Source organism: Aeromicrobium sp. IC_218 (assembly GCF_004336805.1).
Taxonomy (GTDB): domain Bacteria; phylum Actinomycetota; class Actinomycetes; order Propionibacteriales; family Nocardioidaceae; genus Aeromicrobium.
Genome location: NZ_SJXM01000010.1, coordinates 1 through 54,183, shown reverse-complemented (window position 1 = coordinate 54,183; position 54,183 = coordinate 1). Strand labels below are relative to the sequence as shown.

63 protein-coding genes (1 of these 63 only partly in view) are annotated in these 54,183 nt (G+C 72.8%); 46 read left to right on the top strand and 17 right to left on the bottom strand.

Annotated features, from left to right (window positions below; genetic code table 11):
- Positions 1-570: the end of a diaminopimelate decarboxylase gene (gene lysA, locus E0W78_RS12005; protein ID WP_131404195.1), read on the top strand. Its footprint begins 825 nt before the window's first position; 570 of the gene's 1,395 nt are visible here — the last part of the coding sequence; its start codon lies beyond the left edge, outside the window; it ends in the stop codon at positions 568-570.
- A 150-nt stretch (positions 571-720) separates the two neighbouring features.
- Here lysA and soxR read toward each other — a convergent pair whose 3' ends face one another.
- Entirely contained in the window at positions 721-1,197 is a 477-nt protein-coding gene (gene soxR, locus E0W78_RS12000) for a redox-sensitive transcriptional activator SoxR (RefSeq protein ID WP_207392744.1), read from the bottom strand.
- Positions 1,198-1,398: 201 nt separating this feature from the next.
- Between soxR and E0W78_RS11995 the strand changes: the two genes are divergently transcribed.
- Positions 1,399-2,745 carry an MFS transporter gene (locus tag E0W78_RS11995; protein ID WP_165570493.1) on the top strand — a complete coding sequence of 449 codons (1,347 nt, stop codon included), beginning with the start codon at positions 1,399-1,401 and terminating at the stop codon, positions 2,743-2,745.
- 2 nt (positions 2,746-2,747) lie between these two features.
- On the opposite strand, the gene efeB is transcribed toward E0W78_RS11995, so the two are convergent.
- From efeB to efeU, 3 genes are read right to left on the bottom strand one after another with little or no spacing between them, the layout of a single operon-like run.
- Complete coding sequence (gene efeB, locus E0W78_RS11990; protein ID WP_131404193.1) at positions 2,748-4,079, bottom strand: iron uptake transporter deferrochelatase/peroxidase subunit; 1,332 nt, start codon at positions 4,077-4,079, stop codon at positions 2,748-2,750.
- Positions 4,076-5,254 (bottom strand): iron uptake system protein EfeO, encoded by a 1,179-nt coding sequence (efeO, locus tag E0W78_RS11985; protein WP_131404192.1) that lies wholly within the window; start codon positions 5,252-5,254, stop codon positions 4,076-4,078. Before efeO ends, efeB begins: the two co-directional genes overlap by 4 nt.
- Before the next feature lie 24 nt (positions 5,255-5,278).
- On the bottom strand, positions 5,279-6,112 hold the full coding sequence (gene efeU, locus E0W78_RS11980; RefSeq protein ID WP_131404191.1) for an iron uptake transporter permease EfeU: 834 nt from the start codon (positions 6,110-6,112) through the stop codon (positions 5,279-5,281).
- A 159-nt stretch (positions 6,113-6,271) separates the two neighbouring features.
- On the opposite strand from efeU, the gene E0W78_RS11975 reads away from it, so the two are divergent.
- From E0W78_RS11975 to E0W78_RS11865, 23 genes are all read left to right on the top strand, one after another.
- Complete coding sequence (locus tag E0W78_RS11975) at positions 6,272-7,588, top strand: homoserine dehydrogenase (protein WP_131404190.1); 1,317 nt, start codon at positions 6,272-6,274, stop codon at positions 7,586-7,588.
- Entirely contained in the window at positions 7,585-8,661 is a 1,077-nt protein-coding gene (thrC, locus tag E0W78_RS11970; RefSeq protein WP_242686337.1) for a threonine synthase, read from the top strand. The genes E0W78_RS11975 and thrC overlap by 4 nt, the downstream gene beginning before the upstream one ends.
- Positions 8,658-9,542, top strand: coding sequence for a homoserine kinase (gene thrB / locus E0W78_RS11965; RefSeq protein WP_131404188.1), 885 nt, complete (start codon positions 8,658-8,660; stop codon positions 9,540-9,542). The genes thrC and thrB overlap by 4 nt, the downstream gene beginning before the upstream one ends.
- Positions 9,543-9,720: 178 nt before the next feature.
- Positions 9,721-11,601, top strand: a complete 1,881-nt coding sequence (gene rho / locus E0W78_RS11960; protein WP_131404187.1) for a transcription termination factor Rho — start codon at positions 9,721-9,723, stop codon at positions 11,599-11,601.
- Positions 11,602-11,694: 93 nt separating this feature from the next.
- Positions 11,695-12,183, top strand: coding sequence for a glutathione peroxidase (locus E0W78_RS11955; RefSeq protein WP_131404186.1), 489 nt, complete (start codon positions 11,695-11,697; stop codon positions 12,181-12,183).
- 111 nt (positions 12,184-12,294) lie between these two features.
- Positions 12,295-12,507, top strand: coding sequence for a 50S ribosomal protein L31 (gene rpmE / locus E0W78_RS11950; protein WP_131404185.1), 213 nt, complete (start codon positions 12,295-12,297; stop codon positions 12,505-12,507).
- A gap of 88 nt (positions 12,508-12,595) precedes the next feature.
- Positions 12,596-13,660 carry a peptide chain release factor 1 gene (gene prfA / locus E0W78_RS11945; protein WP_131404184.1) on the top strand — a complete coding sequence of 355 codons (1,065 nt, stop codon included), beginning with the start codon at positions 12,596-12,598 and terminating at the stop codon, positions 13,658-13,660.
- Positions 13,657-14,490, top strand: a complete 834-nt coding sequence (gene prmC, locus E0W78_RS11940) for a peptide chain release factor N(5)-glutamine methyltransferase (RefSeq protein WP_131404183.1) — start codon at positions 13,657-13,659, stop codon at positions 14,488-14,490. The genes prfA and prmC overlap by 4 nt, the downstream gene beginning before the upstream one ends.
- A 41-nt stretch (positions 14,491-14,531) precedes the next feature.
- Positions 14,532-15,017, top strand: a complete 486-nt coding sequence (locus E0W78_RS11935) for a VTT domain-containing protein (protein ID WP_131404182.1) — start codon at positions 14,532-14,534, stop codon at positions 15,015-15,017.
- A 30-nt stretch (positions 15,018-15,047) separates the two neighbouring features.
- Entirely contained in the window at positions 15,048-15,695 is a 648-nt protein-coding gene (locus E0W78_RS11930; protein WP_207392743.1) for an L-threonylcarbamoyladenylate synthase, read from the top strand.
- The gene (locus tag E0W78_RS11925; protein ID WP_019145221.1) at positions 15,688-16,815 is read left to right on the top strand and encodes an MraY family glycosyltransferase; all 1,128 of its coding nucleotides are present in this window, start codon (positions 15,688-15,690) and stop codon (positions 16,813-16,815) included. The genes E0W78_RS11930 and E0W78_RS11925 overlap by 8 nt, the downstream gene beginning before the upstream one ends.
- Positions 16,803-17,192 (top strand): hypothetical protein, encoded by a 390-nt coding sequence (locus E0W78_RS11920; protein ID WP_131404180.1) that lies wholly within the window; start codon positions 16,803-16,805, stop codon positions 17,190-17,192. Before E0W78_RS11925 ends, E0W78_RS11920 begins: the two co-directional genes overlap by 13 nt.
- 23 nt (positions 17,193-17,215) lie before the next feature.
- The gene (locus E0W78_RS11915) at positions 17,216-17,404 is read left to right on the top strand and encodes a hypothetical protein (RefSeq protein ID WP_131404179.1); all 189 of its coding nucleotides are present in this window, start codon (positions 17,216-17,218) and stop codon (positions 17,402-17,404) included.
- 62 nt (positions 17,405-17,466) lie between these two features.
- Positions 17,467-18,270, top strand: a complete 804-nt coding sequence (gene atpB / locus E0W78_RS11910; protein WP_242686330.1) for a F0F1 ATP synthase subunit A — start codon at positions 17,467-17,469, stop codon at positions 18,268-18,270.
- 111 nt (positions 18,271-18,381) lie between these two features.
- The gene (atpE, locus tag E0W78_RS11905; protein WP_193607516.1) at positions 18,382-18,570 is read left to right on the top strand and encodes an ATP synthase F0 subunit C; all 189 of its coding nucleotides are present in this window, start codon (positions 18,382-18,384) and stop codon (positions 18,568-18,570) included.
- A gap of 27 nt (positions 18,571-18,597) precedes the next feature.
- A complete protein-coding gene (locus tag E0W78_RS11900) occupies positions 18,598-19,131 on the top strand; it encodes a F0F1 ATP synthase subunit B (RefSeq protein ID WP_131404177.1) in 534 nt (177 codons plus the stop codon).
- A complete protein-coding gene (locus E0W78_RS11895) occupies positions 19,131-19,928 on the top strand; it encodes a F0F1 ATP synthase subunit delta (RefSeq protein ID WP_131404176.1) in 798 nt (265 codons plus the stop codon). The genes E0W78_RS11900 and E0W78_RS11895 overlap by 1 nt, the downstream gene beginning before the upstream one ends.
- A gap of 74 nt (positions 19,929-20,002) precedes the next feature.
- On the top strand, positions 20,003-21,643 hold the full coding sequence (gene atpA, locus E0W78_RS11890) for a F0F1 ATP synthase subunit alpha (protein WP_131404175.1): 1,641 nt from the start codon (positions 20,003-20,005) through the stop codon (positions 21,641-21,643).
- A gap of 2 nt (positions 21,644-21,645) precedes the next feature.
- A complete protein-coding gene (locus E0W78_RS11885) occupies positions 21,646-22,566 on the top strand; it encodes a F0F1 ATP synthase subunit gamma (RefSeq protein ID WP_131404174.1) in 921 nt (306 codons plus the stop codon).
- An 8-nt stretch (positions 22,567-22,574) separates the two neighbouring features.
- Positions 22,575-24,029, top strand: coding sequence for a F0F1 ATP synthase subunit beta (atpD, locus tag E0W78_RS11880; protein WP_019145230.1), 1,455 nt, complete (start codon positions 22,575-22,577; stop codon positions 24,027-24,029).
- On the top strand, positions 24,029-24,406 hold the full coding sequence (locus E0W78_RS11875; RefSeq protein ID WP_131404173.1) for a F0F1 ATP synthase subunit epsilon: 378 nt from the start codon (positions 24,029-24,031) through the stop codon (positions 24,404-24,406). The genes atpD and E0W78_RS11875 overlap by 1 nt, the downstream gene beginning before the upstream one ends.
- 42 nt (positions 24,407-24,448) lie before the next feature.
- The gene (locus E0W78_RS11870; protein WP_131404172.1) at positions 24,449-24,895 is read left to right on the top strand and encodes a DUF2550 domain-containing protein; all 447 of its coding nucleotides are present in this window, start codon (positions 24,449-24,451) and stop codon (positions 24,893-24,895) included.
- Between the two features lie 84 nt (positions 24,896-24,979).
- On the top strand, positions 24,980-25,168 hold the full coding sequence (locus E0W78_RS11865) for a hypothetical protein (protein WP_131404171.1): 189 nt from the start codon (positions 24,980-24,982) through the stop codon (positions 25,166-25,168).
- A 63-nt stretch (positions 25,169-25,231) separates the two neighbouring features.
- On the opposite strand, the gene E0W78_RS11860 is transcribed toward E0W78_RS11865, so the two are convergent.
- The gene (locus E0W78_RS11860) at positions 25,232-25,804 is read right to left on the bottom strand and encodes a cob(I)yrinic acid a,c-diamide adenosyltransferase (RefSeq protein WP_131404170.1); all 573 of its coding nucleotides are present in this window, start codon (positions 25,802-25,804) and stop codon (positions 25,232-25,234) included.
- Between the two features lie 85 nt (positions 25,805-25,889).
- Here E0W78_RS11860 and E0W78_RS11855 point away from each other — a divergent pair, with 85 nt between their 5' ends.
- Positions 25,890-27,878: a protein meaA gene (locus tag E0W78_RS11855; protein ID WP_131404169.1), complete on the top strand. Its 1,989-nt coding sequence runs from the start codon at positions 25,890-25,892 to the stop codon at positions 27,876-27,878.
- 3 nt (positions 27,879-27,881) lie between these two features.
- On the opposite strand, the gene E0W78_RS11850 is transcribed toward E0W78_RS11855, so the two are convergent.
- The 3 genes from E0W78_RS11850 to E0W78_RS16590 form a co-directional block, all read right to left on the bottom strand.
- The gene (locus E0W78_RS11850) at positions 27,882-28,283 is read right to left on the bottom strand and encodes a VOC family protein (RefSeq protein WP_131404168.1); all 402 of its coding nucleotides are present in this window, start codon (positions 28,281-28,283) and stop codon (positions 27,882-27,884) included.
- Between the two features lie 10 nt (positions 28,284-28,293).
- On the bottom strand, positions 28,294-29,070 hold the full coding sequence (locus E0W78_RS11845; protein WP_131404167.1) for an isocitrate lyase/phosphoenolpyruvate mutase family protein: 777 nt from the start codon (positions 29,068-29,070) through the stop codon (positions 28,294-28,296).
- A 131-nt stretch (positions 29,071-29,201) separates the two neighbouring features.
- Positions 29,202-29,372, bottom strand: coding sequence for a hypothetical protein (locus tag E0W78_RS16590; RefSeq protein ID WP_165570492.1), 171 nt, complete (start codon positions 29,370-29,372; stop codon positions 29,202-29,204).
- Between the two features lie 55 nt (positions 29,373-29,427).
- On the opposite strand from E0W78_RS16590, the gene E0W78_RS11840 reads away from it, so the two are divergent.
- The 3 genes from E0W78_RS11840 to E0W78_RS11830 all read left to right on the top strand — a co-directional run bounded on the left by E0W78_RS11840 (position 29,428) and on the right by E0W78_RS11830 (position 30,865).
- On the top strand, positions 29,428-29,952 hold the full coding sequence (locus E0W78_RS11840) for a ferritin (protein WP_019145239.1): 525 nt from the start codon (positions 29,428-29,430) through the stop codon (positions 29,950-29,952).
- A complete protein-coding gene (locus tag E0W78_RS11835) occupies positions 29,945-30,364 on the top strand; it encodes a hypothetical protein (RefSeq protein WP_131404166.1) in 420 nt (139 codons plus the stop codon). Before E0W78_RS11840 ends, E0W78_RS11835 begins: the two co-directional genes overlap by 8 nt.
- Positions 30,365-30,496: 132 nt before the next feature.
- Positions 30,497-30,865, top strand: a complete 369-nt coding sequence (locus E0W78_RS11830) for an Lsr2 family protein (protein ID WP_131404165.1) — start codon at positions 30,497-30,499, stop codon at positions 30,863-30,865.
- A gap of 105 nt (positions 30,866-30,970) precedes the next feature.
- Here E0W78_RS11830 and E0W78_RS11825 read toward each other — a convergent pair whose 3' ends face one another.
- From E0W78_RS11825 to E0W78_RS11815, 3 genes are read right to left on the bottom strand one after another with little or no spacing between them, the layout of a single operon-like run.
- Positions 30,971-31,423, bottom strand: a complete 453-nt coding sequence (locus tag E0W78_RS11825; protein ID WP_131404164.1) for a hypothetical protein — start codon at positions 31,421-31,423, stop codon at positions 30,971-30,973.
- Entirely contained in the window at positions 31,423-32,100 is a 678-nt protein-coding gene (nucS, locus tag E0W78_RS11820) for an endonuclease NucS (protein ID WP_131404163.1), read from the bottom strand. The genes E0W78_RS11825 and nucS overlap by 1 nt, the downstream gene beginning before the upstream one ends.
- The gene (locus E0W78_RS11815) at positions 32,097-32,525 is read right to left on the bottom strand and encodes a hypothetical protein (RefSeq protein ID WP_131404162.1); all 429 of its coding nucleotides are present in this window, start codon (positions 32,523-32,525) and stop codon (positions 32,097-32,099) included. The genes nucS and E0W78_RS11815 overlap by 4 nt, the downstream gene beginning before the upstream one ends.
- A 142-nt stretch (positions 32,526-32,667) precedes the next feature.
- On the opposite strand from E0W78_RS11815, the gene E0W78_RS11810 reads away from it, so the two are divergent.
- From E0W78_RS11810 to E0W78_RS11790, 5 genes are all read left to right on the top strand, one after another.
- Complete coding sequence (locus tag E0W78_RS11810; protein WP_131404161.1) at positions 32,668-33,855, top strand: 3-hydroxyacyl-CoA dehydrogenase NAD-binding domain-containing protein; 1,188 nt, start codon at positions 32,668-32,670, stop codon at positions 33,853-33,855.
- Between the two features lie 77 nt (positions 33,856-33,932).
- Positions 33,933-34,667, top strand: coding sequence for a histidine phosphatase family protein (locus tag E0W78_RS11805; protein ID WP_131404160.1), 735 nt, complete (start codon positions 33,933-33,935; stop codon positions 34,665-34,667).
- Positions 34,651-35,520, top strand: coding sequence for an NAD(P)H-hydrate dehydratase (locus E0W78_RS11800; RefSeq protein ID WP_131404159.1), 870 nt, complete (start codon positions 34,651-34,653; stop codon positions 35,518-35,520). Before E0W78_RS11805 ends, E0W78_RS11800 begins: the two co-directional genes overlap by 17 nt.
- Before the next feature lie 18 nt (positions 35,521-35,538).
- On the top strand, positions 35,539-35,817 hold the full coding sequence (locus E0W78_RS11795) for a hypothetical protein (RefSeq protein WP_131404158.1): 279 nt from the start codon (positions 35,539-35,541) through the stop codon (positions 35,815-35,817).
- 13 nt (positions 35,818-35,830) lie between these two features.
- Positions 35,831-36,613, top strand: coding sequence for an alpha/beta hydrolase (locus E0W78_RS11790; protein ID WP_131404157.1), 783 nt, complete (start codon positions 35,831-35,833; stop codon positions 36,611-36,613).
- A 60-nt stretch (positions 36,614-36,673) separates the two neighbouring features.
- Here the strand turns inward: E0W78_RS11790 and E0W78_RS11785 are convergent, their stop codons facing one another.
- The 3 genes from E0W78_RS11785 to mce all read right to left on the bottom strand — a co-directional run bounded on the left by E0W78_RS11785 (position 36,674) and on the right by mce (position 40,025).
- Complete coding sequence (locus E0W78_RS11785; protein WP_165570491.1) at positions 36,674-38,017, bottom strand: DivIVA domain-containing protein; 1,344 nt, start codon at positions 38,015-38,017, stop codon at positions 36,674-36,676.
- 124 nt (positions 38,018-38,141) lie between these two features.
- Complete coding sequence (gene ccrA, locus E0W78_RS11780; protein WP_131404155.1) at positions 38,142-39,479, bottom strand: crotonyl-CoA carboxylase/reductase; 1,338 nt, start codon at positions 39,477-39,479, stop codon at positions 38,142-38,144.
- Between the two features lie 111 nt (positions 39,480-39,590).
- Positions 39,591-40,025, bottom strand: a complete 435-nt coding sequence (gene mce / locus E0W78_RS11775; protein ID WP_131404154.1) for a methylmalonyl-CoA epimerase — start codon at positions 40,023-40,025, stop codon at positions 39,591-39,593.
- A gap of 139 nt (positions 40,026-40,164) precedes the next feature.
- Between mce and E0W78_RS11770 the strand changes: the two genes are divergently transcribed.
- From E0W78_RS11770 to E0W78_RS11750, 5 genes are all read left to right on the top strand, one after another.
- Positions 40,165-41,355 carry an acetyl-CoA C-acetyltransferase gene (locus E0W78_RS11770; RefSeq protein WP_131404153.1) on the top strand — a complete coding sequence of 397 codons (1,191 nt, stop codon included), beginning with the start codon at positions 40,165-40,167 and terminating at the stop codon, positions 41,353-41,355.
- Between the two features lie 7 nt (positions 41,356-41,362).
- The gene (gene meaB / locus E0W78_RS11765) at positions 41,363-42,319 is read left to right on the top strand and encodes a methylmalonyl Co-A mutase-associated GTPase MeaB (protein ID WP_131404152.1); all 957 of its coding nucleotides are present in this window, start codon (positions 41,363-41,365) and stop codon (positions 42,317-42,319) included.
- 105 nt (positions 42,320-42,424) lie between these two features.
- On the top strand, positions 42,425-43,345 hold the full coding sequence (locus E0W78_RS11760; RefSeq protein ID WP_242686329.1) for a tetratricopeptide repeat protein: 921 nt from the start codon (positions 42,425-42,427) through the stop codon (positions 43,343-43,345).
- A 63-nt stretch (positions 43,346-43,408) separates the two neighbouring features.
- Positions 43,409-44,239, top strand: coding sequence for a hypothetical protein (locus E0W78_RS11755; RefSeq protein ID WP_131404150.1), 831 nt, complete (start codon positions 43,409-43,411; stop codon positions 44,237-44,239).
- Positions 44,236-45,195: a hypothetical protein gene (locus tag E0W78_RS11750; RefSeq protein ID WP_131404149.1), complete on the top strand. Its 960-nt coding sequence runs from the start codon at positions 44,236-44,238 to the stop codon at positions 45,193-45,195. The genes E0W78_RS11755 and E0W78_RS11750 overlap by 4 nt, the downstream gene beginning before the upstream one ends.
- Here E0W78_RS11750 and E0W78_RS16760 read toward each other — a convergent pair whose 3' ends face one another.
- Both E0W78_RS16760 and E0W78_RS11740 read right to left on the bottom strand, forming a co-directional pair.
- Entirely contained in the window at positions 45,196-46,050 is an 855-nt protein-coding gene (locus tag E0W78_RS16760; protein ID WP_207392742.1) for an NUDIX hydrolase, read from the bottom strand.
- Between the two features lie 19 nt (positions 46,051-46,069).
- Entirely contained in the window at positions 46,070-47,317 is a 1,248-nt protein-coding gene (locus E0W78_RS11740; protein WP_131404148.1) for a trypsin-like peptidase domain-containing protein, read from the bottom strand.
- Between the two features lie 99 nt (positions 47,318-47,416).
- Between E0W78_RS11740 and E0W78_RS11735 the strand changes: the two genes are divergently transcribed.
- The 5 genes from E0W78_RS11735 to E0W78_RS11715 all read left to right on the top strand — a co-directional run bounded on the left by E0W78_RS11735 (position 47,417) and on the right by E0W78_RS11715 (position 52,711).
- Positions 47,417-47,950, top strand: coding sequence for a winged helix-turn-helix domain-containing protein (locus tag E0W78_RS11735; RefSeq protein WP_131404147.1), 534 nt, complete (start codon positions 47,417-47,419; stop codon positions 47,948-47,950).
- Positions 47,947-49,206: an MFS transporter gene (locus tag E0W78_RS11730; RefSeq protein WP_131404146.1), complete on the top strand. Its 1,260-nt coding sequence runs from the start codon at positions 47,947-47,949 to the stop codon at positions 49,204-49,206. The genes E0W78_RS11735 and E0W78_RS11730 overlap by 4 nt, the downstream gene beginning before the upstream one ends.
- Positions 49,207-49,229: 23 nt before the next feature.
- Positions 49,230-51,233 carry an ATP-binding protein gene (locus E0W78_RS11725; protein ID WP_131404145.1) on the top strand — a complete coding sequence of 668 codons (2,004 nt, stop codon included), beginning with the start codon at positions 49,230-49,232 and terminating at the stop codon, positions 51,231-51,233.
- Positions 51,230-51,886, top strand: coding sequence for a response regulator transcription factor (locus E0W78_RS11720; protein WP_131404144.1), 657 nt, complete (start codon positions 51,230-51,232; stop codon positions 51,884-51,886). Before E0W78_RS11725 ends, E0W78_RS11720 begins: the two co-directional genes overlap by 4 nt.
- 129 nt (positions 51,887-52,015) lie before the next feature.
- Positions 52,016-52,711 carry a hypothetical protein gene (locus E0W78_RS11715; RefSeq protein ID WP_131404143.1) on the top strand — a complete coding sequence of 232 codons (696 nt, stop codon included), beginning with the start codon at positions 52,016-52,018 and terminating at the stop codon, positions 52,709-52,711.
- A 57-nt stretch (positions 52,712-52,768) separates the two neighbouring features.
- On the opposite strand, the gene E0W78_RS11710 is transcribed toward E0W78_RS11715, so the two are convergent.
- Positions 52,769-52,972, bottom strand: a complete 204-nt coding sequence (locus E0W78_RS11710) for a DUF6458 family protein (RefSeq protein ID WP_131404142.1) — start codon at positions 52,970-52,972, stop codon at positions 52,769-52,771.
- 168 nt (positions 52,973-53,140) lie between these two features.
- Here E0W78_RS11710 and E0W78_RS11705 point away from each other — a divergent pair, with 168 nt between their 5' ends.
- Together E0W78_RS11705 and E0W78_RS11700 are read left to right on the top strand one after the other, a co-directional pair.
- Positions 53,141-53,920: an enoyl-CoA hydratase-related protein gene (locus E0W78_RS11705; protein ID WP_131404141.1), complete on the top strand. Its 780-nt coding sequence runs from the start codon at positions 53,141-53,143 to the stop codon at positions 53,918-53,920.
- A gap of 58 nt (positions 53,921-53,978) precedes the next feature.
- On the top strand, positions 53,979-54,183 hold a 205-nt coding region (locus tag E0W78_RS11700; protein WP_207392741.1), incomplete at its 3' end, for a hypothetical protein.

Below are 54,183 nucleotides of genomic sequence, written 5' to 3'. Positions count from 1 at the left end.
TTCGGCATCGCCTACACGACCCAGGACGACCCGTCGACGGCCGACGACCTCGCCCGGCGCATGGTCAAGATCGTGCGCGACGAGTGCGCCGCCGAGGGCATCGCGGTGCCCCACCTGTCGATCGAGCCCGGCCGCGCGATCGCGGGTCCGTCCACGTTCACGCTGTACGAGGTCGGCACGACCAAGCAGGTCGCGCTCGACGGCGGTGCCTCGCGCCGGTACGTCTCGGTCGACGGCGGCATGAGCGACAACATCCGCCCGGCCCTCTACGGCGCCGACTACTCGTGCACGCTCGCGTCCCGCACGTCCGACGCGCCCTCGGTCCTGAGCCGCGTCGTCGGCAAGCACTGCGAGAGCGGCGACATCGTGGTCAAGGACGAGTTCATGCCGGCCGACGTCGAGGCGGGCGACCTGCTCGCCGTGCCCGGCACCGGCGCGTACTGCCGCTCGCTGGCCAACAACTACAACCACGTCCCGCGGGCCGCGGTCGTGGCGGTCCGCGACGGCGAGGCGCGGCTCATCCTGCGCCGCGAGGACGAGGACGACCTGCTCCGTCTCGACGTCGGCTGACGTCGCTACCGCTCGGGGAACGTTGTCCCTCGCGAGCGGTGAGTGCTGGTCACTTCCGTCCGGTGGGTGGTGGGTCCTGGTCACTCCACGGCCCACGAGTGACCGTCACTCACCGCTCGGCACCGCCCCCGTGTCCGAAGTGACCACTGCTCACCGCTCGGGGACGTCCTCGAGCGGGCGCAGCAGCCGGCGCGGTCCCGGCCCGTCGGTCGCGAGCTCGTCGTCGGCGTTGTAGAGCGCGCAGCTGCGCAGCGACAGGCAGCCGCACCCGATGCAGCCGTCCAGCGAGTCGCGCAGCCGGGTGAGCTGGTCGATGCGGGCGTCCAGGTCGTCGCGCCACGAGCGCGACAGCCGGGCCCAGTCGGCCTTGGTCGGGCTCCGGTCGCCGGGCAGCGTCGCGAGCGCCTCCTTGATGCGGGCGAGCGAGATGCCGAGTTGCTGGGAGGCGCGGACGAAGGCGAGCCGGCGCAGCACGTCGCGGTGGTAGCGGCGCTGGTTGCCGGCCGTTCGCTCGCTCGTGACCAGGCCCTCGCGCTCGTAGAAGTGCAGCGCCGACACGCTCACCCCGGCGCGGGCGGACGTCTCGCCGGGCGTCAGCAGGTGCCGCCGGTGCTCGGCGTTCGACACGCGGCCTCCTCGCCTTGACCTCAACCGAGGTTGAGGTTGTTCGCTGGCCTCAACCTACTCGAAGGAGCGCTCCATGCGTCCAGCCAGCTCGCGCCGGCTCCAACCCGTCCGGCCCGATCCGCGGGTCGTCCCGCCGTCGACCGTGGCCGCCCACCTGCACCTGTGGGCGAGCCGGTGAGCGCGGGGCCTAGCCTCGACCCCGTGGTGGACGCACGAGGACGCGAGCGGCTCTGGACCGGTCCTCAGGGGGCCGTCGTCGCCGGCGTCTTCGCCACCGCCTTCCTGTTCGCCTTCGAGTCCTACGCCATCGCGACCGCGCTGCCGCTCGTCGCGGCCGACCTCGACGGGCTCTCGCTCGTCGGCGTCTCGTTCGCGGTGATGCTCGCCGCGTCGGTGGTCACCATGACCGTCTCGGCGCCGTGGTGCGACCGCGAGGGGCCGACCCTGCCGCTGCTGACCGGCGTCGCCGGGTTCGTCGGTGGGCTCGTCGTCTCCGGCACCGCGCCGACGATGGAGCTGTTCGTCGTCGGCCGCGCGGTGCAGGGACTCGGGTCCGGCCTGACCACGGTCGCGCTCTACGTGCTGGTGGGGCAGGCGTTCGACGAGCGCGTGCGTCCGCGGGTGTTCGTCGTGCTCACGTCCGCCTGGGTGCTGCCGGCGCTCGTCGGCCCGCCGGTGGCCGGCTGGGTCGCGGAGACCGCCGGCTGGCGCTGGGCGGTGCTCGGCGCGATCGTCCCCGCCGTGCTGGCCGCGCTGCTGCTGGCCCCGGCGCTCGGCACCCCGGGCGCGCACGCGGACGTCCGCCTGCGCCCGCGCCGGCTGCTGCTGGCGACGGTCGCGGCGCTGTCGGTGCTCGCGGTGAGCGTCGCCGGCCAGCGCGGGTTCGCGCTGTGGTGGGTCGCGCTCCTCACCGCGCTCGTGGTGGCCGTGCTGGTCGTGCCGCCGCTCCTGCCGCCGGGCACCTGGACCGGGCGCCGCGGGCTGCCGACGGTCATCGCCACCCGCGGCGTGGTGTCACTGGCCTTCTTCGGCATCGAGGCGTACCTGCCGCTCGCCCTCGTCGAGCACCGCGGCCTGACCCCGACCCAGGGCGGGATGTTCCTGACCGGGGGAGCGGTGCTGTGGTTCAGCGGCTCGTGGCTGGCCGCCAACGTGCCCGCCCTGGCCGACAAGCACCGCCGGGTGCGCCTGGGCGTCGGGCTGGTCGCGCTCGGCAGCGTCGCCGGCGGGCTGGTGCTGGTCGAGGCGGTGCCGCTCGTCCTGCTCGTGCTGCTGTGGCCGCTGGCCGGCCTCGGCATGGGCATGGCCACGTCCACGCTCTCGGTGCTGCTGCTCGAGACCGCTCCGGCCGGCGAGCACGGGGCGGCCAGCGCGGCCATGCAGACCAACGACGCGGTCGTGCAGGCGATGGGGCTCGCGCTCGGCAGCGCGGTGTTCGCCGCGCTGCTGACCCGCTCGAGCGAGACGGCGTTCGCCGCGGTGCTGGGCGCGTCCCCGGTCGTCGCCCTCGCGGCCCTGTGGCTGAGCGGACGCCTGCGCGAGCGCTGAGCTCAGCCCTCGAACAGCTCCTGGCCGACGTACGCCCCGTCGGTGCCGCCGAGCGCGGCGCCGTCGGGGACGCCCGGGGGCACGGCCCACAGGCCCGAGCCGGTGTGCCGCAGGTACTCGCTCATGAGGTCGTCGCGGGCGAGCCGGTTCTGCATCGGGACGTACTGGCGGGCGGGGTCGCGCACGAACGCGACGAAGAACAGCCCGGCGTCCAGGCGGCCGAGGCCGTCCGAGCCGTCGGTGTAGTTGTAGCCGCGGCGCAGGATCCGCTGCCCGTCGTTGCTGCTGGGGTGCGCGAGCCGCACGTGCGACTGCTCGGCGACGAGCGGGACGCCGTCGCGCCCGGCGAGGGCGAAGTCGGGCTCGGTGTGCTCGGTGCCGCCGGAGAGCGGCGCGCCGGTCGTCTTCGTGCGGCCGACGATGGTCTCCTGCTCGCGCAGCGGGGCGCGGTCCCAGGTCTCGATCATCATCCGGATGCGCCGGGCCACGAGGTAGCTGCCGCCGGCCATCCAGGCGGCGGCCGGGTCGTCGCCGGGCTGCACCCAGACGAAGTCGCGGACGGCGTCGGCCTCCTCGGCCTTCACGTTCGCCGTGCCGTCCTTGAACCCGAACAGGTTGCGCGGCGTCGCCTGGCTGGTGGACGTCGACGACGTGCGTCCGTAGCCGAGCTGGCTCCAGCGCACCGCCGCGGTGCCGAAGGCGATCCGCGACAGGTTGCGGACGGCGTGCACCGCGACCTGGGGGTCGTGCGCGCAGGCCTGCACGACGAGGTCGCCGCCGGTGCGGCCGGGCTCGAGCGCGTCGCCGGGGAAGTGCGGCAGGTCCTCCAGCAGCGCCGGACGCCGCGCGGCCAGGCCGAACCGGTCGCGTCCGTCGGCGTCGCGGAACAGCGACGGGCCGAACCCGAACGTGATGGTCAGGCCGCTGGCCGGCAGCCCGTCGGCCTCGCCGGTGTCGTCCGGCGGCGCGTCGTACGGTCCCGAGCCCGGCCCGAAGTCGCCGGCGGGCAGCCCCTGGGTCATGCGGGACGCCGCGTAGGTCCAGGCCCGCAGCAGGGCGACGACGTCGGCCCGCTCGGTGGTGGTGAGGTCGAACGCGGCCATGTGCAGGCGGTCCTGGGCCGGCGTGGTGATGCCGGCCTGGTGGGCACCGGTGAACGCGTAGGCGTCGCCGGTGCCGCCCTCGGCCTGCGGCTCGTCGCCGGCGTGGGCGGCGGCGAGCGTGATGCCCGCGCCCGCCGCGGCACCGGTGGCGGCCGCGGCCCCGGCGAGACCGAGCACCGAGCGCCGGGAGAACCGACGTCCGGTCGCGTCGGTCCCGCCGGGGGAGGTCACAGCACCACGGCCGCGGTCAGCCGGGCCAGCGGCTCGCTCAGCGCGTCGACGGACGCGGCCAGCTGCTTGACCTGGTCCGTCGACAGGGCGTCGTAGCCGACGAAGCCCTCGCCCTCGCGGTGCTGGTCGAGCAGCCCCTGCAACGCCTCGAAACGGGTGTCGAGCTGCGTCGCGAGGGCCTCGTCCTTGGCCACGACGATGTCGCGCAGGCCGTCGTACGCGACCTTGGCGCCGTCGACGTTGGCCTGGAAGTCCCACAGGTCGGTGTGCGACCAGATCTCCTCCTCGCCGGTGACCTTGCCGGTCGCGACCTCGTCGAGCAGGCCCTTGGCGCCGTTGCCGATCGCGGTGGCGTCGATCTCCTGGGCGAACGCGGCGGCGTGGGTGCGGTCGTACAGCTCCTGGGTGTCGGCGAGCAGCTGGTCGGCGTACGTCGCACGCTGGGCCGGGCTCAGCGCGTCGGTGAAGCCCTTCGGCGGCCACAGGTCCTTCTCCAGCCGGTGCCAGCCGGTCCACTCCTGGCCGGCCTCGAGGTCGGCCTCGCGCAGGTCCATGCGCGGGTCGAGGTCGCCGAAGGACTCCGCGACGGGCTCGATGCGCTCCCAGTGGACGCGCGTGGCCGCGTAGAGCTCGCGGGCCCGGTCGTCGTCACCCTGCTCGTACGCCTCCACGAAGTCGCGGGTGCCGGCCAGCAGCTGCTCGGTCTGGTCCTTGACGTACGCGACGTAGTTGGTGGTCGCGGCGGCCACCTGGTCGGCGAGCGCGCCGGTCGGGGCGACGTCCTTGCCCGAGTCGGTGACCGTGAACTCGCCGCGGATGCCGTCGCCGACCATGCCGGGCTTGCACGCGCTGACGTAGGTGCCGGGCTTGGCGGTGACGACGAGGTCGCGGCTCAGGCCGGGGCCGATGTTCTCGACCTCGGAGACGATGCGCAGCCCGTCCTCGGCCAGCAGGTAGAACTCGGTGACGTCCGGCCCGGTGTTCTTGACCGTGAAGACGAGGTTGCCCGAGGGCGCCTCGTCGGCCGACAGCTCGCAGGCGTCGGCCGAGGACTCGACGGCGATCGTGCCGGTGTCCTTCGAGCCGGACGCCGAGGAGTCGGAGTTCTCGGTGCAGGCGGCCAGCGGCAGCAGCAGGGTCGCGGCCACGGCGAGGCCGCGGAGGGGACGGTGCATGGGTTTCCTTCGGTACGGGGTCGCTCAGGCGACGGGGGAGGCGGTGCGACGCGGCGCGGCGAACCAGACGGTGCGGACGAAGAAGGTCAGGGTGGGGACGACGTAGAGCAGCCAGGCGGCGGCCTCGAGCCACGTCGTCGCGGGGGAGAAGTTCAGGACGCCCTTGAGCAGGGTGCCGTACCAGCTCGACGGCGGGACCTGCTCGGACACGTCGAAGGCCAGCGCGTGCAGACCGGGCAGGATGCCGGCCTCCTGCAGGTCGTGGACGCCGTAGGCCAGGACGCCGCCGGCGATGACCACCAGCGCGATGCCGGTCCAGGAGAAGAACAGCCGCAGGTCCAGGCGCACCGCGCCGCGGTAGACCAGCCAGCCGAGCACGACCGCCACGGCCAGGCCCAGGACCGCGCCGAGCAGCGGGTCGGTGGACTCGCCGGTGGCCTGCGCGCTGGCCCACAGGAAGAGCGCGGTCTCCAGCCCCTCGCGGCCCACGGCGAGCAGCGCCATGAGGACGATCGCCCAGCGTCCGCCCTCGACGGCCGCATCGAGCCGGCTGGTGAGGTCGGACTTGAGGTGACGGGCGGTGTTCGCCATCCAGAAGATCATCCAGGTGATCAGCCCGACGGCGACGATCGACAGGGTGCCGCCGATGGCCTCCTGCGCCTCGAACGTCAGCCCGCGGGGGCCGTAGGTGAGCGCGGCGCCGAAGCCGAGCGAGATCGCCGCGGCGAGGGCGACGCCGCTCCACAGCGGCAGCAGCAGGTCGCGGCGGCCGGTCTTGACCAGGTACGCCACGAGGATGCCGACGACCAGCGCGGCCTCGAGACCCTCGCGCAGGCCGATCAGGAAGTTGGCGAACATGGACGTCCTGTCAGGTGAGCATTGCCTAAGTGAGCAGAGGCACTGTACGCCCACGGATGCGGAGCGCAAGCATCCCCGCGTCCGAGGGGCGGGACGGGCGTCCGTCTCGTCGTCGCCGCCCCGGCCTCCGCCGGGCGCGAAGGCCGATACCCTGGCCCCGTGACCAGCGACAAGCCCAGCCCCCGGCCGCTCAAGGTCGCCCTGCTCGGCTGCGGGGTCGTCGGCTCCGACGTCGCGCGGCTGCTGACCCAGGACGCCGACGAGCTCGCCCGACGCATCGGCGCGCCCGTCGAGCTGGTCGGCATCGCCGTGCGCCGCCCGGGCCGCGAGCGCGAGCTCGACCTGCCCGCCGAGCTCTTCACGACCGACGCCAAGGCGCTCGTCTCGCGCGGCGACCTGGACGTGGTGGTGGAGGTCATCGGCGGCATCGAGCCGGCCCGCGACCTCATCCTCACCGCCCTCGAGCACGGCGCCTCGGTCGTCACGGCCAACAAGGCGCTGCTCGCCGAGGACGGCGCGACCCTCTACGAGGCGGCGGCCAAGGCCGGACGCGACCTGTTCTACGAGGCGGCCGTGGCCGGCGCCATCCCGATCGTCCGCCCGCTGCGCGAGTCGCTGGCCGGCGACCGCGTCACCCGCGTGCTGGGCATCGTCAACGGCACCACCAACTTCATCCTGGACGCCATGACGTCCACCGGCGCCGACTTCGCCGAGGCGCTGGAGGAGGCGCAGGCCCTGGGCTACGCCGAGGCCGACCCGACCGCCGACGTCGAGGGCTTCGACGCCGCCGCCAAGGCCGCGATCCTGGCCAGCCTGGCCTTCCACACCCGCGTGACCATGGACGACGTCCACCGCGAGGGCATCAGCGACGTCACCGCCGCGCACGTGGCCTCGGCGGCCGAGCGCGGCTCGGTGGTCAAGCTGCTGGCCATCTGCGAGCGGCACGAGACGCCCGACGGGCCGGCCGTGTCGGCCCGCGTGCACCCCGCGATGATCCCCGACGACCACCCGCTGGCCAGCGTCCGCGGCGCGTTCAACGCCGTGTTCGTCGAGAGCGAGTCGGCCGGTCAGCTGATGTTCTACGGCCCCGGCGCGGGCGGCGCTCCCACCGCGTCGGCCGTGCTCGGCGACCTCGTCACCGTGGCCCGCAACCGGGTCGACGGCGTCTTCGGGCCCGGCGAGTCCAGCCACGCCCAGCTCGAGGTGCTCGGCATGGGCCGCACCCGCACGGCGTACCACATCTCGCTCGACGTGGCCGACCGTCCGGGCGTGCTCGCCGCGGTCGCGCAGGCCTTCGCCGAGCAGGAGGTCTCCATCCGCACCGTCCACCAGGAGGGCCACGGCGACGACGCGACGCTCGTGGTCGTCACCCACGTCGCCGACGACGCCGCGCTCTCGGCGACCGTGGCGCGGCTGCGCGACCTCGACATGGTCCGCGGCGTCTCGTCGGTCATGCGCGTCGAGGGAGGCCGCTGATGCCCGCACGTGCCCACCTGTGGCGAGGCGTGATCGAGGAGTACCGCGACTGGATGCCCGAGCGGGCCACGACGCACGTGGTCTCGCTCGGCGAGGGCGGCACGCCGCTCGTGCACAGCGCCTGGCTGTCCGGACTGGTCGGCGGCGACGTCCACGTCAAGGTCGAGGGCGCCAACCCCACCGGCTCGTTCAAGGACCGGGGCATGACCGCCGCGATCTCCGCGGCCGTCGCCGAGGGGGCGAAGGCGGTCGTCTGCGCGTCCACCGGCAACACGTCCGCCTCGATGACCGCGTACGCCGCCAAGGCCGGGCTCACCCCGGTCGTGCTCGTGCCGCACGGCAAGATCGCCGCCGGCAAGATGGCCCAGGCGGTCATGCACGGGGCCGAGGTCATCCAGGTCCGCGGCGGGTTCGACGAGTGCCTCATGCTCTCGCGCGGCCTGGCCGAGAAGTACCCCGTGGCGCTGGTGAACTCGGTCAACCCGGTCCGGCTCGAGGGCCAGAAGACCGCCGCGTTCGAGATCGTCGACGCGCTCGACCGCGCCCCGGACGTGCACGTGCTCCCGGTCGGCAACGCCGGCAACATCTCGGCCTACTGGATGGGCTTCCAGCAGTACGCGCGCGAGGGCATGGCCCAGGGCACGCCCGCGCTGTGGGGCTTCCAGGCCGAGGGCGCGGCGCCGATCGTGCGCGGCGAGGTCGTCACGACCCCCGAGACGGTCGCCACCGCCATCCGCATCGGCAACCCGGCGTCCTGGCAGCTGGCCACCGCGGCCCGCGACGAGTCCGGGGGCCTCATCGAGGCGGTCTCGGACGAGCAGATCCTGGCCGCCCAGCGGGCGCTGGCCTCGCACGACGGCATCTTCGTCGAGCCGGGATCGGCGGCCAGCGTCGCCGGCCTGCTGAGCCTGGTCGAGGCCGGACGCGTCGAGCGCGGGCTCACCATCAGCGTCACGGTCACCGGCCACGGGCTCAAGGACACCGACACCGCACTGTCCGGCGTCGGCTCGATCGTCGACTCGGTCATCGACGCCGACGTCGACGAGGCGGCCGCCGCGGCCGGTCTCGCATGACCTTCGTCGACGGCCCGGTCAGCGTCCACACGCCGGCCAGCAGCGCCAACCTCGGCCCCGGTTTCGACGCGTTCGGCCTGGCGCTGACGCTCGGCGACACGCTGACCGCGGAGGTCACCGACGACGGGCTGGACGTCCACGTCGAGGGGGAGGGCGCCACCGACGTGCCCCGCGACGAGTCGCACCTGGTGCTCCGTTCGATGCACGCCGCGTTCGACCTCATGGGCGTGAAGCCCCAGGGCCTGCGCCTGTCGTGCCGCAACGTCGTGCCGCACGCGCGGGGCCTCGGCTCGTCCAGCGCCGCGATCGTCGGCGGCATCGCGCTGGCCCGCGCGCTCGTGCGCGACAGCGAGGTGCTCATGGACGACCTCGCCGCCTTCCAGCTGGCCACCGACCTCGAGGGCCACCCCGACAACGTCGCCGCCGCGCAGTTCGGCGGGTTCACCATCGCGTGGCTCGACGGGTACGCCGCCTCGGTGCACCGGCTCGACGTCGTCGCGGAGGTCACCGTGCTCGTGCCGCCGGAGCCGGTGTCGACCGAGCTCGCCCGCGGCCTGCTGCCCGACACCGTCCCGCACCGCGACGCCGCCGCCAACGCCGGACGCGCCGCGCTGCTCGTGGCCGCGCTCACCGGCGCCCCCGGCCTGCTGCTGCCGGCCACCGAGGACCTGCTGCACCAGTCCTTCCGGGCCCCGGCGATGCCCGAGTCGCACAAGGTGATGCGGGCCCTGCGCGTCGAGGGCGTCCCGGCGGTCGTCTCCGGGGCCGGGCCCACCGTGCTGGCCTTCGGCCGCGGCGTCGGCCACGTGGCCCCGGACGGCTGGGCGGTGCACGAGGTCGAGGTGGCCGCCCGCGGTGTCCACCGCGTCGACACGCCCTGAGGGGTTGGGAACAATCCCGGCACCCGTGGTGCTATGGTCGACGTAGTCGGAGTTCGAGAGTCCCTCTCCCCGACGGAGCAGTTCCCCCAGGCGCCTGTGCTCATGTGCGAGCCGGGCCTACCTTCACACACCCGGCTCTCCGGGTGGAGGCCTCCGTGCCTCCTGAATAGGAATCCACGTGACTGACACGATCGACACCACCCCCGAGGCTGCCGCCACCGACGCTCCCGCGGCCGAGAAGCCTCGCCGCACCACCGGCGGTCTCGCCGGCAAGAAGATCGCCGAGCTGCAGGAGATCGCCTCCGGCCTCGGCGTCAACGGCGCCGGGCTGCGCAAGAGCGCGCTCATCGACGCCATCAAGTCCGCCCAGGGCGGTGCCCCCGCCGCGAAGGCGGAGAAGGCCGAGAAGCCGGCCAAGGCCGAGAAGCCCGCCGCCGCCGCCGCCAAGGCCGACGACAAGCCCGCCGACGAGCGTCCGGCGCGCCAGGAGCGCCAGCGCGGCGACCGCGGCGCCCGCGCCGAGGGCGACAGGAACGAGCGTCCCGCCAAGAACGACGGCGACAAGAACGAGCGTCCGGCCAAGAACGAGGGTGGCGACAAGAACGAGCGTCGCCAGGACGGCGACAAGAACGACGCGCAGGGCAAGAACGAGGGCCAGCGCGAGCGCAACCGCCAGGGCAACCGCGGCGGCGACGACGACAACCGCGGCGAGGGCCGCGAGCGCAACCGTCAGGGCGGCCGCAACAACGACCGCGGCAACAACAACGACGGCGGCGGCAACCGCGACCGCGGCAACCAGCGCGAGGACCGCGGCCCGCGCGACGACGACGACTTCGGCGGCGGCAACCGTCGTGGCCGCAACCGCAACCGGAACCGCAGCCGCAACCGTGACCGCGGCATGGAGGTCGAGCCGACCTACACCGAGGACGACGTCCTGGTGCCCGCGGCCGGCATCCTCGACATCCTGGACAACTACGCGTTCGTGCGCACGACGGGCTACCTGCCCAGCGAGAACGACGTCTACGTCTCGCTCTCCATGGCTCGCAAGTGGGGCCTGCGCAAGGGCGACGCGATCGTCGGCCAGGTGCGCCAGCCCCGCGAGGGCGAGCGCAAGGAGAAGTTCAACCCGATGGTGCGCATCGACTCCGTCAACGGCATGACGCTGGAGGAGTCGCGCAGCCGCGTCGAGTTCGGCAAGCTCACCCCGCTGTACCCGTCCGAGCGCCTGCGCCTGGAGCGCGAGGGCAACCTCGCCGGCCGAGTCATCGACCTCGTGTCGCCGATCGGCAAGGGCCAGCGCGGCCTCATCGTCTCGCCCCCGAAGGCGGGCAAGACGATGATCATGCAGTCGATCGCCAACGCGATCACCGAGAACAACCCCGAGTGCCACCTGATGATCGTCCTGGTCGACGAGCGTCCCGAGGAGGTCACCGACTTCCAGCGCACCGTCAAGGGCGAGGTCATCTCCTCGACCTTCGACCGTCCGGCCTCGGACCACACCACGGTCGCCGAGCTCGCGATCGAGCGGGCCAAGCGCCTGGTCGAGCTGGGCCACGACGTCGTCGTCCTGCTCGACGGCATCACCCGCCTGGGCCGCGCGTACAACATCGCGGCGCCCGCGTCGGGTCGCATCATGTCCGGTGGTGTCGACTCCTCGGCGCTGTACCCGCCGAAGAAGTTCTTCGGCGCCGCGCGCAACATCGAGGACGGCGGCTCGCTGACCATCCTGGCGACCGCGCTGGTCGAGACCGGCTCGCGCATGGACGAGGTCATCTTCGAGGAGTTCAAGGGCACCGGAAACATGGAGCTGCGCCTGCGCCGCGACTTCGCGGACAAGCGCATCTTCCCGGCCATCGACGTCCTGGGCTCGAGCACGCGCCGCGAGGAGCTGCTCATGGCCAAGGACGAGCTCGCCATCGTCTGGAAGCTGCGCCGGGTCCTGTCGGGCCTGGAGGGCCAGGCCGGCCTGGAGCTCGTGCTCGACAAGCTCAAGAAGAGCGCGAGCAACGCCGAGTTCCTCATGCAGATCTCCAAGACGATGCCCGGCGAGCACGCCTGACGCACGTCCCCCGGCGAGCCCGTCCCACCTCGGTGGGGCGGGCTCGTCCGCGTCCTGGGCGCGTCATGACCGGGACGGCCCTACGCTGGCGCCGTGACCACTGCCCACGACTTCGACGCCACCGCGATCGACGGCCTGCAGCGCCAGCTCGCCGACTACCGCGGCAAGGTGATGCTCATCGTCAACACCGCCTCCCAGTGCGGCTTCACCCCGCAGTACAAGGGGCTCGAGGCGCTCTACCAGGAGTACGTCGACCGGGGCCTGGTCGTGCTCGGCTTCCCGTGCGACCAGTTCGGCGGCCAGGAGCTGGGGGAGGAGGCGGAGATCGCCGACTTCTGCGAGCGCAACTTCGGCGTCACCTTCCCGCTGTTCGCCAAGGTCGACGTCAACGGCAAGGACGCCCACCCGCTGTTCCAGTGGCTCAAGTCCGAGAAGTCCGGCCTGCTGGGCAGCGGCGCGATCAAGTGGAACTTCACCAAGTTCCTGGTCGACGCCGACGGCCGGGTCGTGAAGCGGTACGGCTCGACCACCAAGCCCGAGGACATCGCGAGCGACATCGAGAAGCTGCTGCCCGCGGAATAGATCCGTACCCGATTTCCTTGTAGCGGGTACCACCTGGCAGTATTGATCCTCGGTTCTGGTTCACGTGACGCACTCCGCGCCCGACCCAGCGGCCGTGACGAGAGGACACCCATGAAGAGCGAGATCCACCCCACCTACGTGGAGACCCAGGTCACCTGCACCTGCGGCAACACCTTCACCACGCGCAGCACCAAGGACGACGGTGTCATCCGCGCCGACGTGTGCTCGGCGTGCCACCCGTTCTACACCGGCAAGCAGAAGATCCTCGACACCGGCGGCCGCGTCGCCCGCTTCGAGAAGCGCTACGGCAAGCGCGAGGCCTAGCTGGTCCACGGCGCCGGTCCCACCTGCACAGGTGGGGCCGGCGCCGTCGTTCTACCCCCACCCCTCTTCGCCCGCAGGAGCCGCAGACATGTTCGAGGCCGTCGACTCGCTCGTCGCCGAGCACGCCGAGCTGGAGCAGCGCATGGCCGACCCGGCCGTGCACGCCGACCCGGCGACCGCGAAGCGCCTGGGCCGGCGCTACGCCGAGCTGTCGGCGATCGTGCGCACGTACCGCGAGTGGCAGCAGACCACCGAGGACCTCGAGGCGGCCCGCGAGCTCGACATGGCCGACGAGGCCGCCGAGCTCGAGCAGCGGCTGCCCGCGCTGTCCGAGCGCCTGCAGCACCTGCTCGTGCCGCGCGACCCGGCCGACTCCAAGGACGTCATCGTCGAGGTCAAGGGCGGCGAGGGCGGCGAGGAGTCGGCGCTGTTCGCCGGCGACCTGCTGCGCATGTACACCCGCTTCGCCGAGCAGCAGGGCTGGACGACCGAGGTGCTGGACTCGACCGAGTCCGCGCTCGGTGGCTACAAGTCGGTCACCGTCGCGGTGAAGGCCAAGGGCACGCCCGAGCCGGGGGAGGCCCCCTACGCGAAGCTCAAGTTCGAGGGTGGCGTCCACCGCGTGCAGCGCGTGCCGGTCACCGAGAGCCAGGGCCGCATCCACACGTCCGCGGCGGGCGTCCTGGTGCTGCCCGAGGCCGAGGACGTCGACGTCGAGATCCACGACAACGACCTGCGCATCGACGTCTACCGCTCGTCCGGTCCCGGCGGCCAGAGCGTCAACACGACCGACTCCGCCGTCCGCATCACCCACCTGCCCACCGGCATCGTGGCCAGCTGCCAGAACGAGAAGAGCCAGCTGCAGAACAAGGAGCAGGCGATGCGCATCCTGCGCGCCCGCCTGCTGGAGGCGGCCCAGGCCGCCGCCGACGCCGAGGCGTCCGACGCCCGGCGCTCCCAGGTGCGCACCGTCGACCGGTCCGAGCGCATCCGCACCTACAACTTCCCCGAGAACCGCATCAGCGACCACCGCACCGGGTTCAAGGCCTACAACCTCGACCAGGTGATGGACGGCGCGCTCGGCGACGTCATCACCTCGCTCGTCGAGGCCGACCTGGCCGAGCGCCTGGCGTCGCTGGAGACCCGCTCGTGAAGGGTGACCGGCTGATCGCCGAGGCGACGCAGACGCTGGCCGAGGCCGAGGTGCCGAGCCCCCGCGTCGACGCCGAGCTGCTGCTGTCCCACGTCACCGGCGTGCCCCGGGCGATGGTGGCGGGCAAGTTCGTCGACGCGCGCCAGCGCGACACGTACGCCGAGATGATCGCCGCGCGGGCCCGCCGGGTGCCGCTGCAGCACATCACCGGCACCGCCGCCTTCCGCTACGTCGACCTCGAGGTCGGTCCGGGCGTGTTCGTGCCGCGGCCCGAGACCGAGGTCGTCGCCGGCTGGGCGATCGACCGGGCCAAGGCGGTCGACGAGCCGGTCGTGGTCGACCTGTGCACCGGCTCCGGCGCGATCGCGCTGTCGGTCGTCCACGAGGTCCCCGGCGCGCGCGTCCATGCCGTCGAGCTGGACGAGAAGGCGCTGCAGTGGGCGCACCAGAACCTCGACGGCGCGGGGGTCGACCTGCGCGGGGGCGACATGGCCGACGCGTTCCCCGACCTCGACGGCACCGTCGACGTGGTCGTCTCCAACCCGCCGTACATCCCGCTCGAGGCGTGGGAGAGCGTCACCGCCGAGGTGCGCGACCACGACCCGTCGCTGGCGCTGTGGTCCGGCGACGACGGCCTGGACGCCATGCGGGTGCTCGAGCGCACCGCGCGCCGGCTGCTCAAGCCCGGCGGGGTGGTGTGCGCCGAGCACGCCGACGCGCAGGGCGAGAGCGCTCCCGCGGTGTTCGTCGGCACCGGCCGCTGGGACGACGTCCGCGACCACCCGGACCTCACCGGCCGCGCTCGTTTCGTCACCGCCACGCGGCGCTGAGCCGCCGCCGGGGCCTCACAGCCCGCCGATAGGGTGGGCGGGTGCTGCAGGACCTGGTCATCGTCGCCGCGGCCTTCGGCTTCGGCGTCGGCTCGGCCATCCTGCCGATCTTCCTCAACGCGGAGGCGTACGTCATCGCGTCCGCCGCGCTCATGGACGACACCACGCTCGTGGTGGCCATCGTGAGCCTGGTCGTCGGCACCGTGGCCGGCAAGGCGATCGTCTTCGAGGCCGCCCGCCAGGGCAAGCGCAAGCTGGACGAGCGCGGCACGCCGAGGCCGCCCCGCAACCGGTTCACCGCCTCCGTGCGCCGCGCGAGCGACTGGATGCTCGGCCTGCTCGACCGCAAGTGGGCCGGCGGGCTCACCGTGCTGGCGTCCTCGCTGGTCGGCGTCCCGCCCCTGGCCGTCGTCAGCATCCTGGCCGGCCTGTCGAAGCAGCCGCTGTGGCTGTTCCTCACCCTCGTGGGCGTCGGCCGGCTGGTCCAGTTCCTGGCCATCGCCTTCGTCTTCCACGCGGTGTTCTGAGCCCGTGCGGCCCGCGCCTAGGATGTGCGGGTGAAGTTCGACCTGGCTGACGAGACCGTCTACGAGCGTGCGCTGGACGTGGCGACCCAGGCGGTCCGCGACGGCGAGCTCGTGGTGCTGCCCACCGACACCGTCTACGGCGTGGGGGCCGACGCGTTCTCGCCGGCCGCCGTCCAGCGGCTGCTGGACGCCAAGGGCCGCACGCGCCAGATGCCGCCGCCGGTGCTGGTCGGCGCGGTCGGCACCCTCGACGCCCTCGCCATCGACGTGCCCGGATGGCTGCGCTCGATGATCGGCGAGCTGTGGCCCGGCCCGCTCACCGTCGTCCTGCGCCAGCAGCCGTCGCTCACCTGGGACCTGGGGGAGACCCGCCAGACCGTCGCGGTGCGCATGCCCGCCGACGAGCGCGCGCTCGACCTGCTGCGCCGCACCGGTCCGCTGGCGGTGAGCAGCGCCAACCGCACCGGCATGGACGCCGCCACCTCGGCCGACGAGGCGCGCGACATGCTCGGCGACTCGGTCGCCGTCTACCTCGACGGCGGCCCCACGGCCGACAGCGTGCCCTCGACCATCCTGGACGCCACGGGCACGACCGCCCGGATCCTGCGCCAGGGCGCGCTCCCGCTGGAGCGGCTGCACGTCTTCAACAACACCATCGAGGCCGCCCCGGATGCGTGAGTACCTGGTCGTCTTCGGCATCGCGCTGGGAGCCACGTACCTCCTGGCGTCCATCGCCCGCATGCTCGCGGTGCGTTGGGGAGCGGTGGCGAAGGTGCGCGACCGGGACGTCCACCGCATCCCCACCCCGTACTTCGGCGGTCCGGCGATGCTCGGCGGGCTCGTGGCGGCCTACATGGTGGCCACCCAGCTGCCGTTCCTGGCCAAGGCGGCCGACTCCGCGGTGTTCGCCGACGCCCGGGCGGTCATCCTCGGCGGCGCCGTCATCTGCGCGGTCGGGGTGATCGACGACCTGTTCGAGCTGGACGCGCTGAGCAAGTTCGCCGGTCAGGTCTTCGCCTCGGTCGTGGTGATCGTGCAGGGCGTGCAGTTCGTCTACCTGCCGCTGTACGGCAACTACGTCGGGCTGGACCAGGTCCAGGCGGTGCTGCTGACCGTCCTGCTGGTCGTCGCGACCACCAACGCGGTCAACTTCGTCGACGGCCTCGACGGACTGGCCGCGGGCATCGTGGCCATCGGCGCCATCGCCTTCTTCACGTACGCGTTCCTGCTCGCGGTCGAGAACGGCGAGACCCGCGCCATCGCCGGCGCGCTGCTGACCGCGTCCCTGGCCGGAGCCTGCCTCGGCGTCCTGCCGCACAACTTCTTCCCGGCGCGAATGTTCATCGGCGACTCGGGCTCGATGCTCATCGGCTTCGTGCTGGCGTGCTCGACCATCAGCCTCACCGGGCAGTTCCCGGCGACCAACCTGTCCGAGGGCGTGGGCGGGGGACAGGCGACCTTCCTGGCCGCGCTCCTGCCGATCTTCCTGCCGGTGATGGTGCTGCTCGTGCCGTTCGTCGACATGCTGCTGGCGGTCGTGCGCCGCACTCGGGCCGGACGCTCGCCGTTCAGCCCGGACAAGATGCACCTGCACCACCGGCTGCTGGAGATCGGCCACTCGCACCGCCGCGCCGTGCTGCTCATGTACATGGTCGCGGCGCTGGTGGCCTTCGGAAGCGTCGCGGTGAGCCTGTTCAGCGGATGGCTGTCGTTCCTGACCGTCGGCGTGCTCGCGGTGCTGACCGCGGCCGCCGTGTTCGTCCTGCCAAAGATCGAGGAGCGCGTGTGGTCGTCCTGATCCAGCTGGCCGTGGCCGGTGTCTGCACCGGCGTCGCCGCCCTGCTCCGCGGCGCGGACGGGGCGCTCGGCGCTGCCGTCGGCGCTGCGGTGGCGATCGCCTTCTTCGCCTCCACGCACGCCGTCCTGGGGCCCATGACGCGCATGGCGCCCGGCCTCAGCATGCTCGTGGCGGTGATGTTCTTCGCGACCAAGATGCTCGGGCTGCTGGCCGTGCTCGTGGTGCTGCTCGACCCCGACCTGCTCGGTGCGCACGTCGACGAGCCGTCGCTCGGGGCGTCCGTGCTGGCCGTCGCGCTGACCGTCACGGTCGCGAGAGTGGTGGCACATCGTAGGAATCGGCAACTGCTGTACGACCTGAGCGAAAGCCCCCGGTGAAAGCCTGATAACCTGCACGGGCAATGAGCGAGACCCCTCACTTCGACCCCTGGACGTCGTTCGCGCGCATCCTGGCCGGAGTGATCCTCTACGGTGGCGCAGGCTTCCTGCTCGACCGGTGGTGGGGGACCGAGTTCATGGTGGGAGTGGGCATCGTGCTGGGCGCCGGTCTCGGCATCTACACGGTGGTCGCCTCGCTGCGCACCACATGACGCTGGCCGAACCTGGTTCGCCGCACGACGATCGACGACCGCGCCATTAGAAGGGTGATGGATTGACCACCGCACTGACGTTCGTGGCCGCCGAGGGCGAGGGCTTCACCGCCCCGGGACCCGACAGCTTCGAGCTTCCGCCCGTCTTCGAGATCGGCTCCCTCGGCGTCACCAAGTCGATGCTGCTGATCATCCTCTCGGCGTTCATCGTCGTCGGCCTGAGCTGGTACGCCTCGCGCAAGGCCGCGGTCGTCCCGGGCCGCGCCCAGTTCGCCGGTGAGTACCTCTACGGGTTCATCCGCAACGGCGTCGCCCGCGACTCCATCGGGTCCGAGCACTTCATGAAGTTCGTGCCGTACCTGTTCAGCCTGTTCACCTTCATCCTGGTGAACAACTACTACGGCATCATCCCGTTCCTGCAGTTCCCGAGCTTCTCGCGGATCAGCTACGTGTACGGCCTCGCCGCCCTCACCTGGCTCATCTACAACGGCGTCGGTGTCGCCAAGCACGGCTTCCTCGGCTACCTGAAGCTGCAGACGATCCCCGGCGGCATGAAGGGCCCGATCCTGGTCCTGCTCATCCCGCTCGAGTTCCTGTCGAACATCCTGGTCCGCCCGGCCACGCTGGCGCTGCGACTGTTCGCCAACCTCTTCGCCGGCCACCTGCTGCTGATCCTGTTCTCGCTCGGTGGCGCCTACCTCATCCTCGACTCCGGCAACGCGTGGTACGCGCCGGTCGGCGTCGTGTCCTTCCTGCTCGGCATCGCGGTCAGCTTCCTGGAGATGCTGGTCATGTTCCTGCAGGCGTACGTCTTCACCCTCCTCACCGCCATGTACATCGGCGGTGCGCTCGCCGACGAGCACTGAGCCCGTCGACGACCCACAACTTCATACTCGCTCGACTTCGAACAGTGACGTCATCCGGCGTCCGCAACGAAAGGAAATGCCGTGGACGGCACCCTTAACGGCTCGCTCAACATGATCGGCTACGGCCTGGCGGCGATCGGCCCCGGCATCGGCATCGGCCTGATCTTCGCCGCGTACATCAACGGCGTCGCCCGTCAGCCCGAGGCGCAGTCGCGCCTGCAGTCGATCGCCATCCTCGGCTTCGCCCTGGCCGAGGCGCTCGCGATCATCGGTATCGCGCTCGCGTTCGTTCTTTCCTAACCACCCAGCGTCGAGACAGGAGTCCGCATGGACACGACTCTCCTGGCCGCAGAGGGAGAGCACTCTCCCCTCGCGGTGGAGTGGCCTGAGCTCATCCTCGGCCTGATCGTCTTCGGCATCGTCGTCGCGCTCGTCGCGAAGTTCGTCGTGCCGAACTTCGAGAAGGCGTACGCCGAGCGCACCGCCGCCATCGAAGGTGGCATCGAGGACGCTCAGCAGGCCCAGAAGGAAGCCCAGGCGGCGCTGGAGAAGTACAACGCCCAGCTCGCCGAGGCCCGCACCGAGGCTGCTCGCATCCGCGAGGAGGCCAAGGAGCAGGGCGCGCAGATCGTCACCGAGCTGCGCGAGCAGGCCAAGGCCGAGGCCGACCGCATCACCGCGGCCGCGCACGCGCAGGTCGAGGCCGAGCGGGCTCAGGTCCTGGCGCAGCTCAAGGCCGAGGTCGGCGACCTGGCCACCCAGCTCGCCAGCCGCATCGTCGGTGAGTCGCTCGAGGAGGAGGCCCGCCAGAAGCGGACCGTCGAGCGCTTCATCACCGAGCTCGAGGGGTCTGCCAACTGATGCGAGGCATCTCTGCGAAGTCGCTCACGGACGTCCTGGCCGCGGTCGAGGCGTCCACGACCGGTGCGACCGTGGGGCAGGAGCTGTTCGGCGTCGTCTCGGCGCTGGACGGTGCTCCCGCCCTGCGGCGCGTCCTGTCGGACCCGTCCACGGAGGGCCCGGCCCGCGCCGGGCTCGCCGGGGACGTCTTCGGCGGCAAGGTGGGCGACCAGACGCTCGCGGTGGTCAAGACCGCCGCGGGCGGTCGCTGGTCCACCGGTCGTGACCTCGTCGACGGCCTCGAGGTCGCCGGCGTGGCCGCGCTCGTCGCCGCCGCCGACGCGGCCGGTGAGCTCGACGCGGTCGAGACCGAGCTGTTCGAGCTCGGTCGCGCGGTCGACTCCGACCAGGAGCTGCGCGGCGTCATCAGCGACCGCGCCGTCCCGCACGCGGGCAAGGCGTCGCTGCTGACGTCGCTGTTCCAGGGCAAGGTCTCGAGCACGACGCTCGCGCTGGCCGTCCAGGCCGCCGCGACGCGCACGGGCTCGTTCGACCGGGTGCTGGAGACGTTCGGCGAGCAGGCCGCGGCCCGCCGCCAGCGGCTGCTGGCCGAGGTGCGCAGCGCCTACCCGCTCGACGCGGGTGAGCAGCAGCGCTTGGCCGCCGCACTAGCCTCGAAGTACGGGCACGACGTGCACCTGAACCTCGTGGTCGACCCGTCCGTGATCGGCGGCCTGTCCGTCTCGATCGGTGACGACGTCGTCGACGGCACCATGTCCAGCCGCCTGGAGACCGCACGCCGGCAGCTCGCCGGCTGAGCCCCCGCCGCACGCGCGGCACCTGAAGCCCCGCCGCCCCGTGCGGCACAGACCCAAAGAAGGCAGGGACCACCATGACGGAGCTCTCGATCCGTCCGGACGAGATCCGTGACGCGCTGCAGAAGTTCGTCACCGACTACGCCCCGACGACGAGCAAGACCGAGGAGGTCGGCGTCGTCGCGCAGGCCGCCGACGGCATCGCCCGGGTCGAGGGTCTTCCCTCGGCGATGGCGAACGAGCTGCTGGAGTTCGAGGACGGCACGCTCGGCCTCGCGCTGAACCTCGACGTCCGCGAGATCGGCGTCGTCATCCTCGGCGACTTCGCCGGCATCGAGGAGGGCCAGACGGTCCGCCGCACCGGCGAGGTGCTCTCGGTCCCCGTCGGCGACGGCTACCTGGGTCGCGTCGTCGACCCGCTCGGCAAGCCGATCGACGGCCTGGGCGACATCGCCACCGAGGGCCGCCGCGCGCTCGAGCTGCAGGCGCCCAACGTCGTCCAGCGCAAGAGCGTCCACGAGCCGCTCATGACCGGCATCAAGGCGATCGACTCGCTGACGCCGATCGGCCGCGGCCAGCGTCAGCTGATCATCGGCGACCGTCAGACCGGCAAGACCGCCATCGCGATCGACACGATCATCAACCAGAAGGCGTTCTGGGAGTCGGGCGACCCGACCAAGCAGGTCCGCTGCATCTACGTCGGCATCGGCCAGAAGGGCTCGACCATCGCCGGCGTGCGTGGCGCGCTCGAGGCGGCCGGCGCCCTGGAGTACACGACGATCGTCGCGGCCCCCGCGTCGGACTCGGCGGGCTTCAAGTACCTCGCGCCCTACACCGGCTCGGCCATCGGCCAGCACTGGATGTACCAGGGCAAGCACGTCCTGGTCATCTTCGACGACCTGAGCAAGCAGGCCGAGGCGTACCGCGCCGTGTCGCTGCTGCTGCGCCGCCCCCCGGGCCGCGAGGCGTACCCCGGCGACGTGTTCTACCTGCACTCGCGGCTGCTCGAGCGCTGCGCCAAGCTCTCCGACGAGCTGGGCGCGGGCTCGATGACCGGCCTGCCGATCATCGAGACGAAGGCCAACGACGTGTCGGCCTACATCCCGACGAACGTCATCTCGATCACCGACGGCCAGATCTTCCTGCAGTCGGACCTGTTCAACGCCAACCAGCGTCCCGCCGTGGACGTCGGCATCTCGGTCTCGCGCGTCGGTGGCGCCGCGATGACCAAGGCGATGAAGGCGGTCACCGGCTCGCTCAAGGTCGAGCTCGCCCAGTACCGCGCCATGGAGGCGTTCGCGATGTTCGCGTCCGACCTCGACGCCGCGTCGAAGGCGCAGCTGGCCCGCGGACAGCGACTCATGGAGCTGTTCAAGCAGGACCAGTACCAGCCCTTCCCGATGGAGCACCAGGTCGTCTCGATCTGGGCCGCCACCACCGGCAAGCTGGACGCCGTCCCGGTCAGCGACGTCGGTCGCTTCGAGTCCGAGTTCCTGGACTACGTCAAGCGCAGCCACGCCGGCGTGCTCGACGCGATCCGCGAGTCGGGCAAGTTCGACGACGCCTCGGCCTCCGCGCTCGAGGGCGCCTACGACTCGTTCCTGGACCAGTTCCAGACGGGTGACGGCGAGTCCATCAAGCCGGGCCGCGAGGACGTCGAGGCCCTGGGCGACGAGGACGTCGAGCAGGAGCAGATCGTCAAGCAGAAGCGGGGCTGACCATGGCCGTCTCCCTCCGTGAGTACCGCGCGAAGATCAAGTCGACCCAGTCGATGAAGAAGATCACGCGCGCCATGGAGCTGATCGCCGCCTCGCGCATCATCAAGGCGCAGCAGCAGGCGGCGGCCGCCGCTCCCTACGCGCGTGAGCTCACCCGCGCCGTCTCGGCGGTGGCGACGTTCTCGAACGTCGACCACCCGCTGACGACCGAGAAGGAGAACCCGACCCGGGCGGCGGTGCTGGTCATCACCAGCGACCGCGGCCTGGCCGGGGCCTACTCCTCGAACGTGCTGAAGGAGGTCGACCGTCTCGGCGAGAAGCTCCGTGCCGAGGGCAAGGAGGTCTCGTACTTCCTGTCCGGACGCAAGGCGGAGACCTACTTCAACTTCCGCCAGCGTGAGTTCGTCCAGGCCTGGACCGGTCACACGGACAAGCCGTCGTTCGACGTCGCCCGCGAGATCGGCTCCACCCTGGTGGAGGCGTTCGACCCGGCCGACGAGTCGTCCGAGGGCCTGGCCGTGGACGAGCTGCACATCGTGTTCACGCGCTTCAAGTCGATGCTGACGCAGGTTCCCGAGGTCATCCGGCTGCTCCCGCTGGAGGTCGTCGAGGGCACCGAGGCGCCCGAGGCCGACGAGCTGCTCCCGCTGTACGAGTTCGAGCCCTCGGCCCACGAGGTGCTGGACGCGCTGCTGCCCAAGTACGTCAACAGCCGGATCTACTTCTGCCTCCTGCAGGCGGCGGCGTCCGAGCTGGCAGCGCGTCAGAAGGCCATGAAGTCCGCGACCGACAACGCGCAGGACCTCATCGAGAAGTACACCCGTATCGCCAACCAGGCCCGTCAGGCTGGCATTACCCAAGAGATCAGCGAGATCGTCGGTGGCGTGGAAGCGCTCTCCGGCGCCGGTGCTGGGAACGAGTGAGAGAAGACATGACCGCTACCGTCGAAGAGAAGGCCACCCCCACCGGTGGTGCCACCGGGCGCGTCGCCCGTGTCATCGGCCCGGTGATCGACATCGAGTTCGCCAGCGACTCGATGCCCGACATCTACAACGCGCTCCACGTCGACACCGAGGTCGCCGGCATCAAGGAGACGCTCACGCTCGAGGTCGCGCAGCACATCGGTGACGGCATGGTCCGCGCCATCAGCCTGCGCCCGACCGACGGCGTCGTCCGCGGCTCCACCGTGACCGACCTCGGCGAGCCCATCATGGTGCCCGTCGGCGACGCCACGCTCGGCAAGGTGTTCAACACCACCGGTCAGGTCATGAACCTGCCCGAGGGCGAGACGTTCGAGGTCTCCGAGCGCTGGGGCATCCACCGCAAGGCGCCCGCGTTCGACCAGCTCGAGTCGAAGACGTCCATGTTCGAGACCGGCATCAAGGTCATCGACCTGCTGACCCCGTACGTGCAGGGCGGCAAGATCGGCCTGTTCGGCGGCGCCGGCGTCGGCAAGACCGTCCTCATCCAGGAGATGATCGCCCGCGTCGCGCGCAACCACGGCGGCGTGTCGGTGTTCGCCGGCGTCGGCGAGCGCACGCGTGAGGGCAACGACCTCATCGCCGAGATGGAGGAGGCGGGCGTCCTCGGACAGACCGCGCTCGTCTTCGGCCAGATGGACGAGCCGCCGGGAGCGCGCCTGCGCGTCGCCCTGTCGGCCCTGACGATGGCCGAGTACTTCCGCGACGTCCAGAAGCAGGACGTGCTGCTGTTCATCGACAACATCTTCCGGTTCACGCAGGCCGGCTCGGAGGTCTCGACGCTGCTGGGCCGCATGCCCTCGGCCGTGGGCTACCAGCCGACCCTGGCCGACGAGATGGGCGTCCTGCAGGAGCGCATCACGTCGACGCGTGGTCACTCGATCACCTCGATGCAGGCGATCTACGTGCCCGCCGACGACTACACCGACCCGGCCCCGGCCACGACGTTCGCCCACCTGGACGCCACGACCGAGCTGTCGCGCGAGATCGCCTCGCTCGGCATCTACCCGGCCGTGGACCCGCTGACGTCGACCTCGCGCATCCTCGACCCGCGGTACATCACCACGGAGCACTACGAGACCGCGAACCGCGTCAAGGGCATCCTGCAGCGCAACAAGGAGCTCCAGGACATCATCGCGATCCTCGGTGTGGACGAGCTCAGCGAGGAGGACAAGACGATCGTCTCGCGCGCTCGTCGCATCCAGCGCTTCCTCAGCCAGAACACGTACGTCGCCAAGCAGTTCACGGGCATCGAGGGCTCGACCGTCTCGCTCGACGAGTCGATCGACGCCTTCACCAAGATCTGCGACGGCGAGTACGACCACGTGGCCGAGCAGGCCTTCTTCATGTGCGGCGGTCTCGAGGACGTCGAGAAGAAGTGGGCCGAGATCCAGAAGAACTCCTGATGGCCGGCCCGCTGCACATCGAGCTGGTCGCCGCGGACCGCACGGTCTGGTCGGGCGGGGCCGCCGAGGTCATCGCCCGCACGGCCGACGGTGACATCGGCGTCCTGGCCGGCCACGCGCCGCTGCTGTCGCTGCTGGTGCCCGGCGTCGTGGTGATCACGCCCGAGCAGGGCGACATCGTCCGCGCCGTCGTGGCCGACGGGTTCATCTCGGTCGCCGACGACCGCGTGTCGATCCTCAGCGAGGACGTCCAGCTGGCCGACGAGGTCGAGACGGCGAACGTCCAGGCCGAGCTGGAGGCCGCCCGCGCCGCCGGTGACGTCGAGGGCGTGCGCCTGGCCGAGGCGAAGCTGCGCGTCACCGAGAAGGTGCGCTGACCCAGCCGCATCCGCGGCTCGACGCCCAGGAAGGAGGAGACCATGCCCTGGTGGCAGTGGCTGGTCGACTCCGTCCTGGGCGTCGTGCTGTTGTCGGGCCTGCTGGTGCTCCTGCTGGTCATGCGCCGGCGCGGGCTGGCCAAGCCCAGCGGCACGTTCGACCTGAGCATCAACCGGCGCCTCGAGGCGAGCCCGCGCGGCTGGACGCTGGGGGTGGCGCGCTACACCGACGAGCACCTGGAGTGGTTCCGGACGTTCTCGCTGTCGCCGCGTCCGCGCTACCGCTTCGAGCGCGGCCAGCTCGAGGTCGGACGCCGCCGGCTGCCCGAGGGGCGCGAGGCCTACGCCGTCCACGCCGGGCACGTGGTGGTGCCGTGCGAGTCTCCCAACGGGGTGCAGCAGCTGGCCCTGAGCCCGCGCGCGCTCACCGGCCTGCTGTCGTGGCTGGAGTCGTCGCCGCCCGGGCGACGCGTCAACAACGTGGTCTGAACTTCGCCGTTCCGTTGACGTGAGGCGCATGGCCCGTCACAATCAGACCACTGGTCCGAACTTACTAGCCCCCAGAGGTGTCCTGTGATCAAGCGTCTCGTGCTCGTCGCCGTTGCGGCGGTCTTCCCTGCCCTTGCCGTCGGCTCGATGACTGCGTCCGCCGACGCTCGTCCGATCGACTGGTACTCCAACACCAAGGCTCCGTCGGTCAAGGCTCCGGCCACCACCGACTCCGGCACCATCACGATCCAGCGCGCGATCGACTGGTACTGAGTCTTCGAAGACACATGAGAAGGGCCGCCCCCTCGGGGGCGGCCCTTCGTCGTGCCGGGGGTCCTAGCGCTCGCCGCCGGGCACCCAGAGCACGTCGCCCTCGGCGCCGTTGGCGACCCGCGCCAGGATGAACAGCAGGTCGCTGAGCCGGTTGAGGTACTTGGCGGCCAGCACGTTCATCGACTCGCCGTGCTGCTCGAACGCGGCCCAGGCCGCGCGCTCGGCGCGCCGGACGACCGTGCGCGCCACGTGCAGCGCCGCGGCCGGGGGAGTGCCGCCGGGCAGGATGAACGAGCGCAGCTTCTCGACGCGCTCGTTGTACTCGTCGCACCAGTGCTCGAGCCGCTCGACGTAGTCGGGCTCGACCCGCAGCTGGGGGTACGGAGGGTTCTCGACGACCGGGGTGCCGAGGTCGGCGCCGACGTCGAACAGGTCGTTCTGCACGTGCTGCAGCACCGCGACGACGTCCGCGTCGAGACCGCCGAGCGCGAGGGCGAGACCGATCTGGCTGTTGGCCTCGTCGACGTCCGCGTAGGCCACCAGGCGCAGGTCGTTCTTGGTCGTCTTGCTCATGTCGGCGAGGTTGGTCGTGCCGTCGTCGCCGGTGCGGGTGTAGATGCGCGTGAGGTTGACCATCCGCCGAGTGTAGGTGGACGTCCCGAGGCGCCGGTGTGACCCGCACGACTCTCGGGGGCGGTTAACGCGGGGTAACCTGACGCGCATGACGGACAAGGTTCAGCCCGACCGCCCGTGGGTCATGCGCACCTACGCCGGGCACAGCTCGGCGGCGGAGTCGAACGCGCTCTACCGGCGCAACCTCGCGAAGGGCCAGACCGGCCTCTCGGTCGCCTTCGACCTGCCGACGCAGACCGGCTACGACCCCGACCACGAGCTCAGCCGCGGCGAGGTGGGCAAGGTCGGCGTGCCGATCCCGCACCTGGGAGCGATGCGCCGGCTGTTCCAGGACATCCCGCTGTCGGAGATGAACACGTCCATGACGATCAACGCGACGGCCATGTGGCTGCTCGCGATGTACCAGGTCGTGGCCGAGGAGCAGGGGGTCGACGCGTCGAGGCTTGCCGGCACGACGCAGAACGACATCATCAAGGAGTACCTGTCGCGCGGGACGTACGTCTTCCCGCCCGAGCACTCCCTGCGGCTGACCACCGACATGATCGCGTACACCGTCAACGAGATCCCGAAGTGGAACCCGCTCAACATCTGCAGCTACCACCTGCAGGAGGCCGGCGCGACGCCCACGCAGGAGCTGGCGTTCGCGCTGTCGACCGCCATCGCGGTGCTGGACGCGGTGAAGGAGTCCGGCCAGGTGCCGGAGGACAAGTTCGGCCAGGTCGTCGGCCGCATCTCCTTCTTCGTCAACGCCGGCGTCCGGTTCGTCGAGGAGATGTGCAAGATGCGCGCCTTCGGCCGGATGTGGGACCAGATCACGCGCGAGCGGTACGGCGTCGAGGACCCCAAGATGCGCCGCTTCCGCTACGGCGTGCAGGTCAACTCGCTCGGCCTCACTGAGGCCCAGCCGGAGAACAACGTCCAGCGCATCGTGCTGGAGATGCTCGGCGTCACGCTGAGCAAGGACGCCCGGGCCCGCGCCGTGCAGCTGCCGGCGTGGAACGAGGCGCTCGGCCTGCCGCGGCCGTGGGACCAGCAGTGGTCGCTGCGCCTGCAGCAGGTGCTGGCCTTCGAGTCCGACCTGCTCGAGCACGACGACCTGTTCGAGGGCTCGGTCGTCGTCGAGGCGAAGGTGTCCGAGCTCGTCGAGGGCGCGACGGCCGAGATGGAGCGCATCGCCGAGATGGGCGGCGCGATCGCGGCCGTCGAGTCCGGCTACATGAAGCAGGCGCTCGTGGGCGCCCACGCCGAGCGCCGCGCCCGCATCGAGGCCGGGGAGATCACCGTCGTCGGCGTCAACAAGTACGTCGAGACCGAGCCGTCGCCGCTGACCGCCGACCTCGACGCCGCGATCATGGTCGCCGACCCGCAGGCCGAGGCGAACGCGCAGGCGGACGTCCAGCAGTGGCGGGCCCAGCGCGACGAGTCCGAGGTGCGGGCGGCGCTGGAGCGGGTGGCCGACGAGGCCAAGACCGGCGCGAACCTCATGGAGGCGACGCTCGCCGCCGTGCGGGCCGGTGCGACCGTCGGTGAGTGGTCGCAGACCCTGCGCGACGTCTTCGGCGAGTACCGGGCCCCCACGGGCGTCTCGGGCATCGTCGGCGTGCAGGAGGCGGGCGAGGAGCTGGTGGCGCTGCGCGAGCGCGTCCGTGCCACGGGCGAGGAGCTGGGCGGCCGGCTGCGCTTCCTGGTCGGCAAGCCCGGCCTGGATGGGCACTCCAACGGGGCCGAGCAGATCGCCGTGCGCGCGCGCGACGCCGGGTTCGAGGTCGTCTACCAGGGCATCCGGCTCACGCCCGCGCAGATCGTCGCCGCGGCGGTCGACGAGGACGTCCACGCCGTGGGCCTGTCGATCCTGTCCGGCTCGCACATGGAGCTCGTGCCCCAGGTGCAGCAGGGGCTGCTGGACGCCGGGCTGGACGACGTGCCGCTCATCGTCGGCGGCATCATCCCCGACTCCGACGCCCGCCGGCTCGAGGCCGACGGCATCGCCGCCGTCTTCACGCCCAAGGACTTCGGCATGACCGAGATCATGGGCCGGATCGTCGACGAGATCCGCAAGGCGCACGACCTCGACTGACACCTAGCCGGCGGCCGCCTGCAGCATCCAGAGGTGGCCGTCGGGGTCGGCGACGGTGGCGCAGAAGCCCCAGGGCTGCTGCGCCGCGCCGGCCACGAGCGTCCCGCCGTGCTCGACCGCGCGCCGGGCGACCTGCTCGACCGCGGCGTCGTCGTCCAGCGCGAGCCCGAGCACCGTCTCGCTGGTGCCCGGCTGGGCGACGGGCCGTCCGCCCAGCACCCAGCCGAACCCGTCGGTGGGCACCAGCATGAGGGTCACGCCCGCGCCGAGCTCGTGCTGCAGCGGCTCGGGCAGACCGTCGTCGGCGCGGTGGCCGTCGACCAGGGCCAGGCCGAGCCCGGCGCCGTAGAAGGCGTGCGCGGCACGGCGGTCGCGCACGGGGAGACTGACGACGACGTCGGGCACGGCGACTCCTCTAGTTCAGGACGCGGAAGTCCGCCGGCAGGCCGCCGTCGGCGACCACATCGCGGGTCAAGTCCTGCAGGGCCATGAGGGCCACCGACTGCGAGAACGGTCCGAACGAGACGCGGGCGACGCCCAGCTCGGCCATGCGGGCGAGCGGGACGCTGCCCGGCGCGCCGATGAGCGTCAGCCGCTGCGACCCCCAGGCGTCCACGAAGGCCTCGATGTCGGCCTCGGACACCTTGCCGGGGACGAACACCACCGGCGCACCGGCCTCGAGGAAGACGCGGCCGCGCTCGATGGCCTCGGCGAGGACCTCCTCGTGCGGGCGGTCGCCGGCGCGCACGAAGGCGTCCGTACGGGCGTTGAGCACGAACGGGACGCCGGCCTGCTCGCCGGCCCGGACGACGGCCTCGACGGCCTTGACCGCCTCGGGCAGCGGCTTCATCTGGTCCTCGAGGTTGGCGCCCACGACGCCGACGCCGATCGCCTTGCGGGCGGTCTCGCCCGGGTCGCCGTAGCCGGCCTCCAGGTCGGCGGTGACGGGCAGGTGGGTGGCGGCGACGATGCGGCCGACCGCCTCGATCATGAGGTCGACGGGGATGTTCTCGCCGTCCTCGTAGCCGTAGGAAGCGGCGATCGAGTGGCTGGCGCTGGCCAGCGCCTCGACGCCGGGCACCTCGGTCACGACGCGGGCGCTGATCGCGTCCCAGACGTTGACCACCTTGAGCAGGGGAGCGGCGGTGTGCAGGTCGAGCAGGCGCTGGGCCCGGTCACGCAGTTCGGTCATGGCCCGACGGTAGCCGAGGCGGCGGAGTCCGAGGTCGGGCAAGGGCAGGCGCGCCTTCGTATGGACAGCCGTGCCTTGCTGGAACGGAGGGGTCGCGGACCCCTAGGCTCGGGGCACCGGAGCGGACGTGCTCAGGCGGCGCGCTTGGACGAGGACTTGGACGGGACGTCCTTGATCTTGACCAGCTTGCGCTTCTTGACCGTGTAGCCCTCGGGCAGCGTGCCGTTCTTGAGCATCCGAAGCGGACAGCGCTTGCACTTGGGCTTGCTGTCGCAGCACTTCTTCTTCGGCTTCGGTGGCACCCCGTCACCCTAGCAAGGCAAGGCTTACTTCCGGCTCGACAGAAGGATGGCAACCATGGCCGCACCCCAGTTCGTGGAGAAGCTCAACGAGCAGATCGGTCACGAGTTCAGCGCCCACCAGCAGTACGTCGCGATCGCGACCTACTACGACGCGCTCACCATGCCGCAGATGGCGGCGCTGTTCTACGCGCAGGCGCTCGAGGAGCGCGACCACGCGATGATGATGGTGCAGTACCTGCTCGACCAGGACCAGGTGCCGCGCATCCCCGGCATCGCCGCGCCGCGCATCGAGTTCACCGACGTCGTGGACCCGGTCCAGACGGCGCTGGACCAGGAGAAGAAGGTCACCGAGCAGATCTTCGAGCTCACCCGCATCGCCCGCGAGAGCAACGACTTCGCCTCGGACCAGTTCATGCAGTGGTTCATCAAGGAGCAGGTCGAGGAGGTCGCCAAGATGAGCGACCTGCTGGCCGTCGTCACCCGCTCGCAGCACGACCTCGAGCGCATCGAGGACTGGGTCGCGCGCGAGGAGACCGGCGAGGGCGACGACCCGACGGCCCCGCCCGTCGCCGGTGCGTAGGCTCCTGCTCGTCCTGGCCGGGGTGCTGCTGGCCCTCGGCGTGGCCGGCGCGCTCACCCTGCTGACCGGCGACGACGAGCCGGCCGGCCCGGGCACGTCCGGGCCGCGGCTCGCCGACCTGGAGGTCGTCGTCGACCCCGGCACCGGCGAGCCGCGCCGTGAGCGACTCGCGTGTGCCTCCGCCGACGACTCCGAGGCGTGCGGCGCGCTGGACGCGCTGGACCCGAGCGCGCTCGGGCCGCTGGGCCCGGGCCGCGCGTGCACCCAGCAGTTCGGGGGACCGGAGACGGTGCGGATCACCGGCACGCTGCGCGGCGAGCCGGTCGACGCGTCCTTCGACCGGACGAACGGGTGCGAGATCTCCCGCTACGACCAGGTGCAGCCCCTTCTCGTCGCGGTCGGAATTGTCTGACGGCCGATGAATTCCGGAACGACTATTCGACACTTCTGCGAATAGTCGTTTCGTGCCATGCGGAATTCTTCTTCCGTGTGCCATGATGAACCGGCCGGAACAATTCGATTCTTTCGACCAAGGTAGGTATTCGTGGCCAAGGTGACTCGCGTCCAGATCGTCGACGACCTCGACGGGACGGTGCTCGAAGACGGAGAGGGCCAGACGCTCGAGTTCGCGCTCGACGGACAGGCCTACACGATCGACCTCAAGCCCGAGCACGCCCAGCAGCTGCGGGACGCGCTCGGCCCGTGGGTCGCGCACGCCACGCGCGTCTCGTCGTCGCGTCGCGCGTCCTCGAACGGCTCGTCGCGCCGCTCGTCCAGCACGCGCTCGGCCTCGGGCATGACGCCCGAGGAGCTCAACGAGGTGCGCGAGTGGGCGCGCTCGAACGGTTACCAGGTCGCCGACCGCGGACGCATCAAGGCGTCGGTGCTCGAGGCCTTCGAAGCCGCTCACTGAGTGTCGTCTCGACATTCCGTCCGGGATGTCGAGAATAGGGACGGCCGGCGGTATTCACGGGGTATGAGCCCGTGAATGCCGCCGGCCTTTTCGTGCGTGCGAAGGTCAGCGGCGCGGGAAGCGCTCCAGGTAGGCGAGCCATTCATGACCCGCCGAGATGAGGACCGCCATGGTCAGGCACAGCGTCACCGGGTGGCCGACGTTCCACCGGACGTCGTCGTTGACGCCTGGCGGGAAGGACTCCGCCCGGAAGGTGATGGTGACCGTCACGGTGTGGTGGTCACGGTCCCGGTCGACGACCTCGAGCGCCAGGTTGGGCTCGGTGAAGTCCAGAGGTGGGACGTCCTCGTGCGCGGCACGTAGGAGCCACTGGCCGAGCCGCTCCGCCTCGTCCACCACCAGGCAGGCGTCCCAGAAGTGCCAGCGCACGCCGTCGGCGACGACGTGGCCGTGCACGACGAGCCAGTTGTCGTCCCACTCGTCGCCCGACGGCTCGGCCTGCTCGTACGAGACGGTCTTGAGGTCGACGTAGCGATCCCGCCGCTCGTGCAGGCGCATCAGAACAGGCGCAGGCTCGGGTCGTCGATGCCGCGCAGCTCGTCGTAGTTCACGACGACGCACTGGATGCCGCGGTCCTGGGCGAGGGTGCGCGCCTGCGGCTTGATCTCCTGGGCGGCGAAGATGCCGCGGACGGGGGAGAGCAGCGGGTCGCGGTTCATCAGCTCCAGGTAGCGCGTGAGCTGCTCGACGCCGTCGATCTCGCCGCGGCGCTTGATCTCCACCGCCACCGACTTCCCGTCCGGGTCCTTGCACAGCAGGTCGACCGGGCCGATGGCCGTCATGTACTCCCGGCGCACCAGCGTCATGCCGTCGCCGAGCGCGTGCGTGTGCTCGGCGAGCAGCTCCTGCAGGTGCTTCTCGACGCCGTCCTTGCGCAGGCCCGGGTCGACCCCCAGGTCGTGGCTGGAGTCGTGCAGCACCTCCTCGATGAGGATGCGCAGGGTGTCGTCGCTCTTCTGGGCGCCGACGGTCCACTCGATGGTGCCGTCGTCGGTGACGCCCTCGCGGAGCGTGCACGGCGGGCTCATCCAGTTCAGCGGCTTGTACGAGCCGCCGTCGGAGTGGACGAGCACCGAGCCGTCGGCCTTGACCATGATCACGCGCGTGGCCATGGGCAGGTGGGCGGCCAGGCGTCCGGCGTAGTCGACCTGGCAGCGGGCGACGACGATCCTCACGAGATCTGGCGGACGAGCGTGCCGAAGCGGAACTCCAGGTCCTCGCCGACGATGCGGCCGGTCTGGTCGTTGCCGTCGGCGCCGGTCAGCGTCACCACGTCGCCCTCGACCGAGAACGAGCCGCTGGTGGTCTCGTTGCCGTCGACGTCGAGGGTGAACGTGCCGTCGTCCTTGAAGTGGAGCGCCCACTCGCCGGTCTCGTCGGCCCAGTCGCCGACCAGGTCGGCGGCGACGCCGGTCGGGGTCTCGGCCGACGGGCTGGCCGGGGTCGTCGGCTCCTCGGTGGGCGCGGCGGACGTGGCGGACTCGCTGGGCGAGGCGCTGGTCTCCGGGTCCGACGGGGTCTCGGGCTCGTCGTCGGCGCAGGCCGACAGGGTCAGCGCGGCGGTGGCGAGGACGGTGGTCAGGGCGAGGCGGGTCTTCACGCGCCCCATCCTGCCAAAGGACCTCCGGCGGACGCGGGAGCCGGGCCCGCGCCCAGCGTGCGCATCTGTGACCTGTGTCTCCCTGCGCTGGTCCCGCCGCTCATTACCGTGGCTCTGGACTCGCCCTTACCAAGGAGTAACCATGGCCGACACCAGCCCGATCCTCGCCGACGACGCGTCCGGACGCCTCGCGCGGACCCTGCTGCTGCCGTACCTGAACCACGCCGCCACGATGCTGGAGGAGGGCTACGCCTCGCGAGCCGACATCGACGCGGGCATGCGCTTCGGCTGCGGCTACCCGGTCGGCCCCCTGGCCCTGGTGGACGAGCTGGGCGCGCGGACGGTCGTCGACGGGCTGACCGAGCTGCACGCGCGCACTGGCGACCCGGTCCACGTCCCCGCGCCGCTCCTGGTGGGGCTCGCCGAGCGCGGCGAGACGCTGGCCGGCTCGTCCGACGACGAGGCCGCGACGCCACAGCTGCGCCACGAGATCACGTCGGTCGGCGTCGTCGGCACGGGCACGATGGCGTCCGGCATCGTCGAGGTCTTCGCGAAGGCCGGCTACGACGTCGTCTACGTCGGCCGCAGCGAGGAGAAGACCGCGGGCGTGCTCAAGGCGGTCACGAAGAACCTGGACCGGGCGGTCGCCAAGGGACGCCTGGACGAGGCCGGCAAGGCCGAGGTGCTGGGCCGGCTCAGCGGCTCGTCCGAGCGCGAGGCCCTGGCCGGGGTCGACCTCGTGGTCGAGGCGATCGCCGAGGACCTGGACGTCAAGCTCCAGCTGTTCGCCGACCTGGACCGCATCTGCAAGCCGGGCGCGATCCTGGCCACGACGACGTCGTCGCTGTCGATCGCGCGCTGCGCCGAGGCCACGTCGCGTCCCGAGGACGTCATCGGGATGCACTTCTTCAACCCGGCGCCGCTCATGAAGCTGGTCGAGGTCGTCACCACCGAGAAGACCTCGCCCGACGTCGACGAGACGGTGCGGGCGCTGTGCCTGAACGTCGGCAAGCACCCCGTGTCGTGCGGCGACCGGGCCGGCTTCATCGTCAACGCGCTGCTGTTCCCCTACCTCAACGACGCGGTGCGCCTGGTCGACGCCGGCGAGGCGGAAATGGACGCGGTGGACGAGGCGATGACCCGCGCGGGGCTGCCCATGGGCCCGTTCGTGCTGCTGGACGTGGTGGGCAACGACGTCTCGCTCGCGATCGAGAGCTCGCTCGTCGAGGCGTTCGGCCACGACGGGTGGCGCCCGGCCGCCGGCCTGGAGAAGGCGGTCGCGGAGGGACGCCTGGGCCGCAAGACCGGCGCGGGCTTCCACTCCTACTGAGCCACCGCGACGCGAGCGAGCCGGGAGGGGGAGGCGCTCGCGTCGCGGAGGCGGCGCAGTCCCGGTAGAAGGGACGCATGCGAGGACTCGAGTGGTTGGGCATCGTCCGGCACGGCGAGAGCACGGGCAACGTGGCCGCTCGCGACGCCGAGACCGGGGGACTGGAGCGCATCGACGTCGCCGAGCGGGACGCCGACGTGCCCTTGTCGGAGACGGGCCGCGAGCAGGCGGAGGCGGTCGGACGCTGGATGGCCGGGCTCGCCCCGGACCAGCGGCCGACCGCCGTCGTCGTCTCGCCGTACCTGCGGGCGCGGCAGACCGCCGAGCTGGCCCTGGCCGGGCACGACGTGCCGGTGCGCGTCGACGAGCGCCTGCGCGACCGCGAGCTGGGCGTGCTGGACCTGCTCACCGCCCGCGGCGTGGAGTCGCTGCTGCCCGACGAGGCGGTGCGCCGGCGCCGGCTGGGCAAGTTCTACTACCGGCCTCCGGGCGGCGAGTCCTGGGTCGACGTGATCGCACGGCTGCGCTCGCTGCTGCGCGACCTGGCCGACGACCACCCGGACGGCCGCGTGCTGCTCTTCGCCCACGACGCGATCGTGTCGCTCGTCCGCTACGTCGTGGAGGGACTGGAGGAGGAGGAGCTGATGACGTGGGCCCGCGGCACCGTCATCGCCAACTGCTCGATCAGCAGCTGGGTCCGCGGCGAGGACGGCACCTTCGTGCCCGAGCGGCTCAACGACGTCCGCCACCTCGAGCAGGACCCGCACGCCGAGCCCACCGCCCAGGAGGACGTCGATGACCGACCGGCCTGAGACCACGACCGTCACGCCGCAGCTGCTGCGCGACTGGGCCCTGCCCGACCCCGGCGGCGGCAAGGAGTCGCGCGGCACGGTGCTCGTCGTCGGCGGCTCCCGCTTCACGCCCGGCGCGGTGCTGCTCAGCGGCGTGGCCGCGTTGCGGGCCGGCGCCGGACGCCTGCAGCTGGCCACGACCGAGGGCACCGCCACGGCGCTCAGCATCGCGGTGCCCGAGGCCGCGGTCGTCGGGCTGCCGGAGACGGACGGCGGGTCGGTGCGCGGCGAGGTGCCCGACAGCCTGCTCGAGATGGCGTCCGAGACGGACGTGCTGGTGGTCGGTCCCGGCCTGGACGACATCGACGAGACCGGCGAGCTGATGCGGCGCGTGCTCGGCGCGGCGGGGGAGCGCACCCGGGTGGTGCTGGACGCTTACGCCCTCGGCGCGCTCAGCCACGACCGCTCGCTCGTGGACGACGTCCGTGGCCGCACCGTGACGACCCCGAACATCACCGAGGTGTCCCGGATGCTCGACCGCGAGGCCGGGGACGACCTGCGCGCCGCCGCGCTCGACGCCGCCCACGCCTACGGGGTCGTCGTGTCGGTGTACGGCCACGTCGCGTCGCCGGACGGCCGCACCTGGCGCGAGGAGAGCGCGGACGTCGGGCTCGGCACGTCCGGCAGCGGCGACGTGAGCGCCGGCGTGGTCGCGGGCCTGCTGGCGCGGGGCGCCGACCCCGAGCAGGCGGCCTGCTGGGGCGCCTACGTGCACGCGGTCTCGGGCCAGCGGCTCGTGCAGCGCTTCGGCCGCGTCGGGTTCCTGGCCCGCGAGCTCGTGGACGAGGTCGCCGCCACGATCGCCATGGTCTGACCCCCGTAGGCTGGCCCCATGCCGCGCCGCCGCCCGCCGTCGCGTCCCCACCGGGACTTCGCGCCGCCGCACGCGGACGCGCAGGAGCACCGCGGCGGCCAGGAGTGGCACGTCCGCCGGCTGACCGGCGCGGCGTCGACGAAGACGTACACCTGCCCCGGCTGCCACCAGCCGATCCGGCCGGCCACGCCGCACGTGCTGGTCTGGCCGGTGGTGAAGCCGCTGCTGGCCGACGAGGCCATCGACGCGCGCCGGCACTGGCACTCGGCCTGCTGGCAGCGCGCCGTCCACCTGTGACCCGAGAGGAACCATGGCGAACCTGATCACCGGCAGCTCCGTGCTGCCCGCGCGCCGCGAGGCCATCGAGCTCGACACCGCCGACGGCCAGCGGCTGGTCGGCGAGCTGGCGCTGCCGCTCGACCGCGACCCGGTGGCGACGATGATCTGCCTGCACCCGCTGCCGACCCACGGCGGGATGATGGACAGCCACGTCTTCCGCAAGGCGTCCTACCGGCTGCCGGCGCTGGCCGACGTCGCGGTGCTGCGGTTCAACACCCGCGGCACGTCGAGCGTCCAGGGCACGAGCACCGGCGCGTTCGACCAGGGCGACGCGGAGCGCTTCGACGTCGCCGCGGCGATCGAGCGGGCCGAGTACGACGACCTGCCCAACATCTGGCTCGTGGGCTGGTCGTTCGGCACCGACCTGACGCTCATGCACGGGCTGGACCCGGCCGTCACCGGGGCGATCCTGCTCTCGCCCCCGCTGCGCTACTCCCGGCCCGAGCACCTCGCCGCCTGGGCCGACGCGGGCAAGCCGCTCGTGGCGGTCGTGCCCGAGCACGACGACTACCTGCAGCCGCCCGAGGCGTGTGAGCGGTTCGCCGTCGTGCCGCACGCCGAGGTCGTGGCCGTCGACGGTGCCAAGCACCTGTGGGTGGGCGACACCGAGCGGGTGCTGGACGAGATCGTCGCGCGGCTGAACCCGGTGGTGCCGCTCCCGCTCCCGCACGAGTGGGACGGCCCCATGGAGCGGGCCGACTCCACCGCCTACTCCGACCGCACGACCGCGGTGTTCAAGGACGTCCCGCGGTAGCACCCGCACGAGACGACGAAGGCCCCCGGACGATCGTCCGGGGGCCTTCGTGCGTACGGCTCAGCGCTTGCGGCGCGTGGGCTTGTCGTCCTCGTCGTCGAGCTGGAGGGCCGGCTGCACGGCGGTGCGCTCGACCTCGTCCTCGTCGTCCTCGGCCAGGTCGGCGGCCGTGGGGACCGGGACGACCGTGGTGGCGTCGGGCTCCTCGACGACCGGCACGGCGGTGGTCTCGTCGGCCGCGGGCTCCTCGACGGGCTCGACGACCTGGGGCTCGACGACCTCGGCCTCGACCGGCTCCTCAGCCGCGGGCTCGTCGGTGATGGCCGCCTGGTCGGCGACGGCGGCCGCGGCGGCGGGGGCGAAGGACGCCACGACGTCGCGCAGCTGGGCCATCTGGGCCATGATGCCGTCGCGCTTGCGCTCGAGCTCGGTGACCTCGTCGCGCAGGCGGCGGGTGAGCCGCTGGGCGTCGGTGGTGGCGGTGGTCTGCAGGCTCTCGGCCTTGTCGCGGGCGCCGGCGAGGATGCGGTCGGCCTCGGCCTGCGCCTCGTCCAGGATGCCGGCGGCCTCGCCGCTGACCTGCTCGCGGCGCTCGGCGGCCGTGGCCAGGATCGAGCGGGCCCGCTCCTCGGCCGCGGTGGCCCGGGCCTCGGCGTCGGCCACGAGCTTCTCGGTCTGCGCGGTGGCGGCGGCGTGGGCGTCGTTCGCCTCGCGGGCCAGGCGCTCCTTCTCGACCGCCAGCACGCGGCGGGCCTCGGCGACCTCGCGGTCGGCGGCGGCCTGCGCCTGCTCGACGTCGCGCTGGGCACCGAGGCGCAGGTTGTCGGCCTCGGCCTGGGCCGCGAGCTTGACCTGCTCGGCCTCGCGACGCGCGGAGGCGAGGATCTCGGCGGCGTCGGCCTCGGCGGCGGCCAGCACGGCCTGCGAGTCGGCCTTGAGCTTGTCGCGCTTGGCCTCGACGTCGGTGCGGGCCTCGGCGCGGAGCGACTCGACCTCCTGCGTGGCGGTGGCGCGCAGCACGCGCGCCTCCTCGCGGGCGGTGGCCAGGACGTCCTCGGCGGCCTGGTCGGCGCGCTCGCGGACCGCCTTGGCCTCCTGCTCGGCCAGGTTCAGCAGCTGCGCGGCGTGACCGCCCAGGCCGGTGTACGACGGGTGCTCGATCGACTCGAGCTTGTTCTCCAGCGCGGCGAGCTGCTCGCGCAGCCGGGTGTTCTCACCGGCCAGGGCGGAGGCGTGCTGCTCGAGCCGCTCGAAGTCGGACGCGCGCGAGCGCAGGAAGGTGTCGACCGCGTCCACGTCGTAGCCACCGCGACGGGTGGTCGGGAAGGCCGGGGTCGCGGAGCTCGACGACGGCGCGGGACGCGCGGCGGAGTCGAAGATGGACAGACCGGAGGACTCGGACATGGGGCACCTAACCATCGAGATTCGGGGGCTGGGCCCAGCGTAGCGAACCGAGCCCCGGGGACGGGGGAGCGAAACGGCCGACGCCGGCCGTGCCCCGAGAGGCACGGCCGGCGTCGGCCAGGGATCAGATGCCGCGGAAGCGGTTGATCTCGTCCAGGTGCTTGGCGCGCTTGTCGTGGTCGCGCACGCCCAGTCCCTCCTCGGGGGCCAGGCACAGCACGCCGACCTTGCCCTGGTGCAGGTTCTTGTGGACGTCCAGCGCCGCCTGCCCGGTCTCGGCCAGCGGGTAGACCTTGGAGACCGTCGGGTGGATGAGGCCCTTGTCGATCAGGCGGTTGGCCTCGTAGGCCTCGCGGTAGTTCGCGAAGTGCGAGCTCTTGATCTGCTTGAGGTTCATCCACAGGTAGCGGTTGTCGTACTGGTGCATGTAGCCCGACGTCGACGCGCAGGTGATGATCGTGCCGCCCTTGCGCGTGACGTAGACGCTGGCGCCGAAGGTCTCGCGGCCCGGGTGCTCGAAGACGATGTCGGGGTCCTCGCCACCGGTGAGCTCGCGGATCTTCTTGCCGAAGCGCTTCCACTCCGACGGGTCCTGCTCGTGCTCGTCCTTCCAGAACTTGTAGCCCTCGGCCGAGCGGTCGATGATGTGCTCCGCGCCGAGCGAGCGGACGATCTCGGCCTTCTCGGGGCTGGAGACGACGCACACCGGGATCGCGCCGCCGTTGAGCGCCATCTGCGTGGCGTACGAGCCCAGGCCGCCGGAGGCGCCCCAGATCAGCACGACGTCGCCCTGCTTCATGTTGGCGCCGTTCTTGGACACCAGCTGGCGGTAGGCGGTGGAGTTCACCAGCCCCGGGCTGGCCGCCTCCTCCCACGTGAGGTGGTCGGGCTTGGGCATGAGCTGGTTGGCCTTGACGATCGCGAGCTCGGCCAGGCCGCCGAAGTTCGTCTCGAAGCCCCAGATGCGCTGCTGCGGGTCCATCATCGTGTCGTCGTGGCCGTCGGGGCTCTCGAGCTCGACCGACAGGCAGTGCGCGACGACCTCGGCGCCGGGCTTCCAGGCGTTCACGCCCGGGCCCGTGCGCAGCACGACGCCGGCCAGGTCGGAGCCGACCACGTGGTACGGCTGGTCGTGGCGAGCGGCGTACTCGTTGAGCTTGCCGTAGCGCTCCAGGAAGCCGAACGTCGAGACCGGCTCGAAGATCGACGTCCAGACGGTGTTGTAGTTGATCGCGCTGGCCATGACGGCCACGAGCGCCTCGCCCGGCGCGAGCTCGGGCACGGGGACGTCGTCCAGGTGCAGGCTCTTGCGCGGGTCCTTGTCGCGGCTGGCCAGCCCCTCGAACATGTCGACCTCGTCCTTGTGGACGGTGACGCCCTTGTAGGTCGCGGGGATCTCGAGGGTGCCGAACTCCTCGGCGGGGGTGTCCCCGGCCAGGATGGCGTCAAGGATGTGCTTCATGCGGGCGTCCTCCGGTCGGTGTGGTGCGGCGATGTTACTGATCATTAACCAGGTCCGCCACGGTCGCGCGTGGAGTGCGTCACACGCGCCCGCGAGCGGCGGCGGGTCGCGTCAGTGCGCGGACGCGGCCGGCTCGACGAGCTCGACGAGCACGCCGCCGGCGTCCTTGGGGTGGACGAAGTTGACCCGGCTGTCGGACGTGCCGCGGCGGGGCTCGTCGTAGAGCAGCCGGACGCCGCGCTCGCGCAGCGTCGCCGAGACCGCGTCGATGTCGGTGACGCGGTAGGCCAGCTGCTGCATGCCCGGGCCGTTGCGGTCGATGAACTTGGCGATGGTCGAGGAGTCGTCCAGCGGGGCGAGCAGCTGGATGCGGGTCTCGCCCGAGCCGACGGCCAGCATGGCCTCGCGGACGCCCTGCTCCTCGTTCACCTCCTCGTGCACGGAGGTGATGCCGAAGACGCGCTCGTAGAAGGCGAGCGCCTCGTCGAGGTCGGCGACGGCGATGCCGACGTGGTCGATGGTCGTGAGCAGGTCGCTGGGCAGCATGCAGGCAGTGAAGCACGCGCGCGCGAGGGCGTCGTGTGACCTAGGCGACAGGCTCGTCGGCGGTCCGGGAGGGGAGGATCGGAGCGCGGGTACGCTGGATCGAAGCGGCCCACCCGCCCACGAGACCAGGGAGCTTTTCATGACCGAGACCGTCATCGTCGCCGGAGCACGCACCCCGATCGGCAAGCTGCGGGGCAGCCTCAAGACCCTCTCGGGCAGCGACCTGGGTGGCGTCGCCATCGCCGGTGCGCTGGAGAAGGCCGGCGTCCGCGGCGACCAGGTCGACTACGTGATCATGGGCCAGGTGCTGCAGGCCGGCGCCGGCCAGATCCCGGCCCGCCAGGCCGCGATCAAGGGCGGCATCCCCAAGGACGTCCCGGCCCTCACCATCAACAAGGTGTGCCTGTCGGGCGTGGACGCCATCGCGCTCGCCTCGCAGCTCATCAAGGCCGGCGAGTACGAGGTCGTCGTGGCCGGCGGCCAGGAGTCGATGACCCAGGCGCCGCACATGCTGCTGAACTCGCGCGAGGGCCTGGGCTACGGCAACGGCACCCTCACCGACCACATGGCCTACGACGGCCTGTGGGACGCGATCACCGACCAGGCCATGGGCGGCCTGACCGAGGACATCAACGCCGAGCAGCAGCAGTACACCCGCGAGCAGCAGGACGCGTTCGCGGCCCGCTCGCACCAGCTCGCCGCCGCCGCGCAGAAGAACGGCGTCTTCGACGACGAGATCGTCCCGGTGACCATCCCGCAGCGCAAGGGCGACCCGGTCGTCGTCACGTCCGACGAGGGCGTCCGCGGCGACACCTCGGTCGAGACCCTCGCCCGCCTGCGTCCGGCGTTCGCGAAGGACGGCACGATCACCGCCGGCTCGGCCAGCCAGATCTCCGACGGCGCCTGCGCCGTGGTCGTCATGAGCAAGGCCAAGGCCGAGGAGCTCGGCCTGGAGTGGCTCGCCGAGATCGGCGCCCACGGCGTCGTCGCGGGCCCGGACTCCAGCCTGCAGCTGCAGCCGGCCAACGCGATCAAGCTGGCCCTGCAGAAGGAGGGCATCAGCGCCTCCGACGTCGACCTGGTCGAGGTCAACGAGGCCTTCGCCGCCGTCGGGCTCGCGTCCACCGACGACCTGGGCATCGACCCCGAGATCGTCAACGTCAACGGCGGCGCCATCGCGGTCGGCCACCCCATCGGCATGAGCGGCGCCCGCATCACGTTGCACCTGGCGCTGGAGCTCAAGCGCCGCGGTGGCGGCACCGGCGTCGCGGCCCTGTGCGGTGGCGGCGGCCAGGGCGACGCCCTCGTCGTCCGCGTGCCCAAGGCCTGATCCAGGGGTGCCGCGCCGCAACCAGCCGGTCGCCGAGCTCGTCGAGCAGGCGCGCGCCGGCCAGAAGCGGGCGGTCGCCCGGCTCGTCTCCCTGGTCGAGGACGCCTCGCCGCAGCTGCGCGAGGTGAGCGCCGCGCTCGCGCCGCACGCGGGCGGCGCCCACGTCGTGGGCATCACCGGTGCGCCCGGCGTCGGCAAGTCCACCACCACGTCCGCCCTCGTGACTGCCTTCCGGCGCACGGGGGCGCGCGTGGGCGTGCTCGCCATCGACCCGTCGTCGCCGTTCACCGGGGGAGCGCTGCTCGGCGACCGCGTGCGCATGGGCGACCACGCCACCGACGACGGCGTCTACATCCGGTCGATGGCCACGCGCGGCCACCTGGGCGGCCTGTCGTGGGCCACGCCGCAGGCTGTGCGGGTGCTGGACGCCGCGGGCTGCGACGTCGTGCTGGTCGAGACCGTCGGCGTCGGCCAGTCCGAGATCGACATCGTCTCGTCCGCCGACACGTCCGTCGTGCTCATGGCCCCGGGCATGGGCGACGGCATCCAGGCGGCCAAGGCCGGCATCCTGGAGATCGGCGACGTCTTCGTCGTCAACAAGGCCGACCGCGACGGCGCGGCCACCACCCGCCGGGAGCTGCGCTCCATGCTGTCGCTGGGCCAGCGTCGCGACGAGTCCTGGAAGCCGCCCGTGCTCATGACCGTGGCGTCCGAGGGCGAGGGTGTCGACGAGGTCGTCGAGGCCGTCCGCGCCCACCACGTCTCGATGCAGGAGTCCGGCGAGCTGGTGCGCCGGCGCACCGAGCGGGCTCGGCGCGAGGTGGAGGCGATCGCCCTCGTCGAGGTGCAGCGCCGGCTCGGCGCGGTGGGGGAGGACGACGCCCTGCGCAGGCTCGCCGACGACGTCGTGGCCGGACGCCGCGACCCCTACGCCGCCGCCGACGACCTGCTCACCGGCCTCTGACCCCACCCCTCCGCGCTGGGAGTGACGTTCTGCTCGCCCGGCGCGGCGTGTCGCGTACAGAACGTCACTCCCAGCGAGGCGGGGCGGCTCCCTAGGATGGGGACCATGAGCTTTTCGCGACCCGGAGCCATCGACCTGTCGGCCCTCAAGCAGTCCGCCCCCGCGCCCGCCGCGGCCGGTGGTGCGCCCGCGCCCGACGGCGCGAGCTTCGTCGTCGACGTCACCGAGCAGGACTTCCAGCAGGTGGCGCTCGAGGCGTCGCTGCGCCACGTCGTCGTCCTGAGCCTGTGGTCGCCCCGCTCGCCGCAGAGCGGTGACTTCAACGACCTCCTGGCCCGCGTCGCCAACTCCTTCGGCGGCCAGCTGCTGCTCGCCCAGGTGGACGTCGACACGAGCCCGGCCATCGCCCAGGCGGTCGGCGCGCAGGGCGTGCCGTTCGTGCTCGGCCTGGTCGGCGGCCAGCCGGTGCCGCTGTTCCAGGGCGCGGCCGCCGAGGACGAGGTCCGCCGCCTGTTCGAGGAGCTCGTCCGGGTCGCCGCGCAGAACGGCGTCACCGGGCTCGCGAGCCCGCAGGGCGCCGCCCCCGCGGACGCACCCGCCGAGGACGAGCCGGCCGACCCCCGCTTCGCCGACGCCGACGCCCGGTTCGCCGAGGGCGACTTCGCCGGGGCCGTCACCGAGTACGAGAAGCTCGCCGCGCAGTACCCGGCCGACACCGAGGTCGTCGAGCGCCTGGCCGGCGCGCGGCTGCTGTCGCGTTGCGCCGGGGCCGACCTGCAGGCGGCTCGTGCCGCAGCGGCCGAGAACCCCGACGACGTCGACGCGCAGATGCTCGTCGCCGACCTGGACGTCTCCGGCGGGCACGTCGACGACGCCTTCGACCGGCTGATCACGCTGGTGCGCCGGCTGCCGGCCGACGAGCGCGAGCCGGTGCGCCTGCGCCTGGTCGACCTGTTCACGGTGGTCGGCGCGTCCGACCCGAGGGTCGCGGCCGCGCGCCGCAAGCTCGCCACCGCGCTGTACTGACGCGAATCCCCGGTCGGCGGCCGGACCCCCGGTAGGGTCACCGCGTCGGCGAACGGGGGTGTGATGCGCACGAGGCTGGGACTGGCGACGCTCGTCGTGGGCGTGCTGCTGGCCGCCCTCGGAGGTGCCGTGACGGCGCTCCTCGGCCCCGACGGCCGCTACGTCACCGGGCCGCACGAGGTACGCACCGACTCGCTCGTCGTCACCCGTCCGGCGGTGCTGGACTGGCAGGGCCTCGAGCTGGACGTGCTGGCCGAGCTGCCGGCCGAGAAGCCGGTCTTCGTCGGGCTCGGCAACGCCGTCGACGTGGAGGACTACGTCGGGCAGACGCGCCGGATCGTGGTCGACGGCGTCGGACGTCCGTGGGACCCGTCCTACGAGGAGGTCGACGGCGGGGCCAACCTCGACGCGTCCCCGGTGTCGCTGGACTGGTGGCTCGCCGCCGAGGCCGGCCTGGGCGCCGCGCACCTGTCGACGACGCTGCCCGACGAGACGGTCGAGGTGGCGATCCTGCCCGTGGGCGAGGCCGACCTCACCGGGCTGCGGGTCAGCCTGGCCTACGGCGTCCCGCACGGCTTCGCCTGGAGCCTCGGCGCCCTGCTGCTCGGCCTGGGGCTGGCGCTGCTCGGCGTGCTGGTGTGGCGCGGCGTCCCGCTGCGCCCCGAGCCCGCCCTCGTGTGGCTCGACGACGAGGACGACGAGGACGAGCCCGCCGTCGCCGCGCCGGTCCCGGCCGCCGACGACGCGGTGGAGGAGCAGGTCGTCTACGTGCTGGTCGACGACGACGGCACCGAGCACGAGATCACCGCCGAGGAGGCGGCCGCGGCCGGCTACGAGGTCGTCGAGGAGGTCGTGGTCGAGGACGCGCCCACGCCCGAGGGGGAGCCGCGATGAGACGTCCGCTGCTCGTCCTGCTCGCCGCCACCCTGCTGCTGTCGGCCTGCACGGTGCCGCGACCCAAGGGCGACCAGGCCGCCGAGAAGGTCGCCGCCACGCCGGCCGACGCCCGGCGCGCGCTCGCCCAGTACGAGGAGGTGCTCTCGGTCGCGGCCGAGGCGCTGGACGCCAAGCCGCTGGCCGCGGTCGAGGCGGGCTCCATGCTCGACATCGACACCGGGACGTTCGAGGTCGCCCAGCAGCTGCAGCAGAAGGGCGAGCAGCGCAGCGAGGACCTGCGGATCCTCGACGTCCACGCCCCGATGCGCAACGCCTACCCGCTGTGGTTCGTCATGCCGGTCGACGACCCCGGCCGCGACCGCGTGCGGGTGCAGGTGTGGCGGCGCGAGCGGGCGGCCGAGCCGTGGAAGCTCGTCGCCGCCCCCGAGACCGTCGGCGACGCCGATCTGCCCGAGCTGGTCGAGGGTGAGCAGGGCACCGTCGTGGTGGCCGGGCGCGAGAAGCCGTCGCGCCTGGGCCTGTCCCCGCAGGAGGCCGCCGACACCTACGCCGCCGCGCTCGCCGGACGCGAGGCCCCGGAGGCCCAGCTCATCGTGCCGGACGCCTTCGTGGAGCAGATGTGGACGACGGCCGAGTCGAACGGCCGGCTCGCGGGCGTCCGGTTCCGCCAGGAGTGGCGGGCCGAGAACGTCGACGTCGCGCTGCGCACCCGCGACGGCGGCTCGCTCGTGCTGGCCACGCTCAGCCGCCGCGACACGTACCGCGTCGCCGCGGGCCGCCAGGTCACCTGGCCGGGTGGGTCGCCGCAGCAGGCGTTCCTGGACGGCGGCGGCATCTCCAGCAGCGGCACGCTGCGCTACGCCCACCAGGTGCTGCTGCTCGTGCCCGGTGACGGGTCGCCCGTCGTCGCGCTCGGCCAGCTCGGTGGCGTGACCGGCGCGGACGTCCGCTAGCTACTCGGCCGCCTTGGGGGCCTCGCGGTACGCCGGCAGGTCACCCGAGCGCCAGGCGCTGAGCAGCTCGTGCGTGGCCGACGTGCCCCGCTCGGCGACCTCGGCCTCGTCGGCCCAGTGGACGGCCTTGATCTCCGAGGGCTGCAGCCGGAACGTCTCGACGAGCGCCGCGTCGGCCACGCCGAGGTCGAAGACGAACACGCAGGCGTCGTCCCAGCCGCGCCAGGCCGGGAGCCAGTTGACCGTCACCAGCCCCTGCACCTCGACGGTGATGCCCAGCTCCTCCTGCAGCTCGCGCACCAGGCCCTGGGCCGGCGGCTCGAGCGGCTCGACGACGCCGCCGGGCAGGTCCCACTCACGCTTGTAGGTCAGCTCGCACAGCAGGACGCGGCCCGCCTCGTCGCGCAGCAGCCCCTGGGCGATGACCCGCTTGGTCGGCAGGCCGGCGTTGAGCATCGCGATGAAGCCGTCGCGGGTGGTGGGGGACGGGTCGCCGCTGACCCGGCCGAGGACGATGCGGTCGGCGGTGCCCTCGGGGCGGCGGCTCACGCCCTCGCGGCGCAGCCCGGCCAGGGTGGCGGCGCGCAGGGCGGTCGCGTCGCCGTCAGCCACGTCGGCCTGCACACGGTCCAGGCCGAGGCCGTCGAGCGCGTGGGCCACGGCGAGGCGCAGGCCGCGGGCGGCGAGCGACGGGTCGGACGCGTTCCACCGCAGCGACCCGACGCCCGGGCCCTCCCGCAGCACCGCCACCGTGCCGACGCGCTGGCCCTCGACCTCGATCGCGAAGCCCGTGACGTCGTCGTTGCCGGAGGTCGGGACGAGCCGGAGGTCGCCGTCGCGCAGGTCGTCGCTCATGCTCCGACCCTAGCGAGTGTCAGCCGACCGGGCCCTCGCGGAGCGTGACGCTCGCCTGGTGGGACGAGCCGCTCGCGTCGGTCCAGGTCAGGCGCACCGTGTCGCCCGGCTCGTGCTCGCCGACCGCGGCCGAGAGCGCGTCCGCGCCGGTGACCTCGGTGCCGTCGAGGGCGGTGATCGTCGAGCCCGCGGACACCCCGGCGTCCTGCGCCGCCGAGCCGTCGACGGTGCCCACGACGACCGCCCCGCTGCCGGTGTCCTGCAGCTGCACGCCCAGGAAGGCGTCGGCGCCGACGCTCACGCCGCCGGACTCGTCGCCGGCCAGCACCTGGTCGACCACGTCCAGCGCGGTGGCGATCGGCACGGCGTAGCCGGTCACGTCGGCGCTCCCGGTGGACGCCGCGGTGTCCATGCCAACGACCTCGCCGTCGTCGTCGTACAGCGGGCCGCCGGAGTCGCCGGCCACGATGTCGGCGTCCACCTCGATCAGGTCGCTGAGCGTGGACGTGGTTCCGGTGGACTCGTCGCCCACGTCGATGGTGCGGCCGGTCGCGGTGACCGTGCCGGGGGACGCGGTGGCCTGGCCCGTGCCACCGGCGTTGCCGACGCCCACGACGTCATCGCCGGCCTGCACCGCCTCGGCGGTGTCGGTGGTCACCGTGGCCAGTCCGGACGCGTCCTCCAGCCGCAGCACGGCGACGTCGGCCTCGGCGTCGTAGCCCAGGACGTCCGCCTCGTACGTCTCGCCGGTCGAGGCGACCTCGACCGCGACCTGGGTGGCACCCTCGACGACGTGGTGGTTGGTCAGGACGAGCCCGTCGGACGTCAGCACCATGCCCGTGCCGGCGCCCTCGCCCGACGTCGTGGTGGAGGTGATCAGCACGACGCCCTCCTGCTGGTCGGCGGTCGCCGCGGTCGAGCCCGCGCCGCTCGACGAGCGGCCGAAGGTGCCACCGGGCAGCTCGGGGAGCGTGCTGCCGCCCGCCGACCCGGACGACCCGGACCCGTCGGACGGGCTGCCCGGGAACGTCGTGCTCGGCGCCTGCTGCGTGCTGCTCGTGGAGGTCGTGCCGCCCGCCGCGGCGTCGGAGCCGGCCGCGCCGGCGGCGTAGCCCAGCCCGCCGACCCCGAGCAGGGCCGAGGCCGCGAGGGCGACGACGGCGAGCCGGCCGGGAGAGGGACGCCGCGAGGCAGCGGGGGCCGGCGCGTCCGCGGCGGGCTCGGAAGGCGTGGTGTCGGTGCGGGGGGTGGGGGTCGTGTCGTCCATGCCGGCAGTCAAGGCGCGGTTCCTGTGAGCGGGCTGTCCACGACGCAGGAGTCGCCTGGGGCCTATGCAAAGAACTCTTTGCGGTCTACGGTGGGCGGCATGACCCTCTCGCGGACCCAGGTGCAGGACCTGGACACCATGCGTGCGCTGGCCCATCCGCTGCGCATGCGGCTGCTCGGCCTGCTGCGCGCCGACGGACCGGCCACGGCCAGCGACCTGGGCCGCCGGGTGGGGGAGTCGAGCGGCTCGACGTCCTACCACCTGCGCCAGCTGGAGCGCTTCGGCTTCGTCGAGGACGCCCCCGACCAGCCGTCGCGCCGCTCGCGCGTGTGGCGGGCCACCGCGGACGTCACGTCGTGGTCCGAGGAGCTGTTCGAGGGACCGGGCGGCGACGAGGTGTTCGCCGCGGTGCGGTCGGGGCAGCTCGAGCACCTGCGCCGCAGCCTGGCCGCGTGGACACGGCCCGAGCGCGGCATCGGCGCCAGCGACTACCTGCTGCACCTGGACCCGGACGACCTGGACGCGCTGACCGGCGAGCTGCACGACGTCGTGGCCCGGTACGTCGGGCGGGCCGGGTCGCGCGAGGTCGCGCTGCACGTGCTGGCGCTGCCGTACCCGCGGGAGACGGCATGAGCGTCCTGTCGCGGTTCCTCGTCCTGACCGCCCTGCGCTGGCTGCCGGTCGGCCTCATCGTCCCGGTCGTGGTGCTGCTGCCGCTCGACCGTGGGCTGTCCCTGGGCGAGATCGGCGCGGCCCTGTCGGTGCAGGGCCTGGTGGTGCTGCTGCTCGAGCTGCCCACCGGCGGGCTCGCGGACGCCTGGGGCCGCCGCCCGGTCCTCCTGCTGTCGTCGGCGCTCGCCCTGGCGTCCTACGCGACGGTGCTCGCCGCCCACCACGCGGCGACGCTCGCGCTCGCCTACGCGCTCATGGGGGCCTCGCGGGCGCTGGACTCCGGACCGCTGAGCGCGTGGTTCGTCGACGAGTCCGGGGCCTCGCCCGCGCAGGTGACGTCCGGGCTCGGCCGGGCCGGCGCCGTCGTCGGGACGTCGATCGGGGCGGGCGCGCTGCTCTCCGGCGCGCTGGTCGCGTGGCTGCCGGTGTCGCACGCGACCGCGCTCGCCGTGCCCTACGCCGCCGCCGCCGGGCTCGTCCTGGTGCAGGTCGTGGTCGTCCTGGTGCTCATGCGCGAGCACCGGACGCACCAGGGCTCGCTGGGCGCGAGCGTCCGCGCCACCGTCCCGACGATCGTCTCGGCGCTGCGGCTCCTGCGCCGGTCCCGCGTGCTGGCGGCCCTGGTCGCGGTCGAGCTCTTCTGGGGGTTCGGCATGGCCGCCTTCGAGTCGTTCACGCCGGTGCGCCTGGGCGAGCTGCTGGGCGAGAGCGGCGACGCGGCCGCGGTCATGGGCCCGGTCAGCGCCGCCGCCTGGGGCGTCTCCGCGCTCGGCGCCGCGGTGGTCGCCCCCTTCGTGCGGCGGTGGTCGGCGGTGTCGGTGTCGGTCACGCTGCGGCTCGTGCAGGGCGCCACGGTCGTGGTGATGGGCCTGGTCGGCGGGCCGGTGTGGCTGGTCGTGGCCTTCCTGGCGACGTACGCCGTGCACAGCGCCGCCGGGGTGGTCTACGAGTCCCTGCTCCACGAGCAGGCCGAGTCGGCCAACCGGGCCACCGTGCTGTCGCTGTCGTCGATGGCGATGCACCCGGGCGGCAGCCTGGGGATGCTCGTGCTCGGCGCGGTCGCCGGCACGTGGTCGACCGGTGCGGCCTTCGTGCTGGCGGGCGTGGTCACCGCCGCGGCGGCCCCGCTGTTCCTGGTGCGGGAGCGTGGCGGGACCCCGCGTCCCGGCCGCGAAGGACGCCGAACCCTGGGTGCCGGGACGCTCCAGCAGCGATAGTGGTCGCCTGACGGGAGGCGCGGATGACGGTGGCGACGGCCGGACGAGCGGCACGGGTGCCGGGCGGGACGCCCGGAGGCACGGTCGTGGCGACCGCCGGGCTGGCCGGTCTCGTCCTCGCCGCCGTGAACGCCGGGCACCCGTCCCCCGCCTACGAGGTGCACCGGCCCTTCTTCTGGGCCGACGTCGTCCTCGCCGGCCTCTACGCCGCCCTGGGCGTCGTGGTCACCGCCCGCAGCCGGCATCCCGCCGGACGCGTGCTCGTGGTCGTCGGCCTGGGGTTCGCGCTCGCCGGCCTGGCCATCCAGTACGCGGTGCTCGGGGCCCGGACGGAGGTGCCGGCGCACGGTCTGGGCGTCCACGCCATGCTCTGGACGTGGCTCGCCGGGGCGCTGGTCGGCCTGCTGGTCCTGCCGTGGCTGCTGGTGCCCGGTCGCTGGGACGCCCTGCGCCGTGCCGGTCTGGCGACCGGAGCCGCGCTCGTCCTCGTGACGACGGGGGCACGCTCGCTGGTGCAGATGCCCGGCGCCCCGGACAACCCGCTCAGCGACCCCGGCCGCTCGGCCTGGGCGGCGGACGTCGACGCCTGGTGCGTCGGAGCCGCCGTCGCGTACGGCCTGGTGGGGGCCGGCTACGTCGTGGCCCGGGCGCGGTCCTGTCCGCCGTGGGAGCGGCGTGCGCTGCGCTGGGCGGGGGCCGGTCTGGCGACCTGCGCCGCCGGGTACGCCGTGTTCGAGGTCGGCCTGGGCCGCGGCGGTCCCGTCCTGCTCGGCGGGGTGCTGCTGCTCGTGGTGGCCCAGATCGTCCTCGGTGCCGCGGTCCTCGTGCTGCTCGTGCGCGACGCCACGCCGCGCATGGAGCTCGCGCTGTCGCGCACCGTCGTCGGCGGGCTGCTGACCGCGGGCACGGTGGTCCTCTACGTCGGACTCGTGGCCCTGCTGGTGCGGGTGCTGCCGTGGGACGAGGGCGCGGTCTCGGTGGTCGCCGTGGCGGTGCTCGCCGCGGCGACGGCGCCGGCGCACGCCTGGGTCCGCGACCGGGTCGCGCGGCTCGTGCACGGCTCGGCCGCCGACCCGGCGCGGCTGCTGCTCGACGTCCACCGCGCCCTCGTCGCTCCACAGGCGGCGGGCAGCGTCCTGGACGACGTCGCGGGTGCGCTGCGCGCCGGCCTGAGGCTGCGCGCGGTCACGGTCAGCGCGGACGACGGGACGGTGCGGGCCACGGTGGGCGCACCCGACGGCGGCCAGGTGCTGAGCCTGCCGCTCGTCAGCCGGGGCCGGCGCATCGGGACGCTGGAGGTCGCGGCCCTTCGCGGTGAGCGGCTCGACCCGCGCACCACGGGGCTGCTCGAGCGGCTCAGCGGGATGGTCGCGGTGACGCTGGCCCAGACGCTCACCACGGCCCGGCTCGAGGCCCTGCGCGGGCGCGTGCTGGACGCTCGCCAGACGGAGCGCCGCCAGCTGCGTCGCGAGCTGCACGACGGGCTGGGGCCCTCGCTGGCCGGGGCCGGGCTGGCGCTGGGGGCGATCGCGAACGGCGCCGACCTCGCTCCCGAGCACGCCGAGCTGCTCGGACGGGTGCAGCACGAGCTGGCCCGCCGCAGCGAGGACATGCGGCTGATCGCGCGGGCCGTCCTGCCGCCCGCGCTGGACGACGGACGCCTGGCCGAGGCGCTGCACACGCTCTCGCGCACGTTCGAGGAGACGCGGCTGACCGTGGCCGTCGAGGCCGGGCCGGACGTCGACCGGCTCGACCCGGACCGGCAGGTCGCGGCCTACCACGTCGCGGTCGAGGGCGTCTGGAACGCCTTCCGGCACGCCCACGCCGATCGCTGCGAGGTGCGCCTTCGCCGCCTGCCCGACGGCGCGGCCGAGCTCGTGGTCCGCGACGACGGGCGCGGCATGCGGCCCGATGCCGAGCCCGGGCTCGGCCTGACCTCGATGCGCGAGCGCGCCCAGGAGGCGGGCGGCTCGTTGTCGGTCGCCTCCGGCGAGACCGGCACGGTCGTGACGGCGGTGCTGCCGTGACCGTGCGCGTCGTGGTCGTCGACGACCACCCGGTCTTCCGGCTCGGGATGGTGGCCCTGCTGCGCTCGCTGCCGTCCGTCGAGGTGGTCGGCGAGGCCGCCGGGGAGGCGGACGCCGTCGCCGTCTGCGAGCGCGAGCGGCCCGACGTCGTGGTCATGGACCTCGACCTCGGGCCCGGCGGCAGCGGCGTCGAGGCCACCCGGCGCATCGTCCGCGCCGAGGCCGGCGCGGTGCTCGTCATGACGATGCTGGGCGACGACGACTCGCTGTTCGCGTCGATCCGGGCCGGCGCCCGCGGCTACGTGCTCAAGGGGGCGCTGCCCCCGGACGTCGAGCGGGCCGTGCGGGCCGTCGCCGCCGGCGAGCTGCTGCTCGGACCGGAGGTCGCCCATCGCGCGGCCGCATACCTCTCCGGGGCCCGCACGCGCGGCGCCGTGCCGTTCCCCGAGCTGACCGACCGCGAGCGCGAGGTCCTGGACCTGGTCGCCCGCGGCCACGACAACCCCGCGATCGCCCGGCGGCTCGTGCTCAGCGCCAAGACGGTGCGCAACTACGTCTACGGGATCCTGGTGAAGCTCGACGTGCCCGACCGGTCGCAGCTGATCCTCCGGGCCCGCGAGGGCGGGCTCGGGGTCGACGCCCCGCCGTCCTAGAGCTTCCCGGGCGTCCGGGACGCTGCGCGCCCGCGAGGTCGGGTCGCGCCGCCCTGGGACCCGGGCCACCGGGCCCGCGAGCCTCGGTGACGGGACGCACCCCGGCGTCCCCTCACGAGAGGAAGCACCATGTCCGTCCGCCCGTCCGAGGAGCGCCTCGCCGACGCTCCCGCCCTCGACGCCGCGCCCCGCGCGTGGTGGCCGCTGCTGATCAGCCTGGTCGGCCTGCTCACGACCGCCGCCCTGCTGCTGGAGAACCGGCCCGACGGGAGCGGCGACTTCGACTACCCCGTGACCGCCGAGGACGTCGTCGAGCTCGGTCACGTCGCGTTCCGGGTCAGCGGCCTGCTCGGCTACGTCGCGGCGCTGTCGATGCTCGTGCTGGCCGCGGTCTGGCACCAGCGCGTGGGACGCCGCTTCCCCTGGTCGACCGGAGCCAGCGTGGTGACCTTCTCGCTCGTCGCCTCGGCGTCGCTCATGACGCTCGCCTACGGCTGGCGCGGTGCCCTCGGCAACTACCTGCCGACCGGGATGGAGGGCGACTCGTACGACGCCGAGGGCCTCTACACCTACTTCGTCATGAACGACTTCAGCCCGTACATCGCCGGCGTGCCGCTGCTCGGCGCGGGCTTCGCGCTCGCCTGGATGTCGTTCGCCGACGGTCTGGTGTCCCGCCCGCTGGGCGTCGCGGCCGGCCTGGTCTCGGCGCTGCTCCTGCTCGCGGTGGCGGTCTCCGGCGTGCCCGGACTGCCGGCGGCGATGTCGGTGGCCATGGTCGTCGCCGGCGTGTGGCTCACCCTCGGACGCAGCCAGGTCACCGGCTGAGCCCACGCAGCACGACGCCCGCCCCGGATGGCCGGGGCGGGCGTCGTCCGTGCGGGATCAGTACTCGCGCGGGGGAGCGGTGCCGTCGCCCCGGGTTCGCTGCTGCCCCATGAGGAAGAAGGAGAACAGGAAGCCGAGGACGGCCACGCCCATGAGGATGTAGCCCACCATCGTGAGGTCGACGCCGCTGATGGCGTCCTGGACGGCGAACGCGAGGATCGCGCCGACGGCCAGCAGGAACAGGGATCCACCGATGTACATGTGCTCGCCTTTCGTGCGGGTGACCCGAACGGTAGGCCCGCCGCGGGTCGTCCGCACCTCGGCCGCCGCGGGCCGGGGTGTGACCGGTCCCTCGGCCCGGTGTGACCCGGGCCTCCTATGCTCGCCAGGACGCCCGGCGACGGGACCGCGACAAGAGGGGAGACGCCCGTGGGAGAGCTCGTGCGCCTGGAGGTGACCGACGGGGTCGGCACCATCCGGCTCGACCGGCCCAAGATGAACGCGCTCAACGCCCAGGTGCAGGACGAGATACTGGCGGTGGCGCAGGAGGCCGACCGGCGCGACGACGTCGCCGCCGTGGTCGTCTACGGCGGCGAGCGGGTCTTCGCCGCGGGCGCCGACATCAAGGAGATGGCGGCGATGTCGTACGCCGAGATGGCTCGGCACGGCCAGACGCTGCAGGCGTTCACCCGCGCGGTCGCCGCGATCGGCAAGCCCACCGTCTCGGCCATCACCGGCTACGCGCTCGGCGGCGGGTGCGAGGTCGCGCTGGCCACCGACGTGCGCTTCTGCGCGGACGACGCCCGGCTCGGCCAGCCCGAGATCCTGCTCGGCATCATCCCCGGCGCGGGCGGGACGCAGCGCCTGGCCCGGCTGGTCGGGCCCGCGGTCGCCAAGGAGCTCATCTTCACCGGTCGCATGGTGACGGCCGAGGAGGCGCTGGCGATCGGCCTGGTCGACCGGGTGCACCCGGCCGCCGAGGTCTACGACCGGGCCGTCGAGTGGGCCGCGCAGTTCGTCGGCGGGCCCGCCCTCGCCCTGCGCGCGGCCAAGGACGCGGTCGACCGCGGCCTCGAGGTCGACCTGCAGACCGGGCTCGAGATCGAGCGCCAGGCGTTCACCGCCCTGTTCGCCACCGACGACCAGCGCGCCGGCATGCAGTCCTTCATGGAGAACGGTCCGGGCAAGGCGACGTTCACCGGACGGTGAGCGGCGAACCCCCGGAGGTGCTTCCATCGTCCCCCGGGGGCGAACGAGGGAGGGAACGATGACCAGCGCCACGTCCGGCACGCCCGCCGACGGCGACGCCGACCGGCGTCCGCCGCTGCGCGACGTGGTCGCCAGCTGGCCGGTGACTGCCGCCGACGTCGTGGCCGAGTCGTCCGGCGGTGACGCGCCCGCGGCGCAGCCCGCGACCGGCACGGCACCGCCGCCCGCCCCCCGGCGTCCGCGCTGGCGTCGTCGATCGAGCA

What these genes read in the sequence shown, in the direction of transcription:
- efeO (WP_131404192.1), bottom strand. Translation starts at nt 5,254, where the DNA reads ATGCACCGTCCCCTCCGCGGCCTCGCCGTGGCCGCGACCCTGCTGCTG.
- efeU (WP_131404191.1), bottom strand. Translation starts at nt 6,112, where the DNA reads ATGTTCGCCAACTTCCTGATCGGCCTGCGCGAGGGTCTCGAGGCCGCG.
- thrB (WP_131404188.1), top strand. Translation starts at nt 8,658, where the DNA reads ATGACCTTCGTCGACGGCCCGGTCAGCGTCCACACGCCGGCCAGCAGC.
- rpmE (WP_131404185.1), top strand. Translation starts at nt 12,295, where the DNA reads ATGAAGAGCGAGATCCACCCCACCTACGTGGAGACCCAGGTCACCTGC.
- prfA (WP_131404184.1), top strand. Translation starts at nt 12,596, where the DNA reads ATGTTCGAGGCCGTCGACTCGCTCGTCGCCGAGCACGCCGAGCTGGAG.
- E0W78_RS11925 (WP_019145221.1), top strand. Translation starts at nt 15,688, where the DNA reads ATGCGTGAGTACCTGGTCGTCTTCGGCATCGCGCTGGGAGCCACGTAC.
- E0W78_RS11915 (WP_131404179.1), top strand. Translation starts at nt 17,216, where the DNA reads ATGAGCGAGACCCCTCACTTCGACCCCTGGACGTCGTTCGCGCGCATC.
- atpE (WP_193607516.1), top strand. Translation starts at nt 18,382, where the DNA reads ATGATCGGCTACGGCCTGGCGGCGATCGGCCCCGGCATCGGCATCGGC.
- E0W78_RS11900 (WP_131404177.1), top strand. Translation starts at nt 18,598, where the DNA reads ATGGACACGACTCTCCTGGCCGCAGAGGGAGAGCACTCTCCCCTCGCG.
- E0W78_RS11895 (WP_131404176.1), top strand. Translation starts at nt 19,131, where the DNA reads ATGCGAGGCATCTCTGCGAAGTCGCTCACGGACGTCCTGGCCGCGGTC.
- atpA (WP_131404175.1), top strand. Translation starts at nt 20,003, where the DNA reads ATGACGGAGCTCTCGATCCGTCCGGACGAGATCCGTGACGCGCTGCAG.
- E0W78_RS11885 (WP_131404174.1), top strand. Translation starts at nt 21,646, where the DNA reads ATGGCCGTCTCCCTCCGTGAGTACCGCGCGAAGATCAAGTCGACCCAG.
- atpD (WP_019145230.1), top strand. Translation starts at nt 22,575, where the DNA reads ATGACCGCTACCGTCGAAGAGAAGGCCACCCCCACCGGTGGTGCCACC.
- E0W78_RS11875 (WP_131404173.1), top strand. Translation starts at nt 24,029, where the DNA reads ATGGCCGGCCCGCTGCACATCGAGCTGGTCGCCGCGGACCGCACGGTC.
- E0W78_RS11870 (WP_131404172.1), top strand. Translation starts at nt 24,449, where the DNA reads ATGCCCTGGTGGCAGTGGCTGGTCGACTCCGTCCTGGGCGTCGTGCTG.
- E0W78_RS11860 (WP_131404170.1), bottom strand. Translation starts at nt 25,804, where the DNA reads ATGGTCAACCTCACGCGCATCTACACCCGCACCGGCGACGACGGCACG.
- E0W78_RS11855 (WP_131404169.1), top strand. Translation starts at nt 25,890, where the DNA reads ATGACGGACAAGGTTCAGCCCGACCGCCCGTGGGTCATGCGCACCTAC.
- E0W78_RS11845 (WP_131404167.1), bottom strand. Translation starts at nt 29,070, where the DNA reads ATGACCGAACTGCGTGACCGGGCCCAGCGCCTGCTCGACCTGCACACC.
- E0W78_RS11840 (WP_019145239.1), top strand. Translation starts at nt 29,428, where the DNA reads ATGGCCGCACCCCAGTTCGTGGAGAAGCTCAACGAGCAGATCGGTCAC.
- E0W78_RS11825 (WP_131404164.1), bottom strand. Translation starts at nt 31,423, where the DNA reads ATGCGCCTGCACGAGCGGCGGGATCGCTACGTCGACCTCAAGACCGTC.
- E0W78_RS11810 (WP_131404161.1), top strand. Translation starts at nt 32,668, where the DNA reads ATGGCCGACACCAGCCCGATCCTCGCCGACGACGCGTCCGGACGCCTC.
- E0W78_RS11805 (WP_131404160.1), top strand. Translation starts at nt 33,933, where the DNA reads ATGCGAGGACTCGAGTGGTTGGGCATCGTCCGGCACGGCGAGAGCACG.
- E0W78_RS11800 (WP_131404159.1), top strand. Translation starts at nt 34,651, where the DNA reads ATGACCGACCGGCCTGAGACCACGACCGTCACGCCGCAGCTGCTGCGC.
- E0W78_RS11795 (WP_131404158.1), top strand. Translation starts at nt 35,539, where the DNA reads ATGCCGCGCCGCCGCCCGCCGTCGCGTCCCCACCGGGACTTCGCGCCG.
- E0W78_RS11790 (WP_131404157.1), top strand. Translation starts at nt 35,831, where the DNA reads ATGGCGAACCTGATCACCGGCAGCTCCGTGCTGCCCGCGCGCCGCGAG.
- E0W78_RS11785 (WP_165570491.1), bottom strand. Translation starts at nt 38,017, where the DNA reads ATGTCCGAGTCCTCCGGTCTGTCCATCTTCGACTCCGCCGCGCGTCCC.
- ccrA (WP_131404155.1), bottom strand. Translation starts at nt 39,479, where the DNA reads ATGAAGCACATCCTTGACGCCATCCTGGCCGGGGACACCCCCGCCGAG.
- mce (WP_131404154.1), bottom strand. Translation starts at nt 40,025, where the DNA reads ATGCTGCCCAGCGACCTGCTCACGACCATCGACCACGTCGGCATCGCC.
- E0W78_RS11770 (WP_131404153.1), top strand. Translation starts at nt 40,165, where the DNA reads ATGACCGAGACCGTCATCGTCGCCGGAGCACGCACCCCGATCGGCAAG.
- E0W78_RS11760 (WP_242686329.1), top strand. Translation starts at nt 42,425, where the DNA reads ATGAGCTTTTCGCGACCCGGAGCCATCGACCTGTCGGCCCTCAAGCAG.
- E0W78_RS11755 (WP_131404150.1), top strand. Translation starts at nt 43,409, where the DNA reads ATGCGCACGAGGCTGGGACTGGCGACGCTCGTCGTGGGCGTGCTGCTG.
- E0W78_RS11750 (WP_131404149.1), top strand. Translation starts at nt 44,236, where the DNA reads ATGAGACGTCCGCTGCTCGTCCTGCTCGCCGCCACCCTGCTGCTGTCG.
- E0W78_RS16760 (WP_207392742.1), bottom strand. Translation starts at nt 46,050, where the DNA reads ATGAGCGACGACCTGCGCGACGGCGACCTCCGGCTCGTCCCGACCTCC.
- E0W78_RS11740 (WP_131404148.1), bottom strand. Translation starts at nt 47,317, where the DNA reads ATGGACGACACGACCCCCACCCCCCGCACCGACACCACGCCTTCCGAG.
- E0W78_RS11735 (WP_131404147.1), top strand. Translation starts at nt 47,417, where the DNA reads ATGACCCTCTCGCGGACCCAGGTGCAGGACCTGGACACCATGCGTGCG.
- E0W78_RS11730 (WP_131404146.1), top strand. Translation starts at nt 47,947, where the DNA reads ATGAGCGTCCTGTCGCGGTTCCTCGTCCTGACCGCCCTGCGCTGGCTG.
- E0W78_RS11725 (WP_131404145.1), top strand. Translation starts at nt 49,230, where the DNA reads ATGACGGTGGCGACGGCCGGACGAGCGGCACGGGTGCCGGGCGGGACG.
- E0W78_RS11715 (WP_131404143.1), top strand. Translation starts at nt 52,016, where the DNA reads ATGTCCGTCCGCCCGTCCGAGGAGCGCCTCGCCGACGCTCCCGCCCTC.
- E0W78_RS11710 (WP_131404142.1), bottom strand. Translation starts at nt 52,972, where the DNA reads ATGTACATCGGTGGATCCCTGTTCCTGCTGGCCGTCGGCGCGATCCTC.